The 57671-nt window shown below is 54.4% G+C and carries 46 protein-coding genes, 3 tRNA genes and 8 pseudogenes; 38 read left to right on the top strand and 19 right to left on the bottom strand.

Annotated elements, in window-relative coordinates; genetic code table 11:
* Nucleotides 1–304: 304 nt before the first annotated feature.
* The 3 genes and pseudogenes from ACQ86O_RS01520 (at nucleotide 305) to ACQ86O_RS01510 (ending at nucleotide 3952) form a co-directional block, all read left to right on the top strand.
* A pseudogene (locus ACQ86O_RS01520) lies at nucleotides 305–1524 on the top strand (hypothetical protein).
* Between the two features lie 3 nt (nucleotides 1525–1527).
* Nucleotides 1528–2778, top strand: a complete 1251-nt coding sequence (locus ACQ86O_RS01515; protein WP_431223860.1) for a Zn-dependent hydrolase — start codon at nucleotides 1528–1530, stop codon at nucleotides 2776–2778.
* A complete protein-coding gene (locus tag ACQ86O_RS01510) occupies nucleotides 2768–3952 on the top strand; it encodes an amidohydrolase (RefSeq protein ID WP_431223859.1) in 1185 nt (394 codons plus the stop codon). Before ACQ86O_RS01515 ends, ACQ86O_RS01510 begins: the two co-directional genes overlap by 11 nt.
* Before the next feature lie 121 nt (nucleotides 3953–4073).
* Here the strand turns inward: ACQ86O_RS01510 and ACQ86O_RS01505 are convergent, their stop codons facing one another.
* The 5 genes from ACQ86O_RS01505 to ACQ86O_RS01485 all read right to left on the bottom strand — a co-directional run bounded on the left by ACQ86O_RS01505 (nucleotide 4074) and on the right by ACQ86O_RS01485 (nucleotide 10983).
* Nucleotides 4074–5324 (bottom strand): lysozyme inhibitor LprI family protein, encoded by a 1251-nt coding sequence (locus ACQ86O_RS01505; RefSeq protein WP_431223858.1) that lies wholly within the window; start codon nucleotides 5322–5324, stop codon nucleotides 4074–4076.
* 400 nt (nucleotides 5325–5724) lie between these two features.
* Nucleotides 5725–6687 (bottom strand): GTPase, encoded by a 963-nt coding sequence (gene yjiA, locus ACQ86O_RS01500; protein ID WP_431223857.1) that lies wholly within the window; start codon nucleotides 6685–6687, stop codon nucleotides 5725–5727.
* 24 nt (nucleotides 6688–6711) lie between these two features.
* Nucleotides 6712–6915: a YbdD/YjiX family protein gene (locus ACQ86O_RS01495; RefSeq protein ID WP_021179159.1), complete on the bottom strand. Its 204-nt coding sequence runs from the start codon at nucleotides 6913–6915 to the stop codon at nucleotides 6712–6714.
* A 113-nt stretch (nucleotides 6916–7028) separates the two neighbouring features.
* Nucleotides 7029–9182, bottom strand: coding sequence for a carbon starvation CstA family protein (locus ACQ86O_RS01490; RefSeq protein ID WP_431223856.1), 2154 nt, complete (start codon nucleotides 9180–9182; stop codon nucleotides 7029–7031).
* 301 nt (nucleotides 9183–9483) lie between these two features.
* On the bottom strand, nucleotides 9484–10983 hold the full coding sequence (locus ACQ86O_RS01485) for a UbiD family decarboxylase (protein WP_431223855.1): 1500 nt from the start codon (nucleotides 10981–10983) through the stop codon (nucleotides 9484–9486).
* Nucleotides 10984–11202: 219 nt separating this feature from the next.
* Here ACQ86O_RS01485 and ACQ86O_RS01480 point away from each other — a divergent pair, with 219 nt between their 5' ends.
* On the top strand, nucleotides 11203–12087 hold the full coding sequence (locus ACQ86O_RS01480; RefSeq protein ID WP_431223854.1) for a LysR family transcriptional regulator: 885 nt from the start codon (nucleotides 11203–11205) through the stop codon (nucleotides 12085–12087).
* 64 nt (nucleotides 12088–12151) lie between these two features.
* Here ACQ86O_RS01480 and rtcR read toward each other — a convergent pair whose 3' ends face one another.
* Complete coding sequence (rtcR, locus tag ACQ86O_RS01475; RefSeq protein ID WP_431223853.1) at nucleotides 12152–13726, bottom strand: RNA repair transcriptional activator RtcR; 1575 nt, start codon at nucleotides 13724–13726, stop codon at nucleotides 12152–12154.
* Nucleotides 13727–13913: 187 nt separating this feature from the next.
* On the opposite strand from rtcR, the gene ACQ86O_RS01470 reads away from it, so the two are divergent.
* Together ACQ86O_RS01470 and ACQ86O_RS01465 are read left to right on the top strand one after the other, a co-directional pair.
* Complete coding sequence (locus ACQ86O_RS01470; RefSeq protein ID WP_431223852.1) at nucleotides 13914–15137, top strand: RtcB family protein; 1224 nt, start codon at nucleotides 13914–13916, stop codon at nucleotides 15135–15137.
* 1 nt (nucleotide 15138) lies between these two features.
* Entirely contained in the window at nucleotides 15139–15933 is a 795-nt protein-coding gene (locus ACQ86O_RS01465) for a nucleotidyltransferase domain-containing protein (RefSeq protein ID WP_431223851.1), read from the top strand.
* A 92-nt stretch (nucleotides 15934–16025) separates the two neighbouring features.
* On the opposite strand, the gene ACQ86O_RS01460 is transcribed toward ACQ86O_RS01465, so the two are convergent.
* The 4 genes from ACQ86O_RS01460 to ACQ86O_RS01445 all read right to left on the bottom strand — a co-directional run bounded on the left by ACQ86O_RS01460 (nucleotide 16026) and on the right by ACQ86O_RS01445 (nucleotide 19837).
* Nucleotides 16026–16268 (bottom strand): hypothetical protein, encoded by a 243-nt coding sequence (locus ACQ86O_RS01460; protein WP_431223850.1) that lies wholly within the window; start codon nucleotides 16266–16268, stop codon nucleotides 16026–16028.
* A 240-nt stretch (nucleotides 16269–16508) separates the two neighbouring features.
* Complete coding sequence (locus ACQ86O_RS01455) at nucleotides 16509–17273, bottom strand: HNH endonuclease (RefSeq protein WP_431223849.1); 765 nt, start codon at nucleotides 17271–17273, stop codon at nucleotides 16509–16511.
* A gap of 194 nt (nucleotides 17274–17467) precedes the next feature.
* Nucleotides 17468–18487 (bottom strand): PQQ-binding-like beta-propeller repeat protein, encoded by a 1020-nt coding sequence (locus tag ACQ86O_RS01450; protein WP_431225625.1) that lies wholly within the window; start codon nucleotides 18485–18487, stop codon nucleotides 17468–17470.
* A 528-nt stretch (nucleotides 18488–19015) separates the two neighbouring features.
* Nucleotides 19016–19837 (bottom strand): AraC family transcriptional regulator, encoded by an 822-nt coding sequence (locus ACQ86O_RS01445; protein ID WP_431223848.1) that lies wholly within the window; start codon nucleotides 19835–19837, stop codon nucleotides 19016–19018.
* A gap of 117 nt (nucleotides 19838–19954) precedes the next feature.
* Between ACQ86O_RS01445 and ACQ86O_RS01440 the strand changes: the two genes are divergently transcribed.
* Together ACQ86O_RS01440 and ACQ86O_RS01435 are read left to right on the top strand one after the other, a co-directional pair.
* Nucleotides 19955–20833, top strand: coding sequence for a helix-turn-helix domain-containing protein (locus ACQ86O_RS01440; RefSeq protein WP_431223847.1), 879 nt, complete (start codon nucleotides 19955–19957; stop codon nucleotides 20831–20833).
* Between the two features lie 221 nt (nucleotides 20834–21054).
* A complete protein-coding gene (locus ACQ86O_RS01435) occupies nucleotides 21055–22086 on the top strand; it encodes a L,D-transpeptidase family protein (RefSeq protein ID WP_431223846.1) in 1032 nt (343 codons plus the stop codon).
* Nucleotides 22087–22307: 221 nt separating this feature from the next.
* On the opposite strand, the gene ACQ86O_RS01430 is transcribed toward ACQ86O_RS01435, so the two are convergent.
* Nucleotides 22308–22967, bottom strand: coding sequence for a response regulator transcription factor (locus ACQ86O_RS01430; protein WP_431223845.1), 660 nt, complete (start codon nucleotides 22965–22967; stop codon nucleotides 22308–22310).
* Between the two features lie 406 nt (nucleotides 22968–23373).
* Between ACQ86O_RS01430 and ACQ86O_RS01425 the strand changes: the two genes are divergently transcribed.
* Genes ACQ86O_RS01425 through ACQ86O_RS01410 form a run of 4 tightly spaced genes read left to right on the top strand, consistent with a single transcriptional unit; the run spans nucleotide 23374 to nucleotide 26994 of the window.
* The gene (locus ACQ86O_RS01425; protein ID WP_431223844.1) at nucleotides 23374–24867 is read left to right on the top strand and encodes an APC family permease; all 1494 of its coding nucleotides are present in this window, start codon (nucleotides 23374–23376) and stop codon (nucleotides 24865–24867) included.
* Entirely contained in the window at nucleotides 24842–25429 is a 588-nt protein-coding gene (locus ACQ86O_RS01420; protein ID WP_431223843.1) for a DUF3156 family protein, read from the top strand. Before ACQ86O_RS01425 ends, ACQ86O_RS01420 begins: the two co-directional genes overlap by 26 nt.
* Nucleotides 25422–26198, top strand: a complete 777-nt coding sequence (locus ACQ86O_RS01415) for an SDR family NAD(P)-dependent oxidoreductase (RefSeq protein ID WP_431223842.1) — start codon at nucleotides 25422–25424, stop codon at nucleotides 26196–26198. Before ACQ86O_RS01420 ends, ACQ86O_RS01415 begins: the two co-directional genes overlap by 8 nt.
* 10 nt (nucleotides 26199–26208) lie before the next feature.
* Nucleotides 26209–26994, top strand: coding sequence for a MoaF C-terminal domain-containing protein (locus tag ACQ86O_RS01410; RefSeq protein WP_431223841.1), 786 nt, complete (start codon nucleotides 26209–26211; stop codon nucleotides 26992–26994).
* Nucleotides 26995–27053: 59 nt separating this feature from the next.
* On the opposite strand, the gene hpaR is transcribed toward ACQ86O_RS01410, so the two are convergent.
* Nucleotides 27054–27503, bottom strand: coding sequence for a homoprotocatechuate degradation operon regulator HpaR (gene hpaR / locus ACQ86O_RS01405; protein WP_431223840.1), 450 nt, complete (start codon nucleotides 27501–27503; stop codon nucleotides 27054–27056).
* Nucleotides 27504–27772: 269 nt separating this feature from the next.
* On the opposite strand from hpaR, the gene ACQ86O_RS01400 reads away from it, so the two are divergent.
* The 9 genes and pseudogenes from ACQ86O_RS01400 (at nucleotide 27773) to hpaA (ending at nucleotide 36124) form a co-directional block, all read left to right on the top strand.
* Nucleotides 27773–28399, top strand: coding sequence for a fumarylacetoacetate hydrolase family protein (locus ACQ86O_RS01400; RefSeq protein ID WP_431223839.1), 627 nt, complete (start codon nucleotides 27773–27775; stop codon nucleotides 28397–28399).
* Nucleotides 28400–28401: 2 nt separating this feature from the next.
* Nucleotides 28402–29166: a fumarylacetoacetate hydrolase family protein gene (locus tag ACQ86O_RS01395; RefSeq protein WP_431223838.1), complete on the top strand. Its 765-nt coding sequence runs from the start codon at nucleotides 28402–28404 to the stop codon at nucleotides 29164–29166.
* On the top strand, nucleotides 29163–30617 hold the full coding sequence (gene hpaE, locus ACQ86O_RS01390; protein WP_431223837.1) for a 5-carboxymethyl-2-hydroxymuconate semialdehyde dehydrogenase: 1455 nt from the start codon (nucleotides 29163–29165) through the stop codon (nucleotides 30615–30617). Before ACQ86O_RS01395 ends, hpaE begins: the two co-directional genes overlap by 4 nt.
* Nucleotides 30618–30773: 156 nt before the next feature.
* Entirely contained in the window at nucleotides 30774–31631 is an 858-nt protein-coding gene (gene hpaD / locus ACQ86O_RS01385) for a 3,4-dihydroxyphenylacetate 2,3-dioxygenase (protein WP_431223836.1), read from the top strand.
* 9 nt (nucleotides 31632–31640) lie between these two features.
* A complete protein-coding gene (locus ACQ86O_RS01380) occupies nucleotides 31641–32027 on the top strand; it encodes a 5-carboxymethyl-2-hydroxymuconate Delta-isomerase (RefSeq protein WP_431223835.1) in 387 nt (128 codons plus the stop codon).
* Between the two features lie 12 nt (nucleotides 32028–32039).
* Complete coding sequence (gene hpaH / locus ACQ86O_RS01375; RefSeq protein ID WP_431223834.1) at nucleotides 32040–32843, top strand: 2-oxo-hept-4-ene-1,7-dioate hydratase; 804 nt, start codon at nucleotides 32040–32042, stop codon at nucleotides 32841–32843.
* Nucleotides 32844–32971: 128 nt separating this feature from the next.
* A complete protein-coding gene (hpaI, locus tag ACQ86O_RS01370; protein ID WP_431223833.1) occupies nucleotides 32972–33769 on the top strand; it encodes a 4-hydroxy-2-oxoheptanedioate aldolase in 798 nt (265 codons plus the stop codon).
* An 11-nt stretch (nucleotides 33770–33780) separates the two neighbouring features.
* A pseudogene (gene hpaX / locus ACQ86O_RS01365) lies at nucleotides 33781–35150 on the top strand (4-hydroxyphenylacetate permease).
* A 56-nt stretch (nucleotides 35151–35206) separates the two neighbouring features.
* Nucleotides 35207–36124 (top strand): 4-hydroxyphenylacetate catabolism regulatory protein HpaA, encoded by a 918-nt coding sequence (hpaA, locus tag ACQ86O_RS01360; protein ID WP_431223832.1) that lies wholly within the window; start codon nucleotides 35207–35209, stop codon nucleotides 36122–36124.
* A gap of 25 nt (nucleotides 36125–36149) precedes the next feature.
* Here the strand turns inward: hpaA and ampH are convergent, their stop codons facing one another.
* Nucleotides 36150–37292 (bottom strand): D-alanyl-D-alanine-carboxypeptidase/endopeptidase AmpH, encoded by a 1143-nt coding sequence (gene ampH, locus ACQ86O_RS01355; protein ID WP_431223831.1) that lies wholly within the window; start codon nucleotides 37290–37292, stop codon nucleotides 36150–36152.
* A 251-nt stretch (nucleotides 37293–37543) separates the two neighbouring features.
* On the opposite strand from ampH, the pseudogene ACQ86O_RS01350 reads away from it, so the two are divergent.
* Nucleotides 37544–37827, top strand: a pseudogene (locus ACQ86O_RS01350) (DUF1435 domain-containing protein).
* Nucleotides 37828–37903: 76 nt separating this feature from the next.
* Here the strand turns inward: ACQ86O_RS01350 and ACQ86O_RS01345 are convergent.
* The 4 genes and pseudogenes from ACQ86O_RS01345 to ACQ86O_RS01330 all read right to left on the bottom strand — a co-directional run bounded on the left by ACQ86O_RS01345 (nucleotide 37904) and on the right by ACQ86O_RS01330 (nucleotide 39281).
* A tRNA-Leu gene (locus ACQ86O_RS01345) sits at nucleotides 37904–37990 on the bottom strand.
* Between the two features lie 37 nt (nucleotides 37991–38027).
* Nucleotides 38028–38114, bottom strand: a tRNA-Leu gene (locus ACQ86O_RS01340).
* A 34-nt stretch (nucleotides 38115–38148) separates the two neighbouring features.
* Nucleotides 38149–38235: transfer RNA gene (locus tag ACQ86O_RS01335), tRNA-Leu, on the bottom strand.
* 154 nt (nucleotides 38236–38389) lie between these two features.
* Nucleotides 38390–39281 (bottom strand): annotated as a pseudogene (locus tag ACQ86O_RS01330) (LysR family transcriptional regulator).
* 116 nt (nucleotides 39282–39397) lie between these two features.
* Here ACQ86O_RS01330 and ACQ86O_RS01325 point away from each other — a divergent pair.
* A pseudogene (locus ACQ86O_RS01325) lies at nucleotides 39398–40389 on the top strand (aldo/keto reductase).
* An 85-nt stretch (nucleotides 40390–40474) separates the two neighbouring features.
* Here ACQ86O_RS01325 and rsmC read toward each other — a convergent pair.
* Nucleotides 40475–41518 (bottom strand): 16S rRNA (guanine(1207)-N(2))-methyltransferase RsmC, encoded by a 1044-nt coding sequence (gene rsmC, locus ACQ86O_RS01320; protein ID WP_431223830.1) that lies wholly within the window; start codon nucleotides 41516–41518, stop codon nucleotides 40475–40477.
* A gap of 222 nt (nucleotides 41519–41740) precedes the next feature.
* On the opposite strand from rsmC, the pseudogene ACQ86O_RS01315 reads away from it, so the two are divergent.
* The 13 genes and pseudogenes from ACQ86O_RS01315 to deoD all read left to right on the top strand — a co-directional run bounded on the left by ACQ86O_RS01315 (nucleotide 41741) and on the right by deoD (nucleotide 54275).
* Nucleotides 41741–42177: pseudogene (locus ACQ86O_RS01315) on the top strand (DNA polymerase III subunit psi).
* Entirely contained in the window at nucleotides 42122–42565 is a 444-nt protein-coding gene (rimI, locus tag ACQ86O_RS01310; RefSeq protein ID WP_431223829.1) for a ribosomal protein S18-alanine N-acetyltransferase, read from the top strand. The pseudogene ACQ86O_RS01315 and the gene rimI overlap by 56 nt, the downstream one beginning before the upstream one ends.
* A gap of 193 nt (nucleotides 42566–42758) precedes the next feature.
* On the top strand, nucleotides 42759–44348 hold the full coding sequence (gene prfC / locus ACQ86O_RS01305) for a peptide chain release factor 3 (protein ID WP_431223828.1): 1590 nt from the start codon (nucleotides 42759–42761) through the stop codon (nucleotides 44346–44348).
* A gap of 640 nt (nucleotides 44349–44988) precedes the next feature.
* On the top strand, nucleotides 44989–45603 hold the full coding sequence (gene osmY / locus ACQ86O_RS01300; RefSeq protein ID WP_431223827.1) for a molecular chaperone OsmY: 615 nt from the start codon (nucleotides 44989–44991) through the stop codon (nucleotides 45601–45603).
* Nucleotides 45604–45708: 105 nt separating this feature from the next.
* Nucleotides 45709–45870, top strand: coding sequence for a DUF1328 family protein (locus ACQ86O_RS01295; RefSeq protein ID WP_431223826.1), 162 nt, complete (start codon nucleotides 45709–45711; stop codon nucleotides 45868–45870).
* A 59-nt stretch (nucleotides 45871–45929) separates the two neighbouring features.
* The gene (locus tag ACQ86O_RS01290) at nucleotides 45930–46115 is read left to right on the top strand and encodes a CsbD family protein (protein ID WP_431223825.1); all 186 of its coding nucleotides are present in this window, start codon (nucleotides 45930–45932) and stop codon (nucleotides 46113–46115) included.
* A gap of 10 nt (nucleotides 46116–46125) precedes the next feature.
* Nucleotides 46126–47276, top strand: a pseudogene (locus ACQ86O_RS01285) (patatin-like phospholipase family protein).
* Nucleotides 47239–48039, top strand: a complete 801-nt coding sequence (locus tag ACQ86O_RS01280) for a TatD family hydrolase (RefSeq protein ID WP_431223824.1) — start codon at nucleotides 47239–47241, stop codon at nucleotides 48037–48039. The pseudogene ACQ86O_RS01285 and the gene ACQ86O_RS01280 overlap by 38 nt, the downstream one beginning before the upstream one ends.
* Before the next feature lie 170 nt (nucleotides 48040–48209).
* Complete coding sequence (locus ACQ86O_RS01275; protein ID WP_431223823.1) at nucleotides 48210–49487, top strand: NupC/NupG family nucleoside CNT transporter; 1278 nt, start codon at nucleotides 48210–48212, stop codon at nucleotides 49485–49487.
* 373 nt (nucleotides 49488–49860) lie between these two features.
* Complete coding sequence (gene deoC / locus ACQ86O_RS01270) at nucleotides 49861–50640, top strand: deoxyribose-phosphate aldolase (RefSeq protein WP_431223822.1); 780 nt, start codon at nucleotides 49861–49863, stop codon at nucleotides 50638–50640.
* Between the two features lie 163 nt (nucleotides 50641–50803).
* Nucleotides 50804–52126, top strand: a complete 1323-nt coding sequence (deoA, locus tag ACQ86O_RS01265) for a thymidine phosphorylase (RefSeq protein ID WP_431223821.1) — start codon at nucleotides 50804–50806, stop codon at nucleotides 52124–52126.
* Between the two features lie 78 nt (nucleotides 52127–52204).
* Entirely contained in the window at nucleotides 52205–53428 is a 1224-nt protein-coding gene (gene deoB / locus ACQ86O_RS01260; RefSeq protein ID WP_431223820.1) for a phosphopentomutase, read from the top strand.
* 115 nt (nucleotides 53429–53543) lie between these two features.
* Nucleotides 53544–54275, top strand: coding sequence for a purine-nucleoside phosphorylase (gene deoD / locus ACQ86O_RS01255; RefSeq protein ID WP_431223819.1), 732 nt, complete (start codon nucleotides 53544–53546; stop codon nucleotides 54273–54275).
* A 150-nt stretch (nucleotides 54276–54425) separates the two neighbouring features.
* Here deoD and ACQ86O_RS01250 read toward each other — a convergent pair whose 3' ends face one another.
* Nucleotides 54426–55148 (bottom strand): YtjB family periplasmic protein, encoded by a 723-nt coding sequence (locus ACQ86O_RS01250; RefSeq protein WP_431223818.1) that lies wholly within the window; start codon nucleotides 55146–55148, stop codon nucleotides 54426–54428.
* A gap of 102 nt (nucleotides 55149–55250) precedes the next feature.
* Between ACQ86O_RS01250 and serB the strand changes: the two genes are divergently transcribed.
* Entirely contained in the window at nucleotides 55251–56228 is a 978-nt protein-coding gene (gene serB, locus ACQ86O_RS01245) for a phosphoserine phosphatase (protein ID WP_431223817.1), read from the top strand.
* A 3-nt stretch (nucleotides 56229–56231) separates the two neighbouring features.
* Nucleotides 56232–57616: pseudogene (gene radA, locus ACQ86O_RS01240) on the top strand (DNA repair protein RadA).
* Nucleotides 57617–57671: the final 55 nt, after the last annotated feature.

Below are 57671 nucleotides of genomic sequence, written 5' to 3'. Positions count from 1 at the left end.
CTGGGGGTTACTCTCGCAGCCAACAACGCTGCAACTGCACGCAAGAAGGAGATAAATAAGGTTATAAAACATTTACCCATCTGGGGCCAGTAGATTCCATCAACCGGAATTTTTTTCCTAGTCATATCATTACTGGATGTTTAGTATCGAAATACGCTCAAATTACCTGTGTGGAGTTTATCTCTCTGCATGAAGACTTATTTGTGCTGAAACCTATGGGGTGGCTAACTGTATTAGCCATGATATTTAGTGAATTGAACTGTCCGAGATGGATATTTTAAAAATATAAGAACGGAAATATTCTATGTCACAGATGTTAGCTCTTTTGATTGTTATGGTGATTTTATACTTGGGAGATGTGGTTTCCGTGCGCACCAAGGCCTGGATCCCTTCAGTCTTTGTGTGCGCGGTGTTGTTCCTGTTCGGCTACTGGACATTCTTCCCAAAAGATATTGTCAGCCTCGCCGGTATCACACCTGCGGTGGCCGTCATGCTGATGTATCTGCTGATCACCAATATGGGGACGCTGCTTTCGGTGCCGGAACTGGTCCGGCAATGGAAGACCATTGTGATCTCACTGGCGGGGATCGCTGGCATTATCGCGGCGGTGTTTGGGGTTTGTATGTTGCTGTTTGATATGAACACGGCGATTGTCACCATTCCACCGCTGGTCGGGGGATTGTCTCGGCGTTGATCATGTCGAAAGGAGCGGCCAGCGCGGGCCTGGTTGATCTGTCGGTTTTTGCCATCCTGATTTATGTGATGCAGGGTTTTGCCGGTTACCCTCTAACCGCCATCATGCTGCAGCGGGAAGGCAAACGTGTACTGCAAAAATACCGCAACGGCGAATGGCATGAATCTACCGCGCAACTGCCTGAAGACAAGACGGTAACGACGGTCAGCGCAGAGGAAAAAATGCCGCGCATGTTCGGCCTGATCCCTGCCCACTACAACACCAGCTATTTTAAATTTCTGCGTTTGGCGCTGGTGGGGTATCTGGCTTACCAGGTGTCACATTGGCTGGCACCGGTGGTGAGCATCAGCCCGTTTGTGCTGTGCCTGCTGTTCGGCGTTATTGCCGCAACCCTGGGCTTTTTAGAGAAACATCCCCTGCAAAAAGCCAATGGCTTCGGCTTTGCGGTGATGGGGCTGATGCTGTTTATCTTTGATACCTTGAATAACGCGACGCCAGAAATGCTGCTGCGGCTGGTCTTCCCGATGCTCGTGCTGATCGGCACCGCCGTGGTGGGGATGTTCCTGGTCTCCTGGCTGGTGGGGAGGTTACTCGGTGTCAGCATGGAGATGGCATTCGCCATCGCCCTGACCGCGATGTATGGCTTCCCGGCAGATTACATCATCACCAATGAAGCGATAACCGCACTGACCAAAGACGAAAAAGAACGTGAGATCCTGACTCACCACATGTTGGCACCGATGCTGGTTGGTGGGTTCATTTCGGTCACCATGGTTTCTGTGGTTCTGGCTGGTGTTATGGTGGGTTACATCACCCCGATGGCAGGATAAATCATGAGCTATGCAAAGATAGAGCGTATTCAGCAACACCTGGAACAACTGGCCGAGTATACGGCCACGCCGGGAGAAGGTACTACGCGCATGAGCTATAGCCCCCAGGGCCAGCAGGCGCGTGAATATATCAAAGCACAGATGCAGGCTGCGGGCCTTAGCGTGCGTGAGGACGCCATCGGTAATATCTTTGGTAAAAGTGAAGCGCAGGATCCCACGCTGCCTACGGTAATGATTGGCTCGCATTTTGATTCGGTGCCTAACGGTGGTGCCTTTGACGGCCCTGCCGGGGTGGTGATGGGGCTGGAGGTTGCCAAGCTGTTTCAAGAACAACGGCTGCTGCCACGTTACCCGCTGGAGGTGGTCGCGCTGGTAGAAGAAGAAGGCTCCAGCTTTGGCCGGGGCCTGCTGGCTTCCAGCGCCATCGCTGGTAAGGTGGATGCAGCAGAACTGCACCGCCTGCGGGATAGCCAGGGCTGCACGGCCGCACAGTGCATGGCACCGTTCGGTTTTGACGCCGATCGGGTAGCCAGCGTGGTGCGGGCTCCGCAAACCCTGAAAGCGTTTATCGAGCTGCATATTGAGCAAGGACCGGTGTTGGAGCAGGAAGCCCTCGATGTTGGCCTGGTGGACGTGATTGTCGGCATTACCCAACTGGTGGTGACCATTACCGGCAAGGCTGGGCATGCGGGGACCACTCCGATGGATCGTCGCCATGATGCGCTGGTTGCTGCCAGCCGGGTGATTGCCAGCGTAGGGGATTTTGCCCGTCAAGCCGGTGAGGAAACGGTCGCCACCACCGGGAAAATCCAGGTATTCCCTAACGGCGCCAACGTGATCCCGAGCAAGGTGATTTTCACCGTCGATATTCGCTCTAGACGCCTGGACAAACTGCAGCAGGTGGTGGAGCAAACCAAAAACTGCATCCATCAGCAGGCCGGAGCGGGCATTGTCTGCCACATTGAACAACCGTTGCTGGTGGAACCCACGCGCCTGGACGCCGGTATCCACCGTTTGCTGCAGAAACACAGCCAAGCGTTAGGCCTGGGACAGCGGACGATGGTCAGCGGTGCCGGGCATGATGCCATGATTTTTGCCGGGATCACCGACGTGGGGCTGGTCTTTGTACCCAGCAAGAATGGCCTGAGCCATCATCCCGACGAATGGACCGATTATGTGCAGATTCAAAAAGGCATTGACGTTATTTTTCAAACGGTAAAAGAGATCACAGAGGCAACCTGCAATGACCAATAAAGCCATCGCGCAATCTATTCAAACCCATGTGGAGGCGATGATTGCGTTTCGTCGCGATCTGCATGCTCATCCTGAACTGCCTTGGGAAGAAGTGCGCACCACGCAAAAAGTAGCGCAAGCGCTGGAAGAGATCGGCATCCCTTACCGCCTGACGACGCCAACCGGCGTGATTGCCGAGATAACCGGCGGGCAACCCGGCAAGACCGTGGCATTGCGTGCCGATATGGATGCGTTGCCAGTGCAGGAGTTAAACGACTCACTGGGTTATAAGTCGCAAACCGACGGCAAAATGCATGCCTGCGGGCACGACGCCCATACGGCGATGCTGCTGGCGGCGGCCAAAGCATTATACGAAAACCGAGAGAGCCTGCGTGGCAAGGTACGGTTGATTTTCCAACCTGCGGAAGAGATTGCCCAGGGCGCGCGTGAGATGGTGAAACAGGGCGCGATAGAGGGTGTGGACAACGTATTTGGCATGCATATCTGGACTACCAGCCCTTCAGGCAAGGTTTCTTGTAATGTGGGTTCCACCTTTGCCTCTGCCGATTTGCTGAAGGTTAAATTCAAAGGGCGTGGCGGCCACGGTTCGATGCCGGAAGCCTGTGTGGATGCGGCAGTGGTGGCTTCAGCTTTCGTGATGAACGTGCAGGCGATTGTTGCCCGCGAAACCTCTCCGTTAGAATCTGCGGTAGTGACTATCGGGCGGATGGAAGTGGGCACGCGGTTTAACGTGATTGCCGAAAATGCGGTACTGGACGGCACGGTACGCTGCTTTAACGTCGAAACCCGGGAACGTATCAAAGCGGCGATCGCGCGTTATGCTCAACATACGGCGGCTATTTACGGGGCTACGGCAGAAGTGGAATACACCTACGGCACCTTGCCGGTGATCAATGAAGCGCGCAGTGCGCTGTTGGCACAATCGGTGGTTCGTTCCGCCTTTGGCGACGCGGTGCTGTTTGCCGAAAAGCCCACCACCGGTGGCGAGGATTTCAGCTTCTTTATCGAAAATATCCCCGGATGCTTCGCTTTACTGGGCTGTGGTAACCCAGAGAAAGGCACCGACTGGGCGCACCATCACGGCTGCTTCAATATTGACGAAGATGTGATGGCTACCGGCGCGGAGCTGTATGCTCAGTACGCTTGGTGCTATTTGCAGCAGGATGATTTTTAACGCCTTGGCAGTACCGGTTTATTCGGTAAAAAGGCTCAGCAAAGGTAACCCGTTCCAGGATGTTTACCGTTGTTCTGGCCTCCTCACCCCGGCCCTCTCCCACTGGGAGAGGGCGCCAGCGTTAATGACAACTATAGCCATCCCCAGGGGCTTCCCCGATAAAATCCATTCTGTCTCTCAACCACTGTTTCACCAGCGCATTAGAGGCTTTGGCTGCATCGCTCGCCGAGAAGTGCTTCTCGGTTTGTAACCACCCCAGGGTTGCTAACCGTGCCGGTTCGATGGCGGCGAGGAGTTGCTCCCGCTGAGCCTTTGGCCAAAAGTTATCATCAGACCAACTGCGGATCAGCTGCTCAGGATCGCTCGCAGACCGGGGGTTTTGGTCAGGCTTGAGGTAATCCTCCGGGGAGACGGTGGCATGTAGCCTGAACATTGACCAATCGGCGTAGCTGGCAAAACGAATGGTACCCGCGTTTTCACTGGCCGCAGTAATGACGGGTTCAAACAGCTTGTTGAGCTGCTTCCAGGCCGGTTGCTCAAACAAATCGCCTTGCGGCGGGCAGATAGGGGCCTGAGAATCACGGGTAGAGCCATACAGCGCCCCAAAAGTCTCGTAGGCCGCCATGCCTTGACGTTTGAAGATGAAACAGTGCACATAAGGCCGCCCATCCTGATCCTCATAGCCCTCACGTTCAATGGTCATGCGTAGTAAGGTGAGAACCGCCCGATCGTGGCTTATCTTGGGATCGTTCTCTATATCATGGAGTAATGATTGGGGATAAGTATCATCATTCATTGACGCAACAACACGTTGATGCCTTTTTTCTACCTCGCCACGGGTTATATTGGCGCTGGGCTCAAACTGATGCAGATAAATCAGCCATGCTGACGCCAGTGGGCCGCGATACTCTCCGAGCTGCAATGCCGCCTGGGCCGGGTTGCCCGGTATGCTGGCGATAATGCCGTCCAGCTTCGCCGAGGCTTGATTAGCGACAGCCTGAAGTTGTGTGGCACGTTGGCTAAACAGGTCATTGAGACAGCTTTCCTTGCCCTGGCAGGCATCCCGTTGCTTCAGCCAATTACGCTGAGCGTTGCGCAATGCATCAGCCTGATCACCCGGCAGATTCGCTATGGCGAGTTGGTAATTATCATTTAATTGCTCATCCAGGTCGCTTAATTTGGGGTTATTGCAGATGGCATGCTCGACATCGCTGGTGGCTTTTGTGCAATCAAAGGAGGCGGCTTGTACGGATAAAGCTCCCCCAAAAGCCAGGCTCAGGCAGAGTAATAAACGTGATAATGGGTGGCTGGGAGCAATAGCTGGGACTGACGATTGATGTGGCGTAGTCGTTAAATGAAACCTGGCGGTCATGTTGAGTTCCTTTTCGTACCGAGCTTTTCTACAGAATACTAGCATGCGGATTTCTGAAACGTCATATCAATGGCGTTTTGATGATTGGGTTGCAGCATAATGTGGGTAGCCAATTGAAATTAAACTATTTTTTACGTGCTCTCTTTGGCAAGCCAATGAAAGGAGTCTGAGAGGGATCTGTGGTTTGAAACAGGTGCAAATCGTGCGATTTATAGCTGTTTTATCTTATGAGGAGGGCATTGTGATCAGTTTCACAGCAAACCAGGCGAAAACTCGGTTTGGTAAAATGACTGCCTAAATGATTGCTTAACCGTTAACCCTAAGACTTTTTCAGTTGACTGATAAAAGATAAGCAAGACGGCGTTAGCACCTTGGTGCACTAACCCCGCCCCTTGAACCCTCAGACCAAAGCCGCAAACCCTTCCCGGATTTCATCTTCTGGCAGATCGATGCCGATAAATACCAGCGTACTTTTCTGCTCTTCTTCGGGTAACCATTCGCGATCCCAGTCGGCGTTATACAGGCGTTGCACACCCTGGAACAGCAGGCGGCGCGATTCGTCTTTGATCGACAAAATGCCTTTGTAACGCAACAGATTATCCGCGAACTTGAGCAGTAAGCCTTCCATCACTTCAGATATTTGCATCAGTTCCAGTGGCTGCTCGTGGTACACCACGATCGACTGAATATTGTTTTGTGCCTGCGGAATACGGCGGAACAATGGGGTTGGCGCTGTTACGTTGAGCTTGTCGTTCAGCACAAAGCCTTCAATATTGAACAGCACGCTGAGATCGATATCGCCATGGGTCACTTTATACACTGGCGCACGGGCGTTCATCAGTTGCAAACGTTGGATCAGCGCTTCGCTATCCGTTGCTACGTCGGTCTTGGTCAGCAGGATGCGGTCGGCGTAGCCCACTTGCGCCTGCGAAATGGTGAATTGGTTCAGTTGCTGATCGGCATGCACCGCATCCACCAGCGTAATAATGCCGTCCAACAGGAAGCGCTCGCAGATGACTTCGTGCGAGAAAAAGGTCTGGGTGATCGGGCCAGGATCGGCCATGCCGGTGCATTCAATGATCAACCGGTCAAATTCCAGTTGGCCTTGATCCACGCCGTCCAGCAGATCCAGCAGCGCATCTGCCAGCTCATTGGATTTGCTGCAGCAGATGCAACCGTTGCTGAGCGTGGTGATACGGCTGGCACGGTCACCGATCAGTGCGTTATCAATCGGTACCTCGCCAAATTCGTTTTCGATGACGGCAATCTTGTAACCGTGGTTTTCATTCAGAATATGGCGCAGCAGGGTCGTTTTGCCTGCGCCCAAAAAACCGGTCAGGATAGTGACGGCGATGGGTTTCATTATTGGTCCCTTTTACTTACTTCACTAGCAACAGCGCATGCCGCCTTTACCATCTCCACCGTAGCGGGCATCTTGGCGTTCACGGAAAAATTCTTTATAGGTCATCACCGGCTTGTCCGGATGGTTATCTTTCATATGCTGGACGTAGGTATCGTAGTCAGGCACACCCACCAACATGCGTGCTGCCTGCCCGAGGTATTTACCCGCCTGGCCGAGGTTTCCGAACATAATTCTTCTCCAAAGATACGCCTGCGAGGGCTCATCAGTAAGGGGCACAGAAAGCTGTGCCCCTTGGATGCATCACTTATCTAACATTATGCAGGGTATCTATCAAATCACCATCAGTGGTGCGACGAAACTTTGACGCCACCCTCAGGAACCGGCACATATGGCGTTTCCCGATCGGTACGTTTCGGGTTTTTATACGCGGCCATGGCGGTTTTGATACCGAAGAAGATGATGCTGTACACCACCAGTAGGAACAGGATGCTCAAGCCGGCGTTGGTGTAGTTGTTCACCACAATATGGTTCATGTTGGCAACCTGCTGAGCGGTCAGATCCGCGCCACCTTCAGCGATTTTGCGTTTGTATTCCTTGGCCAGGAAGAAGAAACCTTCCAACTGCGGGTTGTCGCTGAACAGTTTCAGCCCAAGCGCGTAGGTGGTACAGATCAGCAGCCAAATGGCTGGGATCACGGTCACCCAGATGTACTTGGCGCGCTTCATCTTAATCAGCACTACGGTGCTCAATACCAGTGCCACGGCGGCCAGCATCTGGTTGGAGATGCCGAACAGTGGCCACAGGCTCTTGACGCCGCCCAATGGATCAACCACGCCTTGATACAGCAGGTAACCCCACAGGCCAACGCAGCCCGCAGTACCCACCATGCCAGCAACCAGTGAATCGGTTTTCTTCAGGAACGGGACAAAGTTACCCAGCAGGTCTTGCAGCATAAAGCGGCCAGAGCGGGTCCCTGCATCCAGAGCGGTCAGGATGAACAGGGCTTCAAACAGAATACCGAAGTGGTACCAGAAGCCCATATTCGCGCCAGGGATTATCTGGTGGAACACGTGAGCGATACCCACTGCCAAGGTTGGTGCGCCACCGGCACGGTTCAGAACCGAAGGCTCACCGATATCTTTGGCGGTCTGCAGGATCTGTTCAGGGGTGATCACAAAGCCCCAGGAACTGACGGCTGCGGCAGCATGGGTGGTGACATCACGCAAAGAGGCCATGATCATCGGCGCATCTTCCGTGCCCAGACGGTGCAGGTCTGGCATGGTAATGCCCAGCGCAGCCGGTGGGGTGTTCATGGCGAAGTACAGGCCTGGCTCGATGATTGAAGCCGCAACCAGCGCCATAATGGCGACGAAGGATTCCATCAGCATGGCGCCGTAACCGATAAAGCGGGAGTCGGTTTCGTTGGCCAGCAGTTTTGGCGTTGTTCCGGAAGCAATCAGCGCGTGGAAGCCAGAAACAGCGCCACAGGCAATGGTAATAAACAGGAACGGGAACAGAGAACCTTTCCAGACCGGGCCAGTGCCGTCAACAAACTGCGTTACCGCAGGCATCTTCAGCTCAGGGTTGAGGATCACAATACCGATCGCCAGCCCGACGATAACGCCGATTTTCAGGAAGGTTGCCAGGTAATCGCGCGGTGCCAGGATCAGCCATACCGGCAGCAGGGCCGAAATAAAGGCATACCCCACCAGCGTGTAGGTGATGGTGGTGTCTTTAAAGGTCAGCGCCGGGCCCCAGTATGGATCGTGGGCGATCACGCCACCGAACCAGATGGAAGCGACCAACAGCACGATACCGATAACAGACACCTCACCTACCCGGCCGGGGCGCAGGAAGCGCATATAGATGCCCATAAACAGTGCGATTGGTACGGTGGAACAGACGGTGAACACGCCCCACGGGCTTTCTGCCAGGGCTTTCACCACGATCAGTGCCAGCACCGCCAGGATAATAATCATGATCAGGAAGCAGCCAAACAGCGCGATGGTGCCTGGGATCGGCCCCATTTCCTCTTTGATGATCTCACCCAGAGAGGCACCGTTCCGGCGTGAGGAGATAAACAGCACCATAAAGTCCTGCACCGCCCCCGCCAGCACGACGCCGCCGAGCAACCACAGCGTGCCGGGCAGATAGCCGACCTGCGCGGCCAACACTGGGCCAACCAGCGGGCCTGCCCCGGCAATTGCCGCAAAGTGGTGGCCAAACAGCACGTTTTTATTGGTTGGCACATAGTTCAGGCCATCGTTGTTCACCACCGCCGGTGTAGCGCGGGTGGCGTCCAACTGCATCACTTTGGTCGCGATATACAGGCTATAGTAGCGATAGGCCACCAGATAGACCGCCACCGAAGCAACGACTATCCATAGCGCACTGATGCTTTCGCCACGGCGCAATGCGACAACACCCAGGCAAGAAGCCCCGAGTATCCCCAGCAGCATCCATGGGAGGTGTTTTAAAATTCCCTCGCGTTTCATGAGGTATCCTTATTCCATTCTGCAAAAAATTGATTGATAGATCCGATTATTAGATGTTTCAGGCCATAAGCCTGTTGTCGGACATTTGGGTAAAGCGTCTTCCCCTGGTTAGGGGCAGGTTTAGGAACAGCTCATCATCACTAGCCTAGGGAGGGGAATACATCGGATTTTCAGTCAGCGGTTTAATACGCAGACTGAGCGGTTGTAATGGCAGGGTGAGTGGTTTTTACTGGCTGAGCCAGCGGGTTGGCCCCATGGCCAAAAGAGAGACGCAGCTCACAAAAGCCGCGTCAGTGCTCGGTTATTCAAAGTCAGGCAGGAAATGTTTTACCTCTACCTCTTTGAATTTCGAACGTTCAAAGTGGCTTTTCAGGTGGAAGGGCACGGTACAGTCAAACAGCGTTTTGCACGACATGCCTTGCTGCAGGATGCTCGGGCTATAGGCAGGCATCTGGGAGGGATCCAGCGGGTGGCAGCGCACGCCAGGAATGAAAACGGTATCGACATCGCCCTGATAGCGGGTCTGCATTGCCCAGAGTACATCGTCGCTATCAAAGATATCCACGTCGTCGTCAACCAGAACAACGTGTTTCAGCTCCGGGAAGGCAGAGAACGCCAACAGCGCAGCCTGACGTTGGCGCCCTTCATCGGTAGAAGCGGATTTTTTGAACTGCATCACTGCCAGCAACTTGCCGCCCCCGGCGCTGTGGGCAAAAACGTTCAGTAGTTTACCGGGCATCGCCCGTTCCACCAGCGCCAGAATGCTGGCTTCAGTTGGGATCCCCGCCATATTCACATGTTCTTCGCCAGGGCCGAGCGTGGTTCGCCAGATCGGGTTATGGCGATGCGTCACGGCGGTGACTTTGATCACCGGAATGGCCTCCTTGGCTTCACCGGTATAACCGGGGAACTCTGGCATTGCCTTGCCGGTATGGGTGTTCTGATCTTCACGTACACGCACGTTGGGCAGCAACACACCTTCAATCACAATCTCCGCGTGGGCGATGGCTTTTTCATCGATGGTGATACATTGCACCATTTCCACCGCCCGGCCACGCAGTGCTCCGGCGATACTCAACTCATCAAAGCCAAGCGGTGTCGTTGGGGGTTCAAAGCAGGCCGCAACCTCAATGGCAGGATCAACGCCGATGCTGATAGAGATTGGCAATGGCTGACCTTGCTCTTCTGCCTTGATACGAAAAGCATCAATATGGCGCCCCGGCGTCAGCCACATGGAGAGTTCGTCCCGGCCCTGGATACACAGGCGGTGGATGGTGATGTCGGATTCGTGCGTATCTGGATCGGAGGCATAGCATAGCCCCATAGTGATGTAAGGCCCGGCATCCTCTTCGGTATTGGTGGGGGCAGGTAATAATTTGCGCAGATCAAAATCGGGGTCGCTGGCCAGGTGTATCACTTCACGGCATGGTGCTTTATCTGGCGCCACCACCACCGTTGGGATCGGGCATTGCACCGAATCCTTCAACAGATGCCCCAACTTTTCTGGCGGGCAATTGAGGAATTCGCTGACCCGTCTACGGGAGCCATTTAAACCAATTGCCACGCTGATATCGTTAAAACCTTTGATGTTATGGAAGACCATCGCCGGGCCATTTTTACGCGTTGGCCGCTGGCAGGTGCCGCCTGCTCCGACATAACGATATACGCCGGACAATTCGGCCTGGGGATCCACTGCCACCTTGGTTTCTACGTATTCGCCCGGCAAAGTTTTCAATAAAGCCAAGGCGGATCGTAAATCATACACGTCATTTTTAGGTTTTTTGTTTTCATGTTCGGTCATGGTCATTTCCGCTAATCAGAATATAAAGTCATTGTTAATTAAAAATATATTCTCCAGCGGAAAGGCAGGCCAATACCGTTTTGGTGCCAGAGCCCACACCAGAAAAGTGTATAACGCCGCTAACCTTTGCCTGGCGGTAAGTTGAAATTCATAGGGTATACTCGGGTTGATTAGCGTACAGGGTAAAAATGGCAATCCTCTTGTGACATGGGCCGGGGTATGGATCTAAAAAGGTTGAGGTATTTTTGCAAGGTGGTGGAACAAGGTTCATTCAGTAAGGCGGCTCGCCTGCTGAATATGGCGCAGCCCCCGCTGAGCAAACGTATTCAGGAGCTGGAAGAAGAGCTGAACGTTGCCCTGTTTATTCGCAAAGGGAATCGCCTGGAGGTCACGAATGCGGGTTATTTTCTTTATCGTAAGGCCTGTGAGTTATTAAGGCAGGTTGAAGATACGGCGCGGGAAACCCTCCAGATTGCCCATCGTGAGCGTTGTTTATTGCGAATTGGTTTGACTCACTTGTTCCAATCGTATTTCAAGCCGTTATTTTTGGAATTGCATCGGCGTAATCCGCATACGGAAATAAGCGTGACGGTGGCGGATTCCAGCAGCCTTGAAACCTGTTTGCAGGATGGGACCATTGATGTGGCCCTGATCCAAAAGCCCTATCAGAGCGAAGGTTACGACGTTATTGCCTTTAATCCGGTGAAGCTGGTGGCGGTGGTTAATAAAAAACTGGTGGCCGGGCAACCAAAAGATCCCTTTCCTTTTATCGAGTTAGGCCAGCTACCGCTGGTATTGCTGCATCGGGCCCGCGATTCCGGCGTGTATGAAACACTATTGGATCTGTTCCGCAAAGGAGGGGCAAACCCGGATGTGATCATGCATATCACCCAGCCGGGGGTGATCCTCGATTGGATAGAGTCCGGCCTTGAGGCTGCGACACTGCTGCCCAGCTCTGAGGTGGATGCCAGCAAGTTGCCACATTGCTATGTGTTGGAGGTTTTCCCGCAGCCACAGGTGTTTTTCCCTGCCTTGGTGAAAACACCGGCCACGCCTTATATCACCGAGTTGTTGGCGGTGGTGGAGCAGGGATATCCGTTTTAATCGCATACCCTTGTTACTTGAAGGGGCAGCGTTGTTGGCCGCCACTCCAATGACTCTGGGTATATTACATGGTGCGCACTTCTTCCCAGCTTAATCCAAAACGCGCCAGGTATTTGCGTAACCTGTCAGCATCGTTGGGCTGCTTTTTCTGCTGGCGTGAGACGGCAAACAGTTGCCGCCCGGCTTCTGACAGGGAAGAGGAGGCTCGGCATACCTTCAGCACCGCTTCCAACTGGCTTTGCTCAAACAGATCGATTTCACCCAGCCCGGCAGGTAATGAAGTGGCGGGGCTATCTTGCCAGTGGGATTTCAGCCGGGCGATTTCTTCGTCAACCAAAGCCAGAGTGATGCGCCCCTGTTCTGCCAACGTTGCCATGCGGGCCACGGAGGAACCCAACTCACGGAAATTGCCGCGCCAGGCCGCCTGCGCAGAACGGGCAAAAGCCTGATAATGCAGCTTGGCGTCTTTGTCAAAACGCACCTGCGTCTGGTTACTGCGGGCAAAGCGCTGTAATTCGTATTCGATATTCGGTTCAATATCTTCACGCCGTTCGGCCAGGCCAGGTAGCGGGAAAGTCCACATATTGATACGGGCGTATAAATCTTCGCGAAAATGCCCCTGGCTGATCCAATCGCGCATATTGCGATGGGTACCGGCGATCAGTTGGAAATCGCTGCTGGCTTCCTTATCGGCACCAAAGGGGAAAAATTTTTTCTCTTCAATGGCTTTCAGCAACATTGCCTGTTCATCCAGCCCCAGTTCGGCAATCTCATCCAGGAACAACACGCCGCCGTCGGCCTCACGCAACAGGCCAGCCCGCGCCTGCAATGCGCCGGTAAATGCCCCTTTTACATGGCCGAACAGGGTCGACATGGCATTATCGCCGCGCAGGGTGGCGCAGTTCACCGCCACAAACCGGCCTTTTACTCGATGGCGTGATTGCCGCAGTTGGAAGATTCGCTCTGCCAGGAAGGATTTACCGGCTCCGGTAGGCCCGGTGAGCAGCAGCGGGGCATTGGAGCGCAGGGCCACGCGTTCTATCTGGTCGATCAGGGCGTTAAAGGTGGCGTTGCGCGTCTCGATGCCGGCTTTCAGGAATGACACCGAGCGCTGTTGCTCCCGCAAAAAACGGCTGGTGAGAGCGGTATAGCGGCTGAGATCCAGATCGATCACCGAGCAGATCCCCTGCGGTGAAGGTCGATCGGTTTTGTCACCGGGGGCGGTTTGCAACAGCTGGGCGGGGAGATAGCGCGCTTCCGTCAGCAGGAACCAACAAATCTGCACAACGTGAGTGCCGGTAGTGATATGAACCAGATAGTCTTCATTCTCGGTATCGAACGGATAGCGGCTGGCGAAATCTAAAAAGGCGCTGTACACCTCTTCGAAATCCCAGGGATCCTGGAGGGCGACAGGTTGCAACACGACCTCGGTGGTGGGTGACACCGACACAATATCTTGCGCCACCTGCTGCGCCATGCCTTTATCACGTGGCTGGTGCAGCAATTCCAGACGATCAACCGGCAGATCGGCCTGTTGGCATAGCCCGACCGTTGGCCGCCACTTACTCCAGCGGTTTTCCCCTTTGCCGCGTCTGTCCAGCTTTGTTCCCAGAACCCCGATCACCACTCTGCGTTTCATATTATCCCTTTAGATAAATAGCTATCCTGAAAGATAAGATATCGGTTTGTGACTAGCCGCTCCAGCCGAATTTTATTTATTATTTTTGTTTTTATTTCAATGCATTATGTTTTTAATTTCTGTTTATTCATTATTGGCACGCCTTTAGCAATATTCATTACGTAACAGGAAAAGGATGATTACAACAATGAAAAATAACTATGAATTGCTGGCACCGGTGAATAGCGCACCGATCAAGATGTGGACACAGGGCGTGCCCGTAGAGCCAGAAGCGCGGGAACAATTACTGAATACGGCAAAAATGCCATTTATTTTCAAACACCTGGCAGTAATGCCGGATGTGCATCTGGGTAAGGGCTCCACCATTGGCAGCGTGATCCCTACCCGCGGTGCGATTATCCCGGCGGCTGTTGGCGTGGATATCGGGTGCGGCATGATTGCGGTGCGTACCTCGCTGGTGGCCGCCGATCTGCCAGATAACCTGGCCGGGCTGCGTAGTGCTATCGAACAGGCGGTACCGCATGGCCGAACTTCCACCCGTTCGAAAAGAGATAAGGGTGCCTGGGCCAACCCGCCGCACCGGGTCGATCAGCATTGGGCTGCTTTGGCGCCGCGCTTTAAACGTCTGACCGACAAATACCCATCGTTGCTGAAAACCAACAACTATCAGCATCTGGGAACGTTAGGGACGGGTAACCACTTTATCGAAGTCTGCCTGGATGAAGCGCAGCAGGTGTGGGTGATGTTACACAGTGGTTCCCGTGGTGTGGGGAATGCGATCGGTTCGCTGTTTATCTCCCTGGCGCAGCAGGATATGCAACAGCATATCGCCAACTTGCCCGATCGTAATCTGGCTTATTTCGAAGAAGGCAGCCTGCATTTTGAAGATTATATGGAGGCCGTTGGCTGGGCGCAGGACTTTGCCCGTCATAACCGGGAAGTAATGATGGAGCACGTTCTGGCCGCGCTGTCGCGCACTGTGACCAAGCCGTTTACCACGCAGCAGGAGGCGGTCAATTGCCATCATAACTATGTACAGCGTGAGACGCATTTTGGTGAGCCGGTGCTGGTGACACGAAAAGGTGCGGTATCCGCGCAGAAAGGGCAGATGGGGATTATCCCCGGTTCGATGGGCGCGAAAAGCTTTATTGTGCGCGGGTTGGGTAACGAAGAAAGCTTCTGCTCCTGCAGCCATGGTGCCGGGCGGACCATGAGCCGCACGGCGGCGAGAAAGCGTTTCACCGTAGCCGATCAGATCCGAGCGACCGAGCATGTAGAGTGCCGTAAAGACAGCGATGTGATCGATGAGATCCCTATGGCTTACAAGGACATTGATGCAGTGATGGCCGCGCAATCTTCGCTGGTAGAGATTGTTCATACCCTGCGTCAGGTGGTTTGTGTGAAAGGATAACATGATGGAACAGCAGTTAAATGGCGTAGACAGTGCCATGCGGGAAAAAGTATGGCAGGTGTTGCGCGAGGTTGAACAGCGTTACGATGTGCGGGTGCTTTACGCCTGCGAATCTGGCAGCCGTGGTTGGGGCTTTGCCTCCCTGGACAGTGATTACGACGTGCGCTTTTTGTATGTCCACCCGCCGCAGTGGTATCTGCGGGTAGAACCGCAACGCGATGTGATCGAGTTGCCAATCGATCATGAGTTGGATGTGTGCGGTTGGGAATGGCGCAAAGCGCTTGGCTTGCTCAAACGGGCCAACCCGACGCTGATCGAGTGGCTGGATTCTCCGGTGGTGTATCAGGAAACGCCAGAAAGCGTGGCGCAGTTGCGCAGCATTGTGCCCGAATGGTTTTCTGCGCAGCGCGCACGTTGGCACTATCTTTCAATGGCGCGGAAAAACTTTCGCGGTTATTTGCAGGGTGAACAGGTGCGGCTGAAGAAGTATTTTTACGTGCTGCGCCCGTTATTGGCGGTACGTTGGATAGAGGCAGGCAAGGGGGTACCGCCGATGCGTTTTGACCAGTTGCTGGCCGGAACGGTGAAAGACCCACTTTTATTGGCTGAGATCCATGAGTTACTGGCGGCGAAACGGCGTGCTGGTGAGGCAGAATATGGCCCACGCAGGGCGTTGGTCCACGCGTTTATCGCGCAGGAATTAACGGCGGATCCACGGCAAAAAGCGTTGCCCGATAGCCCTGCACGGAGCGATAGTTCGTTGGATCAATTGCTCTACCGCACGGTGATGGTGTAATCAGCCTGGAGAAGTGTTCCTCTTAAATCACCGCGAACTCATCGATGTTGTGTTGTTAACGGCCCTGCGAGTCACTCCCAGGGCCTTCATCGTTATCGCCTTGCGCGATGGTCTTTGCCATGCTCATGGCTAGCGTTATGTTTATGCGGGTTTTTGCTGTTCCGATCTTTCTGCTCTTCATCACCGCTGTCGTTTATCAGCGCCAAAGCGACCAGTGCGCCAACACCGACAACAATCATACTGGCAGCGGCGAAATCATTGTCGCTCATATTGGCACAGCCAACCATTGATAAACACATCAGACCAAGCAGAGGATTTCTAAGAGCTTCAACCATGATTGTTATCCCTTTTGCGCTGATTCAGACCATTACCTCTTCCTCCAGATACCCTATGGCACGCAGATCGTTAGCTCAAGATAAGCCTCGGTAAGATAAGTGAAAATAGTTCGTAAGCGGGACTGACGTTGCTTGACAATGGGCAGAGGAAGGGGCTGATTAGTGCTCAATAATGAATAAAAAAGCGCGATAAGGATCGCGCCCTGGCCGTGGCCCATTGTGAAACTTACCGAACTGCTTTCAGCCGTTAGCGATAAAAATATTCTGCCGATGATAGGCCAACTGGCTGGCATCGGGCGGGAAGCCGATCGGTAACCTCAGCCTGCGGCCTTCATATTTGGCGAAATTCTCTTCGCTGATCACGCTTTTAAGCTGTTTAAGACGTGGCGAAAGCACTAATTCCAGATGTTCATTAAAGGTGATTAACCCACGATCGAACGCTTTATCATGCAGGTTGGAGAGGCATAAACCGTTGCTTGGATTGAGCTGATGCTCAACGGATTTCTTCCAGGGGCGTATATGGCTGGCGACCAATAGCATCGGTTCTTCCAGTTCGGTCAGGCAGCAGCGGTTTTCATAAGCATCCAGTACACGTTTGCGAAACAGTTGTTGGCCAACACGGGCATTGATGATGGTGGTTCTTTCTCTGCCACTGAAGTCTTCCATACCGCTGTCATGCAAGGCGATCATTGGCGGCTGCAACTGCGTCATTGCCAGTTGGCATTGCAGCTCAAAGGCGTCACTGTCGAGGCTCATTTCTTGCCACAGCGCACGGTCGGCTTTGGAGGCACCGGTTAGCCCACGGCGGCCAGATTGAATGATAAAGGGATCCAGGCTGGCGATGTTGACCAGTTTCATTGCCAGCGCCGAAGGTGTGCGGCCAATCAAACCCGCGTAGTGAATAATGTCGGGGTTATGGGCGTGTAATTTGCCAAAGGGGATTTGGCTGTATAGCGTGAAAGCCACCAGCAGTTGTTCCCGAGTCCAGAGATTTACGGCAGCCATGTGCTTTGCCCGAAGTTAATGCATCGTGTTAAGGGATCCATTTACTATGCCAGGCACCATCGCTATTGCCTACCCTCGTTATGCTGTAAGCCAGCGCTGTTGATGACATTTTTATTGAGGGTTCGGCAACGTCGGGGGAGATTAAACGGGGGAGGAGGGGGCGCCATACCTGCAAAAGGCATAGCGCCAGGGGATTATTTCAACGCAATACGGATCACATCATCAGGCGCAGTCGCTTCTTTCTCACGGCTTGATGCCTGTTTTACGCTCACATACAGCGTTTTACCATCCGGTGACAGCGCCAGGCTGTTCGGGTGAACCGGAGTCTTGATGGTCTCCAGCAGCTTGTAGTTTTTAGCGTCGATCACGCTCACGGTGCCTTCTTTACGGTGGGTGACATACACTTCATTGCGTGCCGGGTTAAACAGCACCGCCAGAGATTCTGGCACGTCGATCTTCTGCAGCACATTGCCGTTATTGGTATCGACTACCAATACCTGCGGCTGTTTGGAATCAGTGATAAATGCGCGATGTGTTGCTGGATCCAGGCTGATATTCAGGAAGAAATGTTCTTTTGATTCATCCAGCTTTTTACGCGACAGCACCTTGTTGGTTTTGGTGTCGATAGTCACCAATTCGCCTTCGGCATTGGTAACATACAGGCGGCTGGCTGCGGCATCCAGTGCCAGGCCGGTGCCAAACTTCCCGGTTTCGGTGATGGTGGCGCGCAGAGTCAGATCCTTGCCATCGACCACCCAGACAACGCTAGACTCACCCAGACCCGTGATGTAGACCGTGTCTGTGCTGGCGTCGGCCACCAACTCACGCGGTGCCAGTGGTTTTACGGTGTCAGAGCGTTTACGCGGATCCAGCACCAGGCGGCCTTTCACTTCACCGGTTTTACCATCGATAGCAGTCACTGAGCTATTGGTGGTGTTGCCAAAGTAGAGGGTGTCGGTCTGGGTGTTGATGGCGGCGCCAAACGGCTTGATATCGTTATGAATAATCTGCGTGATATCCAGCGTTTGCGGATCGAGGCGATAGACTACGCCACCTTTGTCCAGCTTGCGGCTTTGTGAGGTTGCCAGATACAGGGCATTTTCACCTTGGCTGTACACCATCTCGTAAGCCCCTTTGCCGACCGGTTTGCGCAACAGTTCGGTTTCCGTCTGCGCCTGCAGCGTGGTAGAGAACATCAGGGAAGTGAGTAGCATAAGAGGATAAACCACACGCCCGCTGAACTTACGGCTGGTCGTTATAGCGTTCATAAAAGCTCCATTTCATTAAAATACAGGTCACCCCAGTGCCCAGGCAACTGGCGTTAAATTGGGCTCAACATTGAATCGAAAGCAAAAATTTGACCGATCACGTCGTTGCATGTCGATCTGTTTGCTAATGATAATCATAATCATTATTTTTACGGAAAGGCAGCGTTTTTATTGATACTGGCGATGGATATCACGTTAACGCCAGAGAGCAGGGGGTTACGCCTGAAATTACCTGGGTTTGTTTTGAAGGAAGTCACTCTTGGATCGGGATCCAGCCTAAGCGTTCGGCAGTACTTTTAGTAATCTGATAAACCGTGTTATGGCTGAATAGATTGCTTGAGGGCTCAACAATCGGGAGCTCATCATGGGTTACTCGCCCACTCCAAAGAGGATCAGGGCAAAATGATCGTCGTCCCCTGTGGAATACCTCCTTCCCCCATCAAGGTTATGATGTTGCGGGCCAAGGTGTTGGTTTTACAGCGGGATAGTGCCGGAAGGTGCTTGATCGGCAACGGCTTTTTCTGCCAGGTAGCGTGCCGGTGGTTTACCGACCGCTTTACGGAACATGGTGACAAAACCGCTGGCATTTTCGTAGCCCAGATCCAGCGCTACCTTCTGTACGCTTTCCCCAAGGGTCAGATGTTGCAGGGCCAGCATCACATGCAGTTGCCGCCGCCAGTGGCCAAAACTCATGCCCATTTGCTGTTGCAGCGTGCGGCTGAGCGAGCGTTCACTCATGCCAACACGTTGCGCCCACTGTTTCAAGGTGGATTTATCGGCAGGATTTGCCAGCAGTTGCTCGGTGAGCTGCCGGATACGGGCATCCTGGGATACCGGCAGGTGCAGGTTCTCCAGCGGCGCGGTGGCCAACTGATCCAGCAAGACTTTCGCCAACCGGCCCTCCGGGCCCGCTTCCGGGTAGAGGATGTCGAATTGGCTGGCCTGCAGCAGCAGTTCACGTAAAAGAGGGGAGACCGTCAGGGTGCAGCAGCTTTGCGGCAGGCCGGGAATGGCGTTCGGTTCCACAAACAGGCAATAACATTCGCTTTGGCTGGTAGCTTGTGCTGAGTGGCTGACGTTGCTGGGCATCCATAACGCACATTGTGGCGGCACCAGCCACAGGCCGTTTTCCACCTCGCAGCGGATCATGCCACGAACGGTGTAGATCAACTGCGCCTTACGATGGCGATGATGGGCCATTTCCCAGCCCCGTTGCACGGTTGAGGCCTGAACGGCGAAGATGTCGCGTGGCACATTATCGATATCGGGCTTGGTTTCTTGGCAGGCAGCTCTCATGAGAATTGTTATCAGTTTGGCGCATTTGAACAATATTATGTCTTGATTGTGCAATGCGGTCTAGCACTCACGAAGATACAATAAGCGCCACTTACTTATGACAGCAAAGGAGAGGCCATGCACCAGGAAAACGTCATCAGTCAATTGCTGGCCTGGATTGAGCAAAGTCTGGATCAGCCACTGACGCTGGATCATATCGCAGCCAGATCCGGTTATTCAAAATGGCATCTGCAACGAATGTTCAAACAGCTGACTGGCCAGGTGTTAGGCACCTATGCCCGGCGCAGAAGGCTGACCGCCGCTGCGCGTGAGTTGCGTCTGACCAGCGCCACGGTTGCCTGTATCGCTGACAAATATCAGTTCGATTCCCAGCAGACCTTTACCCGGGGCTTTAAAAAACAGTTTGGTTTGCCGCCCGCCGCTTATCGCCGTAGCGATGACTGGCCCAGTTACGGTTTGCAACCATTACTGAACATGATGGGTGAACCCTTGCCGCAGGCGGATATTATTATGCTGCCCTCCCTGCGGCTGGTGGGAAACACCCAGCATGGCAGCTGCACGTTGGGGCAATTGGGGGATTCGAAAAAGCGGCTACGCCAGCATGCATGGCGGGGCCTGTTGCAGCCGGATCAAGGGATGCCTGAAGTGGCCTATGGCCTGACGAGTCTGGAGGCAGATACCCGGCAGCGGGATCGCCAGCGCATGGTTTACACCGCAGCGATGCCAGAAAAAGACGCGTCGGGTGAGCGGGTGATCATCGAACAAGGCGAGTATGCTCGCTTTGCCTATCAAGGCCAGGTTGAAGGATTACAGCGTTTTATCGCGCGATTGTATGACACTGCTATTCCACAGATGAATGCCGTGCGGCGAGCTGGGCAGGATATTGAGCGTATTTACCCGACGCAAGGCGTCTGCTACGCGGACGATCAGGCCGCGATCAGCTGCGAATATCTTATCCCGATCCGGCGTGGCGAAGGGGATATCCGGGCGTGCTAACGCCGATCTTCAGCAAATCTCCCCAGGCCACTGCATCTGGCTACAAAAAAGTGTGATATTTGCGCCAGTAATGTTTCCCTCCGGGTGCCCAGTGCACATATAATGCGCATCCGGTCAACTATGGCCGGATATACCCGCCATCTTTCAAGCCTGACTTGAAATATCCAGGGTAAAGAACACATACCATTTTTAGCCAGTGCGGCCACCACTCTAATACGAAGATGAAAATGAGCATTCGCGCGTTATTAACCCTGTTTACTGCTTTGGTTGCCTTCAGCCAGGCAGCCTTCGCTGTTGTATACCCTTTGCCCGCCAAAGATAGTCGCCTGGTTGGGGAAAATATTCAGATTACCGTTCCTGCAGACAGCAAGCTGCCGTTGGAGAGCTTTGCCGCTCAATACCAGATGGGCCTGAGCAATATGCTGGAGGCTAACCCTGGTGTTGACCCGTTCCTGCCGTTGCCTGGCAGCACGCTGATTATTCCGCAGCAGTTGATCCTGCCGGATGCCCCGCGTGAAGGCATCATCATCAACAGCGCGGAAATGCGTCTGTATTATTACCCGAAAGGCACTAAAACCGTGGTTGTACTGCCGATCGGTATCGGCCAGTTGGGTAAAGATACGCCGCTGAACTGGGTTACCACGGTACAGCGCAAGAAGGACGGCCCAACCTGGACGCCGACCGCTAAAATGCGTGAAGAGTACGCCGCCGATGGCGAAATTCTGCCAGCGGTCTACCCGGCAGGCCCAGATAACCCGATGGGGCTGTATGCGCTGTATGTTGGCCGCCTTTATGCCATCCACGGTACCAACGCCAACTTCGGTATTGGCCTGCGTGTGAGCCATGGCTGCGTGCGTCTGCGTGCTGATGACATCAAATACCTGTTCGACAGCGTGCCAGTTGGCACCCGCGTGCAGTTTATCAATGAGCCGTTGAAAGCTACCGTTGAGCCAGACGGTTCACGCTATCTGGAAGTGCACAACCCACTTTCTGCCAACGAAGAAGAACTGAAATCAAAAGATCCTGTGCCGGTCACTATCAGCGCGTCGGTAGGCAAAGTATTGATGGATCCGGTGGTTAACCAGAGTGAAGTGGATGCAGCCATCAAAGCTCGTTCTGGTATGCCGGTTAATGTAAGCCAATTGCCAGCAGAAGCGCCTGCAGAAGCTCCAGCAGAAGTGCCAGCAGAAGCCCCAACAGAAGCCCCAACAGAAGTGCCTGCAGACGTTCCAGCACAAGCGCCACAGAGTTAAGCGTTATCCAGCAGCAGGATAAACGGTAATCGCAGGGCCCAGGACGGCGCTCTGCGATTACCTGCTGGTTTGGTCACGGCCAGCGTCATTGTAGGCAGCCATGCCGGTTAAGTTACCCATTGTTCTACGCCTGCCAGAAATACTGAGCATGTTTCGCCGTGATCAGCACCCCATTTTCTTTTATATCTCGCTTTGTCATCAATCTGGGGAATACCCAGGCTTCAGCCCTGGGCGATAAATCCGCTGGATACCAATTCGGTGCGGTTTACCACGGCGGTTTTGGCAAAGATATTGCGCATATGGGTTTTGACCGTTGATAAAGAAATGCCGAGCTTCAAGGCAATGCGTTTATTGCAGGCTCCTTCACGCACCATATTGACGATCTCCTGCTCCTTGGCGGTCAGCAGCTGCGCTTGCGCATCCGGCAACAGATCCCGCGTGGCCAACTCTATCAATGGCATCACCGCCCGTAATCGGCTGCGCTCCAGCTCGGTGAAGGGGGTATCGCGGATCAGGGAAACACCGGCAATGATCCTTTTACGCTGGCGGATAAAGATCTCCGTCATGTCGCGCATGCGGTTGGGCAGCATAAAGTCGTGGTAATAATGGCTATTACTGGCTATCGCCGATGGTGTCATGCCGACCATGGTGATGTCCTGCTGGCGGAAGTTGGCCGGTTTCAACGGATCGAGCGGTTGAAAATGATCCATATATTGCCGGTGCGTGCTGTCGGTAATGTTATGCAAAATATAGTGATCTGGCTGCAACTCTTGATCTACCAGGTAAAAAACGCCCGCAGAAACTGGGATCAAGTGCGCAATGGTATTCAGACAACTCGAGATAAACGCGTCGTCACGCATGGGGGATGATGTGGTTTGCATGAGTCATTTTCCTCCCTTGAACGCTCAGTAAACTGAAGGACCCGGTTGGGGCAATTGAACGATATGTGAACGAAATAAGCATATGTGCAGCATTTATTTAACACAATAAAAACATGTTAACAACGTGAGCGTTATTGCAATAAAATGCACTAATAACAACATCTCCATGTTTTTTTGAGCGGTGTTGTCTTGGTGCCTGCAAGGTGTTTCATTAATACATTAATAAAACTGTCGAATAGCTTGCTGCTGAATTTACAACGGTTTCTGGGTTAACCCTGATGCTGAAAAAACGGTTTACTGACACAAGTTAATTTCCCTCGTCCTTAAGGACGATAGCCAGCCTTTTCCTTTCCTTCCTATAGTGAGATTCAACACCGGGTCACAACAACACGAAGAGGAAGTAACCATGAACCTGTCGTCACGGCTTAATGCCCAGTTAGAACGGGGCAAGGTCGGGTTCCCCACCACCTTAGCCAGTTCGGTTGGGGTGATCATGGCCAGCCCGGTGATCCTCACCGTCACCAGCGGTTTTGGCATCGGGGGAGACACCTTCGCGCTGGCGATGCTGATCGCCTTTATCATGATGCAAGCCCAGCTCACCACCTTCTCGGAGGCGGCGTCGATCCTGCCGACCACCGGTTCGGTGTATGACTATATCTCCTGCGGTATGGGGCGCTTTTTTGCCATCACAGGTACCCTGTCTGCCTATCTGATTGTCCATATCTTTGCCGGTACCGCCGAAACCATTCTCTCCGGCATTATGGCGTTGGTGAATTTTGAACATCTCAATACCCTGATGGAGAGCCACAACAGTTCGTGGATGGTTGGCGTGGGGCTGGTGATCATCTTCGGCCTGCTGAATGCATTGGGTATTGAAGCTTTTGGCAAGGCGGAAGTGGTACTGACTTTCTGTATGTGGACCACGTTGATGATTTTCTCAATAAGCGGGTTGCTGCTGCCTCATTCGGTGCCATTAGAGGGGTGGTTTGGGTCGGCAATCAGCGTAAGCGACCCCTTTGCAGTATTCAGTCTGGTAGGCATGGCGATGTTTATGTTTGTCGGCTGTGAACTGGTGACGCCGATGGCCCCGGAAATCAAACGTTCTCACCGAGTGATCCCGCGAGCCATGTCGCTGGGGCTATGTGGTGTGGCATTGTGCATGGCGCTGTATGGGGCGGCGCTCAGCCATCAGGTGGAAAACGTGGTGGTCGATGCCGCCAATAACGTGCACCTGCTGGATACGCCAATGGCCATTCCGGCGTTTGCTGGCCAGGTAATGGGCAACTTTGGCAAATACTGGCTGGGCGTCGGGTTGCTGCTGGCCGGGGCGGCCACCATTAATACCTTGATGGCGGCGGTGCCGCGCATTATCTACGGTATGGTACTGGACGGTGCCATGCCGCGCATCTTTGCCTACCTGCACCCAAGATTTAAAACCCCGGTGGTGGCGATTGCCGCAGCGGTGCTGATCCCTTGTGTTCATGCCTTCGCCATTCAGGGCAACCTCGACCGCATTATGCCGATGGTATTGGCGGCGGTTTGTGCCTGGGGCGTGGCCTATCTGTTAGTGACCTGCTCGGTGGTGATCCTGCGTATTCGTCGCCCGGATCTGCCACGAGCCTATAAATCGCCCTGGTTCCCGCTGCCGCAGATTGTCTCCAGCATCGGTATCGTGCTGGCGATCTTCTACATCACCCCACCAGGGATGAACCCGCGTGATGTCTACATTCCGTTTGGCATCATGATCGGCCTGACTTCCGCTTATGCGCTGTTCTGGACGCTGTTTGTGCAGAAGGTCAACCCGTTCAAACCGGTGCCGGTCGAAGAAGTCCTGGAGAACGCCTTCAGCAAGGCAGAAGCCGAGGAGGTGGCGTTTGATCGGCTTACTTCCCTCACTTAACCGTTTCTGGCACCGCGATCCTCCGGGCTATCAACCGGGGGTGACGCTAGACAGACTGGTGGCTAATTTGCAGCCCTACGCCTGCGAGCGCGTGGCTACTCGGCAACTCCAGATTACGCTGCCACAGGGGCCGGTTATTGACGTCTGCGAACAGGTGCAGTCACTGTTTCTGGCGCATATCGTCACCCAGCGTTTTCGTTTGCAGGGCCAGACCAGCCATGCTGAATCTATGGTGCTGAACATCATCACCGGCGGCTGGTTGCGCCGTAATGGCGTTATTTACCGCACCAAAGCCAGGCACCAAGGTGCTCGGCAGCTTATTGCCGCTTTAGCACAATACCCGCAAATTGGCGAAACCTTGGCCAAGCTCGATTTCCGCCGTGCCACACTGACGGTAAAAGAGGGGCACTGGTGGCTGGATATCGAACACTTTGCCGCTTCCGAAGTCGTCAGCCGCCTTCCTGCCAGCCGCCGCTATCTGCGATTAGAGACCGAGCAGCGGCGTTTGCTGCTGAGCAGCTTCCTGATGATCGGCCAACTGATGGGGAAATGCGATGGCTAGAGTCGTGGTGATAACCGGCGGCGGTACTGGCATTGGTGCCGCTTGCGCGCGCCTGCTGGCGCAGGAAGGTGATCAGGTGTTTGTGGTTGGCCGCCGCCGAGAACCGCTGGCGGTGTTGGCTGATGAGATTGGGGCCCATGCGGTGGTGGGGGATGCGGCCAATGGCACCAGTTGGCAAACAGACATTTTGCCAAGAATTTTACAGCAGGCGGGGCGTATCGATTGCCTGATCGCCAGCGCTGGCGGAATGGGATCAGGGCGTATTACCGAGCTAAGCGATGCCCAATGGCAGCAAGCGCTGGACAGCAATCTTAACAGCGCTTTCGCCAGCGCCCGGGCCTGTTTGCCGGCATTGGTGAACAGCGGCGGTAATCTGCTGTTGGTGGCATCGATTGCCTCGCTGGCCGCCGGGACGGAGGTTTGTGGCTATGTCACTGCCAAGCACGCGCTGATCGGCCTGATGCGCTCTATTGCCCGCGATTATGGCCCGCAAGGCGTGCGTGCCAATGCCGTCTGCCCCGGCTGGGTGATGACGCCAATGGCGGATGAAGAGATGCAGCCGTTGATGGCGGCACGCCACTTAACGCTGGAACAGGCTTACCTTCATGTTTGCCGCGACGTGCCGCTGCGCCGCCCGGCCAGTGCCGAAGAGATTGCGCAGGTGTGCCGTTTTCTCTGCTCAGCGCAGGCTTCGATCATTACCGGCGCGACACTGGTCGCCGATGGCGGCTCGACGATTGTAGATGTGCCCACATTAGCTTTTAGTTAAGGAGATTGTCATGAGTTCAGAGGCGGTGTTTATTCAGGTTGGCGCACTGGCAGAAGGTTTCGCTCCCCATAGCCATACGCTGGAGCAGCAGGATTTGGCCGGTATGACGCTGGAGTTTCATTTCGCTGAAAGCGACCCGGTAAGTTGCAGTTTTAATCATGACCAAACGTTGCTTTGGGGGGATCAACGCGTTGATTACCGTGCTACCAGCATTCGCGCTGAGATCCTGTTTATTGATTTCCTCGATCCGCAACGTGACAACAGCACCATCACGCTGGTCTGTAATCGTCAGCAAGGCAACTTTACTGCCGTATATGGCCAATTGCCGGAGGAGCCGCAAGTACGGCTGGATGCCTTTAGCCGGGTAGAACAAGGGCTGCCACTGACGGCGGTGAATGCCGAATTACGCTTTGGCCGCCTGGGCAACAGCCATGTGCCGTTGCCGCAGTTTACCGACGAGCTGATCGGTATGCGTAATATGTACACCTATAGCCCGACCGAACGTTACGAGCATATCTACCTGAATAACAATTTCTATGCCTGGCAATGCCTGGACGGCGTGGAGAAGGGGCTGGCGGATGTGGATCATTGCCATTACGTTAAAGTGGCAGAAAAGCTGTATCTGTTTGTCTGGCGTGAAAAGATTGTCCCAACGCTTGGGGTGATAATGATCGATCTGCAAGAGATGCAAACCGATGGCAAGATCCTCGGCTACCAGAGCAGCAACTTTAGCAGCCTGAGCAACTTTGCTGTAGGAGCCCACGCGCAAGTCCTTAATATCACTCGCCACCCGTAGATTTTAGACTGCCTATTTTGACAGGGGCGCCGCACAGGGCGCCCTTGCTGTTGGTGTGACTATTTACCGGGGTGTGCGACCACGTTGTTGGGCAGCTTATCCCCCAAGCGAATCAACTCGTCCAGTAATAGCATCAGTTGTTCCATCTTCTGCTTGGAGAAGGCCGCTTCGATCTCGCCATAACCCTTTTCCACCTGATGACGCGCCAGCTCATACAGCTCCTGCCCTTGCTGGGTCAGCGAGACATACAGCTTGCGCTGATCGTTAACTGGCTTGAGGCGGAAAATCAGTTTATCCCGCTCCATCCGCGACAAAATACCGGTCAGGCTGGGGCGCAGGATGCAGCTTTCCGCCGCCAACTCGTGGAACTCAATCGATCGGCTGTTGGCCAACACGCGAATGATGCGCCATTGCTGTTCCGTCAGGTTGTGGCTTTTCAGGATCGGGCGAAAGAACCCCATGGCGGTTTCACGCGCCTGCAACAGGGCAATGGTCAAGGATTCATGCATGCTTCTAGCCTTAGCTTTCAACGGGTTTTTATTAATAAATTAATAATAGCCAATTTTTGCTCAGGGGAGAACGTGAAAACGCATTCTGCAGTGCAAGAATGCAACTTAATGCCTTAATTTGCTGATTAACAAACCTAATGTTCGCAGGTTGTGAATATTTCGTTATCACGATCACAAATTAAATTAACAAGGTTGCGTAAAAGCTGAACAGCGTATAAAACTAATCGTTAATATATTAATGATTAATTTCTGCCATTGAAGGAGTCTGCATGAAAGGCACCGTATTTTCCGTTGCACTCAACCACCGCAGCCAGCTTGATGCCTGGGATCAAGCCTTCCGCGCGTCCCCTTATCAAACACCGCCAAAGACGCCGGTATGGTTTATCAAACCGCGTAATACTCATCTCGCCAACGGCGGCAGCATCCCATTCCCGGCCGGTGAAACCGTGCAAAGTGGTGCCACGCTGGCGGTAGTGATCGGCAGCACCGCACGCAAGGTGCCTGCAGATAAGGTGGCCGACTATGTTGCCGGTTACGCATTGGCCAACGATGTCAGCCTGCCGGAAACCAGCTTTTACCGCCCGGCGATCAAAGCCAAGTGCCGTGATGGCTTCTGCCCGCTGGGTGAGATTGCACCACTTGGCAGCACCCGCAATCTGGAGATCGTCACCGAGATCAACGGCGTGGAGCAGGATCGTTGGTCGACGGCGGATCTGGTGCGCTCAGTACCGGAACTGATTGCCGCCATCAGCGATTTTATCACCCTGCAACCGGGTGATGCTGTACTGATTGGCACGCCGCACCAGCGGGTAGAAATCAAACCGGGCGATAAAGTAACGGTACGTGCCGCTGGCTTGCCCACCCTTACCAACCCTGTGACGCAGGCGGGAGAATAACCATGAGACATGCTCGTATCCGCCATCATGGCCAGATTGTTAACGTTACCGTCGACGACCAGTTACGCGTCACGCTGCCAGACGGCAGCAAGCTCGATGAACGGGATGTGGAATGGCTGCCACCGGCGCAGGGCACGATCTTTGCCTTGGGCCTGAACTATGCCGATCACGCCAGTGAGCTGGAATTTAAAGCGCCGGAAGAACCGCTGGTATTCCTGAAAGGGCCAAATACCCTGACCGGCCACCGCCAGGTTTCAGTCCGCCCGGCAGAAGTGGAATACATGCACTATGAAGCTGAGTTGGTCGCGGTGATTGGCAAAACAGCGCGTAACGTCAGCCGCGAGCAGGCGATGGATTACGTGGCGGGTTTCACCCTGTGTAACGACTACGCTATCCGTGATTACCTCGAAAACTACTACCGCCCGAACCTGCGGGTGAAAAGCCGCGATACTTTGACGCCAATTGGGCCGTACATCGTCGATCGTGACGACGTTGCGGATCCGCATAACCTGGCGCTCAGCACCTATGTCAATGGCGAACTGCGCCAGCGTGGCACCACTGCCGACATGATTTTCGACATCCCCTTCCTGATCGCCTACCTGAGCGAGTTTATGACGCTGCAACCGGGCGACATGATCGCCACCGGCACACCCAAAGGGCTGGCGGACGTAAAACCGGGCGATGAAGTGGTGGTCGAGATTGAAGGTATTGGCCGTTTGGTTAACCACATCATCAGTGAAAAAGATTACGAGGAGAGCAAAGGATGAAAACCATCAACCATTGGATCAATGGCAAGAACGTCGCCAGCAAAGAGTATTTCACCACCACCAACCCGGCTAACGGTGAAGTGCTGGCGGAAGTTGCTTCTGGTGGCCAGCTCGAAATCGACCAGGCGGTAGCCGCCGCTAAAGAAGCTTTCCCCAAGTGGGCCAACACGCCGATGAAAGAGCGTGCACGCCTGATGCGTCGCCTGGGCGAGCTCATCGATCAGAACGTGCCGCAGATTGCCGAGATGGAAACCGCCGACACCGGCCTGCCGATCCACCAGACCAAAAACGTCCTGATCCCACGTGCCTCGCACAACTTTGAGTTCTTTGCCGAGATCTGCCAGCAGATGAATGGCCGCACCTACCCGGTGGACGACAAGATGCTCAACTACACGCTGATCCAGCCGGTAGGGGTTTGTGCGCTGGTGTCGCCGTGGAACGTGCCGTTTATGACCGCTACCTGGAAGACCGCGCCTTGCCTGGCTCTGGGTAACACCGCTGTGCTGAAGATGTCCGAGCTTTCACCGCTGACTGCCGATCGCCTGGGCGAGCTGGCTCTGGAAGCCGGTATTCCTGCAGGGGTGCTGAACGTGGTGCAGGGTTACGGTTCTACTGCCGGGGATGCCTTGGTGCGCCATAAAGATGTGCGTGCGGTGTCCTTTACCGGCGGTACATCCACTGGCCGGCGCATTATTGAAAGCGCCGGGTTGAAGAAATTCTCGATGGAGCTGGGTGGCAAGTCTCCGGTGCTGATCTTTGAAGATGCCGATATTGAACGTGCGCTGGATGCCGCGCTGTTCACCATCTTCTCGATCAACGGAGAGCGCTGCACCGCAGGCTCACGCATCTTTATCCAGGAGAGCATTTATCCGGAATTCGTCAAACGCTTTGCCGAACGTGCCAATCGTCTGCGCGTGGGGGATCCGATGGATCCCAATACCCAGGTGGGCGCGTTGATCAGCCAGCAACATTGGGAAAAAGTCTCTGGCTATATCCGTCTTGGCATCGAAGAAGGCGCAACCCTGCTGGCAGGTGGCCCGGACAAGCCAACGGGTCTGAGCCATGGGCATTTCCTGCGCCCAACGGTGCTGGCGGATGTCGACAACCGTATGCGTGTCGCGCAGGAGGAGATTTTCGGGCCGGTGGCCTGCCTCCTGCCGTTCAAATCAGAAGAAGACGGCCTGCGCATGGCCAACGATGTGGAGTACGGCCTCGCGTCGTACATCTGGACACAGGATGTTAGCAAGGTGCTGCGCCTGGCCCGCAATATTGAAGCTGGCATGGTTTTCGTCAACACCCAGAACGTACGCGACCTGCGCCAGCCGTTTGGTGGGGTTAAATCCTCCGGCACCGGCCGTGAGGGCGGTGAGTACAGCTTCGAAGTGTTTGCCGAAATGAAAAACGTTTGTATCTCCATGGGGGATCACCCGATCCCTCGTTGGGGAGTGTGAAATAGCGCCGTGCCCTTTAAAACAACAACCAAGGACTAGAACCATTAGATTTCGGGCTGCTGCCAGGCGCCAAGCTGTCTCATCCTTACGCCAGTGGCTGGGGTGAGTGCAGGCAACAACGCTGCGGTTCGAAAGAAGATGGGGATAGGAGGACATATGGGTAAATTAGCATTAGCCGCAAAGATAACACACGTCCCCTCGATGTACCTGTCTGAACTGCCAGGTGAGCATCATGGTTGCCGCCAGGCCGCCATTGATGGCCATAAAGAGATCGGTACCCGCTGCCGTGAAATGGGCGTCGACACTATTATTGTGTTCGATACTCACTGGTTGGTAAATAGCGCCTACCACATCAACTGCAACCCGCACTTTAAAGGCCTTTACACCAGTAACGAACTGCCGCATTTCATCCGCGACATGAGCTATGAATATGACGGCAACCCTGTGCTGGGCCAAATGATTGCCGATGAAGCCCGCAAGCTTGGGGTGCGTGCCAAGGCGCACGAGATCCCGAGCCTGGAGCTGGAATACGGCACGCTGGTGCCGATGCGTTATATGAACGGCGACAAGCATTTCAAAGTGATTTCCATTTCGGCCTTCTGCACCGTGCATGACTTTGCCGACAGTCGCCGCCTGGGTGAAGCCATCAAAACCGCCATTGAGAAATACGACGGTACCGTGGCGGTGCTGGCCAGTGGTTCTCTCTCCCACCGCTTTATCGACGACCAGCGCGCCGAGCAGGGCATGAACAGCTATACCCGCGAGTTCGACCACCAGATGGACGAACGCGTAGTGAAACTGTGGGAGGAAGGGCGTTTCACGGAGTTCTGCGAAATGCTGCCGGAATACGCCAACTACTGCTTTGGCGAAGGCAATATGCACGACACGGTGATGCTGTTGGGCCTGCTGGGCTGGGATAAGTATCAGGGCAAAGTGGAGTTTGTTACCCCGCTGTTCGCCAGTTCCGGCACCGGACAGGTCAACGCGGTATTCCCGCTTCCCGCTGAAGTTTGAGGTGATTAAATGCCCCATTTTTACGCTGAATGTACTGACAACATCCGCCGGGAGGCGGATTTGCCTGCGCTGTTCGCCAAGGTGAATCATGCGCTGGCGGAAACCGGCATCTTCCCGTTGGCGGGCATCCGTAGCCGCGCTATCTGGTTGGATACCTGGCAGATGGCCGACGGTAAACAGAATTATGCCTTCGTACATATGACGCTGAAGATTGGTCACGGACGCAGCCTGGAAAGCCGCCAGCAGGTGGGCGAAATGCTGTTCATCCTGATAAAGGATCATTTTGCCGCGCTGATGGCTAAGCGTTATCTGGCGCTCTCCTTTTCCATGGAAGAGCTGGATCCGGTACTGAACTTTAAGCAAAACAATGTCCATGCACTGTTTCGTAAGGACTGAATGAGGGGGTAAATGCTGGATAAAGACGTACTGAGCCGAGCCGTGCAGCGCCTGCATCAGGCCGAGCAGAACCGGGAGCAGATCCGTGCGTTGTCGCTGGATCACCCGGAGATCACTATCGAAGATGCCTATGCCATCCAGCGTCAGTGGGTTGAGCTGAAGATCGCCGAAGGGCGCACCCTGAAAGGGCACAAAATTGGGCTGACCTCACGCGCTATGCAGGTCAGTTCGCAAATCACCGAGCCGGATTACGGTGCGCTGCTGGATGACATGTTCTTTAACGATGGCAGCGATATCCCGATCGATCGCTTCATTGTGCCGCGTGTTGAAGTGGAATTGGCGTTTGTGCTGGCGAAACCGCTGCGCGGGCCAAACTGCACGCTGTTTGATGTCTACAACGCGACCGACTATGTGATACCGGCGCTGGAGATCATTGATGCTCGCAGCCATAACGTCGATCCGCAAACCCAACGGCCACGCAAAGTGTTCGACACTATTTCTGATAACGCCGCCAACGCCGGGGTGGTGATGGGCGGGCGCCCGATCAAGCCGGACGCGTTGGATCTGCGCTGGATCAGTGCCCTGCTGTACCGCAATGGCGTGATTGAAGAGTCTGGCGTGGCGGCGGCGGTGTTGAATCACCCGGCAAATGGCGTGGCCTGGTTGGCTAACAAGCTGTTTCCGTATGACGTGGAGCTGGAAGCCGGGCAGATCATTCTTGGCGGCTCCTTTACCCGTCCTGTGGCGGCACAGCGTGGCGATACCTTCCATGCTGATTACGGTCCGATGGGCTGCATCAGTTGCCGGTTTGTCTGATTGCATCCCCTCACTCTCTCTTTGAGTAAGGGCAGATGAGGTTTGTGCAGGCTAATCAAGATCATCGGTTAACGCTCTCTCCCTGCGGGAGAGGGCTGGGGGAGGGGAGATACTTAATGGAGAACGTAATGCTAACCAACCATTTCAAACAGGCCTTGCAGGAAAAACGCCCGCAGATCGGCCTGTGGCTAGGGCTGTGCAGCAGCTATAGCGCTGAGCTGCTGGCCGGGGCTGGGTTCGACTGGCTGCTGATCGACGGCGAACACGCGCCAAACAATGTGCAAACGGTGTTAAGCCAGCTACAGGCGGTGGCACCTTATGCGAGCCACCCGGTAGTGCGCCCGGCCTGGAACGATCCGGTACTGATCAAGCAACTGCTGGATGTCGGCGCACAAACCCTGTTGATCCCGATGATCCAAAACGCCGAACAGGCTCAGCAAGCGGTGCGAGCCACACGCTATCCACCCAACGGTGTTCGTGGCGTCGGCAGCGCCTTGGCGCGGGCTTCACGCTGGAACCGCATACCGAATTACCTGCAACAGGCCGATAGCCAGATGTGCGTGTTGGTGCAGATCGAAACCCGCGAAGCGGTGAAAAATCTGGATGCCATCCTGCAGGTGGAAGGGGTCGACGGCGTATTTATCGGCCCGGCGGATCTGAGCGCCGATATGGGTTTTGCCGGTAATCCACAGCATCCGGAGGTGCAGAGCACTATCGATGACGCCATTACCCGTATCAAGGCCGCAGGCAAAGCGCCGGGTATTCTGATGGCCCAGCAGGAACTGGCAAAACATTATCTTGCAACCGGTGCGCTGTTTGTTGCCGTTGGGGTGGACACCACCTTGCTGGTACGGGCGGCAGACTCCCTGCTCGGCAACTTCAAGCAGGATAAACCGGCGGAGCAACAGCCCCAGGGCGTTTACTAATCGGAGACACCATGAGCAACGTCGATTCGCTCCAACCGGCCAACCCGGCAGAGCAACATAAAGCGTTAACCGCCACCGAACAGTCGGTGATTAAAAAGTTATTTCGGCGCCTGATTATATTTTTATTTGTTTTGTTCGTTTTCTCGTTCCTTGATCGCATCAACATCGGGTTTGCCGGTTTGACCATGAAGCAAGATCTCGGTCTTAGCTCCACCATGTTTGGCCTGGCCGCAACGCTGTTTTATGTCACCTACGTGATCTTTGGTATTCCCAGCAACATGATGCTGAGCATTGTCGGCGCACGGCGTTGGATTGCCACTATTATGGTGCTGTGGGGCATTGCTTCAACCTGCACCATGTTCGCCACCGGGCCGACCAGTCTGTATGTGCTGCGCATGATCGTCGGCATTACCGAAGCGGGCTTCCTGCCAGGGATCCTGGTGTATCTCACCTACTGGTTCCCGGCGTTTTACCGCGCCCGTGCCAACGCCTTGTTTATGATTGCCATGCCGGTAACGATGGCGGTGGGTTCGCTGGTCTCCGGCTACATTCTGGCGCTGGACGGGGCGATGAACCTGAAAGGCTGGCAGTGGCTATTCCTGCTGGAAGGCATCCCTTCGGTGATCCTCGGTGTGGTGGTGTGGTTCTATCTTGACGATACACCGGCCAAGGCCAAGTGGCTGACCGACGATGAGAAACGCAGCCTGAAAGCAATGATGGATGCCGATAAGCTGCAACTGGTGCAGCCGGGAGGGCCAAGCAGCCATCGTGCCTTGCAGCAGCGCAGCCTGTGGCGTGAGGTGCTGACGCCGGTGGTGCTGATGTATACCCTGGCGTACTTCTGTCTTACCAACACGCTGAGCGCGATTAATATCTGGACGCCACAGATCCTGCAAAGCTTTAATCAGGGCAGCAGCAATATCATGATCGGTTTTCTGGCGGCGATCCCACAAATTTGTACCATCGCCGGTATGATCTGGTGGAGTAAACGCTCAGATCGTCTACAGGAGCGTAAGGTCCACACTGCACTGCCTTATCTGTTTGCCGCAGGGGTTGGCTACTGGCTTCGGCGACCGATCACAGCATGGTTCAACTGCTGGGGATTGTAATGGCGTCGGTGGGTTCGTTTACCGCGATGGCGATCTTCTGGACTACGCCGGATCAATCGATCAGCTTGGAAGCACGAGCGGTTGGGATCGCAGTGATCAACGCCACCGGCAACATCGGTTCAGCGGTCAGCCCGCTATTGATCGGCTGGTTCAAGGATGTGACCGGCAGCTTCAACTCCGGGCTGTACTTTGTCGCGGCGCTGTTGATCGTCGGTGCTGTGCTGGTGTGGCGTATCCCGATGAAGGATTCACGCCCACGGGCAACACCATAAGGTTGTCTGGAGGGTGCCGTTCGCGGGCCCCTCCCTTCCCATTCCTGGAGGATCGCGTGCAGAAAAATAGCGGCTTTATTGCCAACATCGATATTTGCAAAGAGTATGACGCGCGTTACGCCAATGAGGAGGTGCACTACGAAACCTTTTCCGGGCTGGCGGCGTTCTTCGGCCGCGACATGCAGGTACACTGGCACGATCGTTATTTTCAGCTGCATTTCCTGGAGACCGGCAAGATAGAGCTGCAGCTTGATGATCAGCACTATTCGGTACAGGCACCGCTGTTTATCCTCACACCGCCTTCGGTCCCGCACGCCTTTTTCACGGAAACTGACAGCGACGGCCATGTGTTGACGGTGCGCCAGGAACTGATCTGGTCGCTGCTGGAACGGTTGTATCCCGGCAGCAATCTGGCACTGGATATGCCGGGTATCTGCCTTTCGCTGGCGGATGTGCCACAGGAACTGGCGGCGTTGGGGCATTACTGGGCTTTAATTCGCCGTGAATTCGGCCACAAAATGGCGGGGCGCGAGCAGACGCTGGCATTGCTGGCTCAGGCAGTATTTACCCTGCTGTTGCGTAATACTTCATTGGACGACAAGGCGGCCAGCGGTGTACGCGGTGAGCTGAAACTGTTTCAGCGGTTTAACAAGCTGGTGGATGAACGGTTCCGTGAACACCTGCCGGTGCCGGACTATGCCCAAACGCTGGGGGTAACGGAATCCCGTCTTAACGATCTGTGCCGCCGCTTTGCCAACCAACCGCCCAAGCGCTTGATCTTCGATCGTCAACTGCGTGAAGCCAAACGCCTGCTGCTGTTCAGCGCCTGCACGGTGCATGAAACGGCTTACAACCTGGGGTTTAAGGATCCCGCCTACTTTGCCCGTTTCTTCAATCGGCTGGAGGGATGCTCTCCCTCAGCCTATCGCGCCACGCAAAATTCGGTTTCACCATTGCCTTCCGGTAACGCCTGAGAGGGCAATGGCGTCATTTAAGTATTCAGCCTTTGTTAGCCACTAAATCACCGACAAGTCGGTTGACCGGATCGCTCATATTGGTGAATTTGGTCAACTCGGATCGGGTCACCACCACGAATACGCCGATATTTTTCTGCGGCACCATCGCCATATAGGTGATAAAGCCACCGCCACCGCCGGTTTTCTGGATGATACCCGGCAGGCCGTCCTGAGGTGCCATATACACCCAACCCAAGCCTAACGCCGAAGCTTCGCCAGGGACATCCATACCTTTTAACGACGTCAGATCTTTGCGCTGGAAATACATGGTCTGTTCGTTCATGGCCGTCGGCTTGCGTGAGCCGGTGACGTTGGAGGAGAGGAACTGTTGCATCCAGCGCTGCATATCACGCGGAGTCGAGTAAACGCCGCCGCTGCCAGCGGCCGCTGTGGTATCGCGGCAGGCGCTTGGCCCGGTGGCAGCCACCATCAGGCGCGAACACTGCTCGGCACTCGGGGTCAGCGTGGTGTCCACCATTCCCAGTGGGGCAGTGATTTTTTCGCGTAGCAGAGCGTTGTAAGGTTTGCCTGCGGCGCGTGATAAAGCATCGGCCAGCAGATCGTAAGCCAGATTGGAATATGCCGCCCGCACGCCTGGTGGCACGGTGATGGTGGCATTGGCCAGCCATTGCCAACGCTGTGCCTTTGTCGGCCAGGTAAATACCGGTGTTTTTGGCGGTTTTTTGCCTGGTTGTTCACGGGGCAGGGCGCTGGTATGAGTAGCCAGATTCAGCAAGGTGATGGGTTGGCGTGAGTTATAAGCCGGAATCGTTGCCCCTTTGGGCGCATATTTGCGCAGTGGATCGGTGAGTTTGACTTTACCTTCCGCCGCCATTTTGACCATCACTTCACTGGTCATCAGCTTGGTGATCGAGGCAATACGGATCAGGGAATCTGGCCGAGGGCGCAGATCGTTACCCGGTTTGGTATCACCAAAACTGCGGTTGACCACCTGATTGTTATCGATCACCACCAGCGCCATGCCGGTTGCGCCGCTGTTGAAGAAGATATGTTCGGCATACTGGTCAACAATTTGTGAGGTAAGTTGTGCGTCGGTAGCCTGGCTGACCAGCGGCGCGGCACACAGGCCCAACGCCAGCAATAACGTGGAGAGTGAGGTCTTCAACGGTTGTTTTCCATTTAAAAATGCTGCAGGGAAGGCGTAAGTTTTCACCTAGTGTAATGCGCCATCGTCAGAATCGCATGTGGTAAACGTGTCGAATAGAAAAGTTTTTTTCACCTTTCTCCTTATGGATGTCAGGCCAGCAGGGACGATTGTCAGTTTTTCAGCCGTTTTCCAGCCGTGAGTGAAAATGATGCACGCCAAAAAGAAGTGGTATATGATATTGGTTATCATTATCAATTGAGGTGGCGACCATGTTAGCAGCCATGATTACCGCGTGCGGGTTATGGGGGATCAGTTGGTATCTTGGGAACCGGCTTGCCAGTGCCTGGGGGTGTTATTACCCTGTGCCCTGATGCCATTCCTGGCATTGATTGACCTGGATATGATGCAACTGCGCAGCCTGATGGTGGCCGCCATGTTGGCAACGCTGGTGATGCTGTTCAACAGCCGCTGGCGCCACTATCTGTTGCTGCCTTCCTGTATGGCATTGGCCGGCGGATTAGCCGCGATCAGCCTGCATTTCAGCTTTAGCTAAAACGAAAAACCACGCATTGGCGTGTTAGGTTTTACTGGGGACTTGATACTGGGGGTGTAACCGGAGGGGCATCAATTGGTGCGAAGAGAGGGACTTGAACCCTCACGTCCGTAAGGACACTAACACCTGAAGCTAGCGCGTCTACCAATTCCGCCACCTTCGCACAGTCGATGTTGTTGCTTTGATTTATATCACCAGCTTGGTGCGAAGAGAGGGACTTGAACCCTCACGTCCGTAAGAACACTAACACCTGAAGCTAGCGCGTCTACCAATTCCGCCACCTTCGCATTGATGCTGTGCAATATAAATCATGTGGTTACTTGGTGCGAAGAGAGGGACTTGAACCCTCACGTCCGTAAGGACACTAACACCTGAAGCTAGCGCGTCTACCAATTCCGCCACCTTCGCATACCAGAAACGTTACCGGAGTAACGCTACCACGGAGGCGAATTCTAGAGATTTTGGCGGGTACGTCAATAGTTATTTCCCGGTTTAGCGGCGTTTGCTGTAAAAAACGCCATATCCCCTTGACCGTTGATGGAGATCTATTGGCGATCGCGAATTAATATTTGCTGAACAACGTAATTAGCCAATCAATCAATACCCTGACGCGCGGCGCAAGAAAACGGCCGGGGGATACATAATGTAGATTGGCATCGGCGGCGGTGGCGTATCGCCCAGCACTTCCACCAGTTCGCCATTTTGTACCCAGTTGGCCATTGAATAACGCGCACCTTGGATCAACCCAAAACCGGCACGGCTGGCGCTGGTATAAGCATCCGCACCGCTGACTCCCAATTTAACCGGCAATTCACGCAGCTCAAGATTGCCATCGCGGCAGAACTCCAGCGGATAATTGCGGTTGTTAATCAGCGAGAAATACCCCACCGCCTGATGCTGCTGCAGATCGTCGATCGACAGTGGCAGGCCAAATTTCTGCAGATAGCCGGGGAGGCGCAAGTTAACTGCGGCATTCGGGCTATGCGCCGGGCAACCAGCGTATCGTCCTCGGTTTCCCAGGCTCGCAGCACGCAATCCACCCCTTCGCGAAGCAGATCGACATGGGTGTCGTTGGCGCCTAGCGCAATTTCTATTTCTGGGTAGCGTTGATAAAAATCATCCAACGCCGGGATCACAATCTCCCGTGCCAAGGAATGGGGCATATCGATGCGCACTTTACCTGCGGGTTGCAGCTTATGGTGGCTAAACAGGGTATCCGCCTCTTCCAGCGCGTCTAGCAGGTGCAGGCAGCGTTGGTAATACAGCGTCCCCTCTGCGGTGATCTGCACCTGGCGCGTGGTGCGGATCAACAAGCGCACGCCAAGGCGTTGCTCCAGCCGCTTCAGCACGTTGCTTACCGTGGCCCGTGGGAGTTGCAGCCGTTCCGCTGCGCGGCTGAAGTTGCCCAGTTCTACAATGCGGGTGAAAACCCGCATCGCCTGAATTTGATCCATCTTACCGCCGTATTGTTAGTAATTTATAAACAGTGATGTGCAATCTGCATTATTTATCTTTAATAGATAAACAACCAGACTTTGTTTCGACATCAATGCTCAATGAGGACAACACAATGCAACAGCGCAAATTAGGTTCCCACGGCCCCACCGTTTCTGCTCTGGGTTTAGGTTGCATGGGGATGAGTGATTTCTACTCTACCGGCAGCGATCAACAGGAAGCTATCGCTACGCTACACCGGGCATTGGAACTGGGGGTCACCATGCTGGATACCGCAGATATGTATGGCCCGCACACCAACGAACAACTGGTTGGCAAAGCGATTAAAGGCAAGCGTGACCAGGTATTTCTGGCAACCAAGTTCGGCATCGTGCGCGATCCGGCCGATCCCCACGCCCGGGGGTAAGCAGTAAACCGGAATATATCCGCCGTTCGGTGGAAGGCAGCCTGCAGCGACTGGGGGTAGAGACGATCGATCTTTACTACCAGCATCGCGTCGATCCTGGAGTGCCGATTGAAGACGTGGTTGGCACCATGGCGGAACTGATCAAGGAAGGCAAGATCCGTCATATCGGCCTGAGCGAAGCTTCCGTCGCCACCCTGGAGCGGGCGCAGAAAGTCCACCCGATAACCGCTCTGCAGACCGAATATTCCTTGTGGAGCCGTGATGCAGAGCAGGGGCAGCTTGCGGCTTGCCAACGCCTGGGGATTGGTTTTGTCGCCTACAGCCCGTTAGGACGTGGCTTTCTGACCGGGGCGATCCAGAAAATTGAGGATTTGGCTGCAGATGATTTCCGCCGCAGCAACCCACGTTTTCAGGGGGAGAACTTTGCCCGCAATCTGGAATTGGTAGAAAAAGTCAGTGAGCTGGCGAAGCACAAGGGTGTCGCCCCCTCTCAACTGGCCTTGGCCTGGGTAATGGCGCAGGGCGAACATATTGTGCCAATTCCCGGGACCAAACGCCGGCGCTATCTGGAGGAGAACGTGGCAGCAGCGGAGATTACGCTGAGCGAGCAGGAACTGAAAGCCATTGAAGCGGTATTCCCGCTTGCCGGTGTGGCAGGGGCACGTTATACGCAAGCCGGGATGACGTTTATTAACGGCTGAAGGTGGGCCTTCTCCCTTTGGGAGGGGGCTTCGGCCGGGGGCGTTTATTCCCTCACCCTAGCCCTCTCCCCGGAGGGAAAGCTGCTTACTTTTTCTTCTTGGGATCGCGTGGTGGGCGGCCCACGGTGGCTTTATACACCTTGAAGCGGCCGTTCTGCGCCAGCACTTCGTGGCTGCCGAAGGTGGCATCCAGGATATCCGGGTAAGGCAGGAAGGCGTTGGCAACGATGCGCAGTTGGCCACCGATTGGCAGATGTTTTACCGCCCCACGGATCAGCGTTTCCGCTGCGGTCAGGCTGGTTGCCAGACCGTCATGGAACGGTGGGTTGGAAATGATCATGTCAAAGCGGCCGGTAATGTCGGAGTAAACGTTACTGACGATCACTTCCCCTTCAATGCCGTTGGCTGCCAGAGTGGCGCGGCTCGATTCCACTGCCGCCGCATTTACGTCGCTCAGGGTCAGCTTCATTTTTGGCGAGAGCCGGGACATTACCGAGGCCATTACGCCAGCGCCGCAGCCTACGTCCAGCACCTTGCCTTTCATGTGTTTTTCCAGCGTCGACAGCAGCAGTGAGCTGCCGACGTCCAGGCCGTCACGGCTGAACACGCCAGGCAAGGTTTTTACTTCCAGATCGTGCAACTGATAGCTTTCCCACCAGTCGGCCAGATCAAATTTGGTCTGCACATCGATGCGGCCATGATACAGCCCGCAGCGGCGTGCGCTGTCAATTTTGGCAAGCTGGGCATGGCCTTCCAGGGTCTGTTCCGCGCTGCGCACACCGCTGCGGTTCTCACCGACGACAAAAATTTCTGCCCCTATCGGTAACAGAGCCAGGATATTGCACAGTTGGAACTGTGCTTCCTGCTTGCTCTTCGGCCAGTAATAAATCAGCGTGTCGCACTCTGCGACAAAAGCAGGTTCAACCGTCAGGCCGAACTGTGCATTCTCTCCCATCGTCCGGTTCAGTAACTGCCAGTGATGGTATTGCTGGGTGTGGACACGCACATCCGCGGCCTCGAATTGGGCCGGCAGGGCATCCTGCAGATCGCCGGCAAACAGCACGCGGCGTTCCATAAATTCATCACTGTGGCGCAGCATAACTTCACTGGCGGGGGTTAATGCAGACATCAGTTTTAGGCTCCTAAAGATTTAGCGGGGGATTATAGAGCTTTGTGGCGAGATGTTCGACGGGTTTGTATCCCCTTCATCTTTCAAGCTGCAGCCTGAAAGATGAAGGGGAGAGGCAAAAGAGAAAATTTGACGGATAAAGGGAGAATAGCGCTGGATGCGAGGGTTTGTTAGCATAGCGCGGCATAGGGCAGGTAGGGTGCGCAACATACGGGGATTGGCATGGCATCAAAACGCGACTGGCTGTTACAACAACTGGGTATTACGCAGTGGACATTGCGCCGCCCAGGGGTGTTGCAGGGGAAGTAGCGGTGAGCCTGCCGGCAAACGTGCGTTTGCTGGTGGTGGCCCAGGCATTACCGGACCAGCACGACCCGCTATTTTGCGATGTACTACGCAGCCTGGGGCTGACAGCGGTACAAACCTATGGCCTGACACCGGATCAGGTGGCGATGCTGCCGGAAGATACCGAGTGCAACAGTTGGCGGCTGGGCGTTGCGGAACCGCTTGCGGTGGCCGGTGCGCAGCTATCTAGCCCGGCACTGGCCGAGCTTTCTCAAGATTCGGGTGCGAAACGCGCACTCTGGCAGCAGATTTGTCACCATGAACAGTATTTCTACCCTGACAGCGGCCGATCTGGCCACAGCCTTCAAGATTGAACAAGCCAGCCACGCCTTTCCCTGGACAGAGGCGACCTTTGCCAGCAATCAGGGTGAGCGTTACCTCAACCTGAAGCTGGAAGCCGATGGGCAGATGGTGGGTTTTGCCATAACCCAGATTGTGCTGGACGAAGCGACATTATTTAATATTGCCATCGATCCGGCTGCGCAGCGCCGGGGCTTTGGCCGCATGCTGCTGGTTGCCCTGATCGAACAGTTGGCCACGCGGGGTGTCTTCACGCTGTGGCTGGAGGTTCGAGCCTCCAATGCTGGCGCGATAGCCCTCTACGAAGACCTCGGGTTCAACGAAGTGACAGTACGCCGCAACTATTACCCGGCAGCCAATGGCCGCGAAGATGCGATTGTGATGGCGCTGCCGCTGGGGTAGCACGACGGTTGAAAACTCCCGTAAGTTACCTTGCTGCTTTTATCTTCTCTGCCGAAGAAACCATTGATTGTCACCGGTGGGTAAATCAGCGAAAATAACCGGCTATATTCTTTTTATTACCGCTTTGCCTGGCGCTGCGATCGGCGCTTTGTGATGACTAGCAGGGCGGACCAACCATAGAAACGTGAAAAACATGTCTCCTAGTGAATTCGCACGCGAAGTCTCCAAAAGAAGAACTTTCGCCATAATCTCGCACCCCGATGCCGGTAAAACCACCATTACCGAGAAGGTGCTGTTATTCGGACAGGCCATCCAGACCGCCGGTACGGTAAAGGGGCGTGGCTCAAACCAGCATGCCAAATCCGACTGGATGGAAATGGAAAAACAGCGTGGGATCTCGATCACCACCTCGGTAATGCAGTTTCCTTACCGCGAATGCCTGATTAACCTGCTTGATACCCCAGGGCACGAAGACTTCTCCGAAGATACCTACCGCACCCTGACTGCGGTGGACTGCTGTTTGATGGTGATCGATGCCGCAAAAGGTGTTGAAGATCGTACCCGCAAGCTGATGGAAGTGACCCGTCTGCGTGATACGCCAATTCTGACCTTTATGAACAAGCTTGACCGCGATATCCGTGATCCGATGGAAGTCATGGATGAGGTTGAGCGAGAGCTGAAAATCGCCTGCTCCCCGATCACCTGGCCGATCGGCTGCGGCAAACTGTTTAAAGGGGTTTATCATCTTTATAAAGATGAAACCTACCTGTACCAGACCGGTAAAGGTCATACCATTCAGGAAGTTCGCATCGTTAAAGGGTTGAATAACCCGGATCTTGATGCTGCGGTGGGCGAGGATCTGGCAGCCCAGTTGCGCGAAGAGCTGGAACTGGTGCAAGGAGCTTCTCATGAGTTTGAACAGGAAGCCTTCCTTGCAGGTGAGCTGACCCCGGTGTTCTTCGGGACCGCGTTGGGTAACTTCGGCGTTGACCATATGCTTGATGGGTTAGTGTCCTGGGCTCCTGCGCCAATGCCGCGCAAAACCGATACCCGTGAAGTGGTGGCCGCAGAAGAGAAGTTCACCGGCTTTGTGTTCAAGATCCAGGCCAATATGGATCCTAAACATCGTGACCGTGTGGCCTTTATGCGTGTAGTTTCTGGCCGCTATGAGAAGGGCATGAAGTTGCGCCAGGTCCGTACCGGCAAAGACGTTGTGATCTCCGATGCGTTGACCTTTATGGCAGGGGACCGTTCTCACGTTGAAGAGGCCTACCCTGGCGATATCATCGGTTTGCATAACCATGGCACCATTCAGATTGGCGACACCTTCACGCAGGGTGAAGACATGAAGTTCACCGGTATTCCGAACTTTGCTCCAGAGTTGTTCCGCCGTATCCGTTTGCGCGATCCGCTGAAACAGAAGCAACTGCTGAAAGGCTTGGTTCAGCTTTCAGAAGAGGGCGCAGTGCAGGTGTTCCGCCCAATTGCCAACAACGATCTGATCGTTGGGGCGGTAGGTGTATTGCAGTTTGACGTGGTTGTTGCCCGCCTGAAAACCGAATACAACGTAGAAGCGCTGTATGAATCAGTGAACGTCTCCACTGCCCGTTGGGTTGAATGTGACGACGTGAAGAAATTCGAAGAGTTTAAACGGAAAAATGAGCTGAACCTGGCGCTGGACGGTGGCGACAACCTGTCGTATATCGCACCAACCATGGTGAACCTCAACCTGACTCAGGAGCGTTATCCTGAGGTGGTGTTCCGCAAAACCCGCGAGCATTAATCTGCGGCTTTGATGCTTTTGGTTATGCCCCCTCTCCCTTTGGGAGAGGGCTGGGGTGAGGGGCTTTAACTTACCAGCACACCCAGCCAACCTCCCCTTATCTCACGTTCTCTCCAAAGAAGACGAAACCGATTAATCCTAATTGGTTACCCAGTGTTTTTCTGTCGCAACTCCCATATCCCGCTAATTATCAAGACTTTCTCACTATTCCTGTCGCTTTACGCTGAAACTGATTTTACCGGTATCCCCAGCAATTTTTATCTGATGGTCTATATTTATCAGGGCACAATGGGTCAACTGAGCGGAATATACTATTGTGACCGCTAATTTTAGAGAGTTATTCGACACTGTTGCCATTTGGAGACAGTGCTATCTTAGGGATATCAGTAAGATAGCAAATATGAGCGGCTGTAAGGTCTCGACTGTCTCCGATAGACAACATTTTTCCGCTTAAATGTTGTTCATTTGTTTGTTTTATGTTGATTTTTAAGGGTGTTTCCAAGTTGGCACATGCATTGCAACTGTCTTAATGTGGACGTTGATTGTATAGAAATCATGAAGTATTCGTTTGAGTTCGCCGCCCTATAGCGGCACAAGGATCCGCAAGTGCTTGGGATCCCCAACAAGAAGGAAGAGATCGATGAAAAATACCAAGTTTGCACACTCGCTGATGGCTATCGTTTTGGGTTCTGTTCTGGTTAGCGGCACTGCTCTGGCTGAAGAAACCATGCTTAATAAAGCATCCAGCGCTGCTGACAGTACTGGTGAAAAAATCGATAGCTCCATGAAAAAAGTCGATAACTTTATGGATGACAGCGCAACAACGGCTAAAGTTAAAAGTGCTTTGGTTGATGATAAGGCCATCAAAAGTACCGACATCTCGGTGGAAACCGAAAAAGGTGTGGTTACGTTAAGTGGTTTTGTCGCAAGCCAGACGCAGGCTGAACATGCCGTTGAGGTTGCCGGTAAGGTGGAAGGCGTTAAATCCGTCAGCGACAAGCTGCACGTGAAAGATGAAGCGACCCAGTCGGTGAAATCTTACGCTGGTGATACCGCCACGACCAGTGAACTGAAAGCCAAGCTGTTGGCCGATGACATTGTACCTTCCCGCAATGTGAAAGTAGAAACCACCGACGGCGTGGTGCAGCTTTCCGGTGAGGTGAAAAGTCAGGCGCAGTCCGACCGTGCCGAAAGTATTGCCAAAGCCATTGATGGCGTGAAAAGTGTCAAAAACGATCTGGTTGTAAAGCCGTAATCTATTAGTAAGCATTAACTGGTAGGGGGTTCAGGATGCTGAACCCAATGATTTATCGGGTAATCACGGGCGCAACATGTTGCGCCCCTACGTAAGGAGAGGCTTATGTTTCGTTGGGGCATTATCTTTTTAGTTGTCGCGTTGATTGCTGCGGCATTGGGTTTTGGCGCGTTGGCGGGCACCGCCGCCTGGGCTGCTAAAATCGTCTTCGTTGTCGGTATCATTCTGTTCCTGGTAAGTTTGTTTACTGGCCGCCGACGTCCTTAGCTTTCTCTCAAAGTGTAACAAAGCTTAATTCCTTTTCTCGACGTCCGGGGAGGTCAGTCATGAATAGCGATATCATTCTCGGTCGCTGGAAACAGCTGAAAGGCCAGATATGGCAGGCTTGGGCGGAGCTTTCCGGCAATGACTGCACCTGGCTGGCAGGGAGCAATGACTGCCTCTCCGGCGTATTACAGGAAGATTACGGAAGAGAGCAAGAAGAGGTATCCTCGGAAAAACGACCACATTGAGGATACAGGGTTGGGATACAGAATACCCATCACGCTCGGCAATATAGAACCGCTGGCGTATAAACCATACCGGCCCGGTAAAATGGCGCTGGTGTGCGAGGGCGGCGGGCAACGCGGTATCTTTACCGCAGGCGTACTGGATGAATTTCAGCGCGCCCGCTTTAACCCTTTTGACCTGATGATCGGCACTTCTGCCGGTGCGCAAAACCTCTCCGCTTTTATCTGTGGCCAGACCGGTTATGCGCGGCGGGTGATCACCCGTTACACGACTTCTGCCAATTTCTTCAACCCGCTACGTTTTGTCCGTGGTGGGCATCTTATCGATCTCGACTGGCTGGTGGATGTCACTTCGCAGCAATTGCCATTGGCGCTGGATGTGGCGGAACAGGAACTGAGCAAAGGCCACGAGTTCCTGATGTGCGCCTGTCGTAGCGACGACTTTACGCCCGTTTATCTGCCCGCCGAACGCGACAAGTGGCTGCATACCATCAAGGCCTCCAGTGCGATCCCCGGATTTTATCGTATGGGCGTGGAACTGGATGGGGTCGGCTATCAGGACGGTGGCATCAGTGATGCCATTCCGGTGGAAGAAGCCTATCGCCGCGGAGCTGATACTATCGTGGTGATTCGCACCGTGCCTTCGCAGATGTATTATACGCCGCAGTGGATGAAGCGCATGGAGCACTGGCTCAGTGAGAGCAGCTTGCAGCAAATGGTGCGTATCTTGCAACATCATGAGCAGAGCTATCACCGCATCCAGCAGTTTATTGAGAAACCGCCAGGCAAGCTGCGTATCTTTGAAATATTCCCCCCAAACCCTTGGCCAGTAATGCCGTCGGCAGCCGTTTGGCAGCGCTGAATCGGGATTACCATCTTGGCCGCCGCTGTGGGCGCTATTTTCTGGCGACAGTCGGCCATTGGTTACTGGAACAGGAAAAATGGGACGGAATGAAGGTGAAAAAGGCCATCTCACGCCGTTTGATCCAGCCAGAAAATGTGCGCATGCCATCGCCGATTATGACCGAGATGATGAACTCTCAGGGCCAGATTGCTCAGCCGGAAGTGCCGCTGTCGGTGCCAAAAATCATGTTGCCGGGCGATCCTCCCCCGATGGCGGTGCGCTGTGAGTTATGTTTTCGCCGATACCCATTGCCACTTTGATTTTCCCCCTTTTAGCGGTGATGAACGCGCCAGTCTGGCGCTGGCCGCCCTGGCCGGGGTACAGCAGATTATTGTGCCAGCGGTAACGGCAGACCGCTTTGTCCGCATACTCAAGCTGGCGCGTGACCATTCTCAGCTGTTTGCCGCATTGGGGTTGCACCCGCTGTATATCGCACAACACCATGAAGAGCAGCTAGAGCAACTGGCGGGCTTTCTGGCCAGCCATCCACCCAAGCTGGTGGCGGTGGGCGAGATTGGTCTGGATCTTTATATGGCAGAACCACAGTTTTCCCGCCAGCAGGCCTTACTCAAGGCGCAACTCAAACTGGCAAAGCAGCATGATTTGCCGGTGATCCTGCATTCTCGCCGTAGCCACGATCAACTGGTGGCGGTGCTGCGCCGCGCCGATGTACCTCGCCGGGGCGTGGTGCATGGCTTTGCCGGTAGCCTGGCTCAGGCACAGGCGTTTATCCGCGAGGGGTATTATATTGGTGTTGGCGGGACTATCAGTTACGAACGAGCCCAAAAGACCCGCGGCGTGATGGCGCAGTTGCCACTGGCTTCGCTGTTGCTGGAAACCGATGCGCCAGATATGCCTTTGGCGGGCTTTCAGGGGCAGGCAAACCGGCCTGAACGTGTGGCAGAGGTGTTTAAGGTGTTGTGCCAGTTGCGCTCTGAGCCAGCAGATGAAATTGCCGCCCATCTGCAACAGAACACCCGATCTTTATTTGCCTTACCGACCACTCCCGATAATAAAATGTGACTTTAATCACGTTGTAAGGTTTTCGGTTGCTTCTGGTTGTATGTATTTGTGACATAAACCGAGTCTCGCAGCGCCTCGCAAAGTATAATTGCGTCCCGTTATCACCCTTGAGCTACCCGTCGCATTAACAGGCTGGGGCATTTCTTTTTTCACAACAGGGACATTTTCGTATGCAACTTCTCATGAGCCTGGTCGGTATGGTGGTATTGATCGCCATTGCTGTGCTGCTTTCCAGCAACCGACGCGCCATTAAACTGCGTACCGTGCTAGGTGCCTTTATCATTCAGATCGGCATCGGTGCGCTGGTGCTGTACGTTCCAGTTGGTCGCAGCATTCTCGGTGGTATGTCTGAAGGGGTGGCCAATGTCATCGCTTACGGTAATGAAGGTATTTCATTTATCTTCGGTGGCCTGGTTTCTGACAAAATGTTTGAAGTCTTCGGTGGCGGCGGTTTCGTGTTTGCCCTGCGTGTCCTGCCGGTGATCGTGTTCTTCTCCTCGCTGATTGCAGTGCTCTACTATCTGGGCATCATGCAACTGGTGATCAAAATCCTCGGCGGCGGCTTGCAGAAACTGCTGGGTACATCGCGCACTGAGTCGCTGTCGGCAACGGCCAATATATTCGTTGGCCAGACTGAAGCCCCGTTGGTGGTACGCCCGTATATTGCCACCATGACCCAGTCTGAACTGTTTGCCGTAATGTGTGGCGGCCTGGCCTCCGTGGCCGGTTCAGTGCTGGCCGGTTACGCTCAGATGGGGGTGCCGCTGGAATACCTGATTGCCGCTTCCTTCATGGCAGCCCCTGGCGGGCTGTTGTTTGCCAAGCTGATGGTGCCGGAAACCGAAAAGTCACATGATCATGACGATGCGATGGCGCTGATCGCCAAAGAAGATCGCCCGGCCAACGTCATTGACGCGGCGGCTTCGGGAGCGGCTTCCGGGATGCAACTGGCGCTCAACGTGGGGGCGATGTTGTTGGCGTTTATTGCCCTGATTGCGGTGCTTAACGGCATCTTGGGCGGCGTAGGTGGCTGGTTCAACTTCCCGCAACTCTCTCTGGAGCTGATACTGGGTTGGATCTTCTCGCCGATAGCTTTCCTGATCGGTGTGCCCTGGAACGAAGCGATGGTGGCGGGTTCCTTTATCGGCCAGAAGATTATCGTTAACGAATTCGTTGCCTATATGAACTTTGGTGCTTATCTGCGCCCGGACGACGTGGTGGCCGCTGAAGGGTTGCAGGTATTGTCACAACATACCAAGGCGATTATCTCCTTCGCGCTATGCGGTTTTGCCAACCTCTCTTCCGTCGCGATCCTGCTCGGTGGGCTGGGCAGTATGGCGCCTAACCGTCGGCACGACATCGCGCGTTTTGGGCTGAAAGCGGTAGCGGCCGGTACACTTTCCAACCTGATGAGTGCCACTATCGCCGGGTTCTTTTTGGCGCTGTAAGCTATACTTTTTATCTCTGAAACCGCCGATCTGGCCCTGATGCAGCCAGGTAACGCTGAAAGCGGGCACCCTGAAAGGTGCCCGTCATTTCTTATTCATCCCTATTAGTGAATTTGTGAACAATATCGCGTTATTTTGTGATGTATTTCACATATAATTCCTTTCCGTTACAGTTCTCTTTCATAGACTGTGAGTAAGAACACAAATAAACCGGCGCTATCGTGTTCAAATAGTTTTAACAGGCTGTTCGATAACGAAGGGCTATGTGCGGTGAGAAGGATCTCAGTTGCTGTCGTAGAATCCGTATTTCACGAGCTATCTTCAAGGAACCAAGTCCGCTCGCCAACACCTGAGTGCTCAGTTGGAGAGTTTTATGACCGAATTAACCGCAGCAGCGCAACGTGCGCTGAACCTGATGGATTTAACCACGCTGAACGATGATGACACCGATGAAAAGGTGATCGCGCTGTGTCGTCAGGCGAACAGCCCGGCAGGCCACACTGCCGCTATCTGCATTTATCCGCGTTTTATCCCGATTGCACGTAAGACTCTGCGTGAACAAGGGACACCGGATATCCGTATTGCCACCGTAACCAACTTCCCGCATGGCAATGATGATATCGACATTGCCTTGGCCGAAACCCGTGCGGCCATCGCCTACGGTGCCGACGAAGTTGACGTGGTATTCCCTTACCGTGCCCTGATGGCCGGTGACGATAAAGTCGGTTTTGAGCTGGTAAAACAGTGCAAACAGGCTTGTGCCGCAGCTAACGTGCTGCTGAAAGTGATCATCGAAACCGGTGAGCTGAAGCAGGCGCATCTGATCCGCCAGGCATCTGAGATCTCCATCAAGGCCGGGGCAGACTTTATCAAAACCTCTACCGGTAAAGTGCCGGTTAACGCCACGCTGGAAAGCGCCGAGCTGATGATGACGGTGATCCGTGATATGAACGTGGCCAAAAGCGTAGGCTTCAAGCCTGCTGGCGGCGTGCGGACGGCAGAAGATGCCCAGCAGTATCTGCAGCTTGCCGAACGCCTCCTGGGTGAAGGCTGGGCCGATGCGCGCCACTTCCGCTTTGGTGCTTCGAGCCTGTTAGCCAGCCTGCTGACCACCTTGGGTCACAGCACCAAGGCTGCCGGTAACGGTTACTGATCCTAATACCCTTGGTCTTTCAGGCTGCAACATTGTTCGCCGCAGCCTGAAACCACGGGGTATCCCACGACACGCTGTTTTGTTACCGCAGGCCATGCCGAACCGGTAACACGTTCTACTGGCGTGTCGAGTTATTCTACATTTGCTTAAACAGGGGGATGCCTTGTTCCTGGCACAAGAAATAATCCGTAAAAAACGTGACGGTCAGCCACTGAGCGAAGCAGAAATCCGCTTCTTCATCAATGGTATCCGCGACAATGTGGTTTCCGAAGGGCAAATTGCCGCGCTGGCGATGACCATCTATTTCCACGATATGACCATGCCGGAGCGCGTGGCACTGACTATGGCGATGCGTGATTCAGGCACCGTTCTTGACTGGAAAAGCCTGTCACTGAACGGCCCGATCGTCGATAAACATTCTACCGGCGGTGTGGGTGACGTGACTTCGCTGATGCTTGGCCCGATGGTGGCGGCCTGTGGCGGTTACGTGCCGATGATTTCAGGCCGTGGTCTGGGCCACACCGGCGGCACGCTGGACAAGCTGGAAGCGATCCCTGGCTTTAACATTTTCCCTGATGATAATACTTTCCGTAAGATTATCAAAGAGGTGGGCGTAGCGATTATCGGCCAGACCAGCTCGCTGGCACCGGCAGACAAACGCTTCTATGCCACCCGTGATATTACTGCAACCGTTGATTCCATCCCGTTGATCACCGCGTCCATTCTGGCGAAGAAACTGGCAGAAGGGCTGGATGCCCTGGTGATGGATGTGAAAGTCGGTTCCGGTGCCTTTATGCCGACTTACCAACTGTCAGAGGACTTGGCGCAGGCAATCGTGGGCGTAGCCAACGGTGCCGGTTGCAAGACCACCGCCTTGCTCACCGACATGAACCAGGTGCTGGCTTCCAGCGCAGGTAATGCGGTGGAAGTCCGTGAGGCAGTGCGCTTCCTGACCGGCGAATATCGCAACCCGCGGCTGCTGGAAGTGACCATGGCGCTGAGCGTTGAAATGCTGATTTCTGGTGGCCTGGCCAGCGACGATGCTGATGCACGGGCCAAACTGCAGGCGGTGCTGGATAATGGTAAAGCGGCGGAAGTGTTTGGCCGCATGGTAGCGGCGCAGAACGGGCCGGTTGATTTTGTTGAGCGATACGACAGCTACCTGCCAGCGGCGACGCTGAGCAAACCGATTTATGCCGAGAAACCGGGCATTATCACCGCGATGGACACCCGCGCATTGGGCATGGCGGTGGTGTCTCTGGGCGGCGGTCGCCGTCGCGCTACCGACAGCATCGATTACAGCGTTGGCCTGACAGATGTGGCTCGTCTGGGGGACAGCGTTGATGCCCAGTTGCCATTAGCCATGATCCACGCCAATGACGAAGAGAGCTGGCAGCAGGCGGCAGATGCAGTGCGCGCGGCGATGGTGCTGGGCAGCAAGGCCCCGGCAGCTACACCGGTGGTGTACAAACGCATCACAGAATAACATCTGTCTTTAAAGAATCTGGAGCGGCAGCGGCTTTTTCGCTGCGCCCCTGAGCGTGAGAACACGCAGGAGAGCACAATGAAACGTACATTTATTATGGTATTAGACTCATTTGGGATTGGTGCCAGCGAAGATGCCAAACGCTTTGGCGATGAAGGCTCCGATACCCTTGGCCACATTGCTGATGTCTGTGCGCGTGGTGACGCCAACGTGGGCCGTAGCGGCCCACTGACCCTGCCAAATCTCAGCCGTCTGGGTCTGGGCAAGGCGGCAGAAGAGTCCACCGGCAAGTTCCCGCAAGGTCTGGATAAAAACGCCGAGATCATTGGTGCATACGGCTATGCCAGTGAACTTTCTTCTGGCAAAGATACGCCGTCTGGCCACTGGGAAATCGCCGGTGTGCCTGTGCTGTTTGACTGGGGTTACTTCTCGGATGAGCACAACAGCTTCCCGCAGGAACTGCTGGATAAACTGGTTGAGCGCGCCAATCTGCCGGGTTACCTCGGTAACTGCCACTCTTCTGGTACCGTGATCCTGGATCAGTTGGGTGAAGAGCATATGAAAACCGGCAAGCCGATTTTCTACACTTCTGCTGACTCGGTATTCCAGATCGCCTGCCATGAAGAGACTTTTGGCCTGGATCGCCTGTACGAACTGTGTGAAATCGCCCGTGAAGAGCTGACCGAAGGGGGCTACAACATTGGCCGCGTGATCGCCCGTCCATTCGTGGGTGATAAGCCAGGCAACTTCCAGCGTACCGGTAACCGCCACGATCTGGCCGTTGAGCCACCGGCACCTACCGTGCTGAAGAAGCTGGTGGATGAAAAGGGCGGCGAAGTGGTTTCCATCGGCAAGATTGCGGATATCTACGCCAACGTGGGCATCACCCAGAAAGTGAAAGCCACCGGGATCGATGCACTGTTCGATGCCACCCTGATTGAAATGGAAAAGGCCGGTGACAACACTATCGTATTCACCAACTTTGTGGACTTCGACTCTTCTTACGGCCACCGCCGTGACGTGGCGGGCTACGCTGCCGCGCTGGAACTGTTTGACCGCCGTCTGCCTGAGTTGCTGAAGCTGGTTAAAGAAGATGACATCATCATCTTTACCGCTGACCATGGCTGTGATCCGACCTGGCCTGGCACTGACCACACCCGCGAGCACATCCCGGTGTTGGTCTATGGTCCTAAAGTAAAACCGGGTTCATTGGGCCATCGTGAAACCTTCGCTGACATCGGCCAGACGGTCGCCAGCTATTTTGGCGTGTCACCGATGGATTATGGCAAGTCCATGTTTTAAACCTGGTCTTTCCAGTTGCAGCGTTGTTGGCTGCAACTGGAAATTCATAAGGTAGAAATTGCGCTGGTGTTAAATTAGTGTCTTGTTAAATAAAAATTAAATGAGGGAAGAGAGAATGGCTACGCCGCACATTAATGCCGAGATGGGTGATTTCGCTGATGTAGTTTTGATGCCAGGGGACCCGCTGCGTGCAAAATACATCGCAGAAACCTTCCTGGAAGGCGCGGTAGAAGTTAACAACGTGCGTGGCATGTTGGGCTTCACCGGTACCTACAAAGGCCGCAAAATCTCCGTAATGGGTCATGGCATGGGGATCCCATCCTGCTCAATTTATGCGCGTGAGCTGATTGCTGAATTTGGCGTGAAGAAGATCATCCGTGTGGGTTCCTGCGGTGCGGTACGTGATGATGTGAAACTGCGCGATGTGGTGATTGGCATGGGGGCGTGTACCGATTCCAACGTGAACCGCATGCGTTTCAAAGGTCATGACTATGCTGCCATCGCGGATTTCGATATGGTGCGCAATGCGGTAGACGCAGCGGCTGCTCAGGGCATCCCGGCTCGCGTGGGTAACATCTTCTCTGCCGATCTGTTCTACACGCCAGATCCAGATATGTTCCAGGTGATGAAAAAGTACGGCATCCTGGGTGTGGAAATGGAAGCCGCGGGTATTTACGGCGTAGCCGCAGAGTTGTATGAAGAATTCGGCTGCAAAGCACTGACCATCTGCACCGTATCCGACCATATCCTGCGTCACGAAGCGACCACCGCTGCCGAACGCCAGACCACCTTTAACGAGATGATCGTTATCGCGCTGGAATCTGTGCTGTTGGGCGACAACGCGTAATATTTATGTGGGCGCAGCAGGCTGCGCCCCTACGCCAATCTATTCATCTCCCCGCACGGCTTTTTTAATCATCCTTTTTATTCAGCCCATGCGCTTTCGTTCCCAGTCACGAATCTCTTCATAAACCCTGCTGAGGTAGCGTGGGAACTCTCAGCCTTTTTTCGTCTCTTCTTTTTCTTCGGCGTTTTCTTCGGTCTTTTCTTCGGTCTTTTCCTCGGTCTTTTCTTCGGTCTTTTCTTCCGGCTGATCGCCTTCGGCTAATGGCGTATTAGCGGTCAGCAGATAGGGCGACTGCTGCCAGCGGCTACGGCGGCCCTGCAACAGCGTGCGCGCCAGGATAATGCCGATGGCCAACGCCAGCAGGATCATCAGGCGTAGCAGGTTGGTGGTGTTATCCACCTGTTTGGATTCGGTGGCCAGAACGTGGGTATCGAGCGTCACACGAATAAAGCCAAGCGGGCCATCTTTGCCCTGAATCGACTCCACGAGTTGGTGGTTGAAGTAGCTGCCCGCACGTTTGCCATCCAGCGACAGGCGATCGCGTACGTTGATCTGCTCGCCAGAATACGAGATCAGGGTACCGTCCAACAGATAGACGCTGGCGTCGAGGATGCGGCTGTGATCGGTAAGTTGTTTTAAGATGTTATCTACGCGCTGATTATCTATGTCGCCATCGTTATCCATTAACGGGGCCAGGCTGAAAGCCACCTGCTTGGTCAGCGTTTGTGCTAATTCTTCTACCTGTTCCGATCGCGCCATCTGATGGCTCAGGCTAAAATAAGAGGCGCCCTGCATTAACAATACCAGCAATGCCAGACAAATCAGGATAATAGCGGTACGATGCAGGCGGAATTTCAGTTTAGCTTTAGCCATGAGGCTTCCTTGGGCTAGTCGACACTTTATGTTGCCAGAAGCAATGGCGATAGGATAGCTTGATGCGTCGTTTTATCATGCAGCGTTTTTCAGGAGTTAAAGATGCCAAATAGTCTGACCTATTGTGATCTCCCAGCCGAGATCCCTCAATGGCCGGGGCTGCCCCTTTCCCTTAGCGGCGACGAAGTGATGCCGCTGGATTACCGGGCAGGCCACACCGGTTGGCTATTATATGGCAGAACGCTGGATAAAGAGCGCATAACACAGTTCCAGCGCAAGCTGGGTGCAGCGATGGTGATCGTGACGGCCTGGTGCGTGGAAGATTATCAGGTGGTGCGCCTGGCCGGGACGCTGACGCAGCGTGCCAAGCTGCTGGCAGCCGAGAACGGGCTGGACGTGGCTCCTTTAGGTAAGATCCCGCATCTGCGCACGCCGGGTCTGTTGGTGATGGACATGGACTCGACGGCGATCCAGATTGAATGCATCGATGAAATTGCCAAGTTGGCCGGGGTTGGCGAGCAGGTGTCTGAAGTGACCGAGCGTGCGATGCGTGGCGAGCTCGATTTCACCGCCAGCCTGCGCCAGCGAGTTGGCACGCTGAAAGGGGCCGATGCCAATATCCTAAAACAGGTGCGTGATGAGCTGCCATTGATGCCAGGGCTGATCAGCCTGGTGCAAAAACTGCAGGCGCTGAACTGGCATGTGGCGATAGCCTCCGGCGGTTTTACCTATTATGCCGAGTATCTGCGTGACAAGTTGAAACTGGTAGCCATAGCGGCCAATGAGCTGGAAATCCGCGACGGCAAGCTGACCGGTGAAGTGCTGGGGCCGATAGTAGATGCACAATTTAAAGCCGACACCCTGGTGGCGCTGGCGGAAAAGCTGGGTATCCCACCTCAGCAAACCGTGGCGATAGGCGATGGTGCCAACGACTTGAAAATGATGCAGGTGGCGGGGCTGGGGATTGCCTACCACGCGAAACCCAAGGTTTATGAGAAAGCGCAGGTGTCGATTCGCCATGCCGATCTGCTGGGGGTGCTCTGTGTCCTCAGCGGCAGTTTGAAACATGAAGTGAGGTAACCTGTGGCAAAAGCAGTAAAACGGGCGTTTGTATGTAATGAATGCGGCGCTGATTACCCGCGCTGGCAGGGGCAATGCAGCGCTTGTCATGCCTGGAATACCATTACAGAAGTGCGCCTGGCTGCGGCCTCCTCTTCTTCTGCCCGTAGCGATCGTCTTAGTGGTTATGCGGGCGATGCGGGTATCAGCAAGGTGCAGAAGCTTTCGGATATCAGCCTGGAAGAGCTTCCGCGCTTTTCTACCGGTTTTCTCGAATTTGACCGTGTGCTGGGCGGCGGCGTGGTGCCGGGCAGTGCGATCCTGATTGGGGGTAATCCCGGGGCAGGGAAAAGCACGCTGTTGCTGCAGGTGTTGTGCAAGCTTTCCGAACAGATGAAAACCTTGTATGTCACCGGTGAAGAGTCACTGCAACAGGTAGCAATGCGCGCTCATCGCCTTGGTTTGCCGACCGGTGGTCTGAATATGCTGTCGGAAACCAGTATCGAACAGATCTGCCTGATCGCCGAGCAGGAACAGCCGAAGCTGATGGTGATTGACTCGATCCAGGTGATGCACATGGCGGATATCCAGTCATCGCCGGGCAGCGTGGCGCAGGTGCGCGAGACGGCCGCTTATCTTACTCGCTTTGCCAAGACGCGCGGTGTGGCAATCGTCATGGTTGGCCACGTTACCAAAGATGGTTCTCTGGCCGGGCCAAAAGTGTTGGAGCACTGTATTGACTGTTCCGTGCTGCTGGACGGTGATGCCGATTCCCGTTTCCGCACGCTGCGCAGCCACAAAAACCGCTTTGGGGCGGTCAATGAGCTGGGTGTGTTTGCCATGACCGAGCAGGGTCTGCGTGAGGTGAGTAACCCCTCCGCTATCTTCCTGAGCCGGGGTGATGAAGTGACTTCTGGCAGCTCGGTAATGGTGGTGTGGGAAGGAACCAGGCCGTTACTGGTGGAGATCCAGGCGCTGGTGGATCATTCCATGATGTCTAACCCACGCCGTGTTGCGGTGGGCCTGGAACAGAACCGCCTGGCGATCCTGCTGGCGGTATTGCATCGCCACGGTGGCCTGCAAATGTCCGATCAGGACGTTTTCGTCAATGTGGTCGGGGGCGTCAAGGTCAGTGAAACCAGTGCCGATCTGGCACTGCTGCTGGCTTTGGTTTCCAGCCTGCGCGATCGTCCGTTGCCCAATGACCTGGTGGTGTTTGGCGAAGTGGGATTAGCGGGGAGATCCGCCCGGTGCCGAGCGGCCAGGAGCGGATCTCGGAAGCGGCAAAACATGGCTTCAAGCGCGCTATCGTGCCCCATGCCAATGTGCCAAAGAAGCCACCGGCCAATATGCAGGTGTTTGGCGTCAAGAAACTGGCGGATGCTTTAGCCGTACTTGACGATCTTTAAGTAAGCGGCACATTGCCTTGTTTAGTATATTATACCCTTAATCTTTCAAGCTGCA

Source organism: Serratia sp. L9 (genome assembly GCF_050632285.1).
Lineage (GTDB): Bacteria > Pseudomonadota > Gammaproteobacteria > Enterobacterales > Enterobacteriaceae > Chania.
Note: the sequence above shows the minus strand (reverse complement) of the source record. Positions and strands in the feature narration are given on the sequence as shown.

Bases quoted from the DNA above. Each gene is read 5' to 3' on its own strand.
- rimI (WP_431223829.1), top strand. From the start codon at position 42,122: ATGAACAGTATTTCTACCCTGACAGCGGCCGATCTGGCCACAGCCTTC.
- ACQ86O_RS01445 (WP_431223848.1), bottom strand. From the start codon at position 19,837: ATGAGAGCTGCCTGCCAAGAAACCAAGCCCGATATCGATAATGTGCCA.
- ACQ86O_RS01495 (WP_021179159.1), bottom strand. From the start codon at position 6,915: ATGTTCGGAAACCTCGGCCAGGCGGGTAAATACCTCGGGCAGGCAGCA.
- deoD (WP_431223819.1), top strand. From the start codon at position 53,544: ATGGCTACGCCGCACATTAATGCCGAGATGGGTGATTTCGCTGATGTA.
- ACQ86O_RS01410 (WP_431223841.1), top strand. From the start codon at position 26,209: ATGAGTTCAGAGGCGGTGTTTATTCAGGTTGGCGCACTGGCAGAAGGT.
- osmY (WP_431223827.1), top strand. From the start codon at position 44,989: ATGAAAAATACCAAGTTTGCACACTCGCTGATGGCTATCGTTTTGGGT.
- ACQ86O_RS01430 (WP_431223845.1), bottom strand. From the start codon at position 22,967: ATGCAAACCACATCATCCCCCATGCGTGACGACGCGTTTATCTCGAGT.
- ACQ86O_RS01450 (WP_431225625.1), bottom strand. From the start codon at position 18,487: ATGCTACTCACTTCCCTGATGTTCTCTACCACGCTGCAGGCGCAGACG.
- ACQ86O_RS01480 (WP_431223854.1), top strand. From the start codon at position 11,203: ATGGATCTAAAAAGGTTGAGGTATTTTTGCAAGGTGGTGGAACAAGGT.
- rsmC (WP_431223830.1), bottom strand. From the start codon at position 41,518: ATGTCTGCATTAACCCCCGCCAGTGAAGTTATGCTGCGCCACAGTGAT.
- ACQ86O_RS01490 (WP_431223856.1), bottom strand. From the start codon at position 9,182: ATGAAACGCGAGGGAATTTTAAAACACCTCCCATGGATGCTGCTGGGG.
- ACQ86O_RS01400 (WP_431223839.1), top strand. From the start codon at position 27,773: ATGAAAGGCACCGTATTTTCCGTTGCACTCAACCACCGCAGCCAGCTT.
- hpaR (WP_431223840.1), bottom strand. From the start codon at position 27,503: ATGCATGAATCCTTGACCATTGCCCTGTTGCAGGCGCGTGAAACCGCC.
- ACQ86O_RS01275 (WP_431223823.1), top strand. From the start codon at position 48,210: ATGCAACTTCTCATGAGCCTGGTCGGTATGGTGGTATTGATCGCCATT.
- ACQ86O_RS01380 (WP_431223835.1), top strand. From the start codon at position 31,641: ATGCCCCATTTTTACGCTGAATGTACTGACAACATCCGCCGGGAGGCG.
- yjiA (WP_431223857.1), bottom strand. From the start codon at position 6,687: ATGAAACCCATCGCCGTCACTATCCTGACCGGTTTTTTGGGCGCAGGC.
- deoC (WP_431223822.1), top strand. From the start codon at position 49,861: ATGACCGAATTAACCGCAGCAGCGCAACGTGCGCTGAACCTGATGGAT.
- ACQ86O_RS01455 (WP_431223849.1), bottom strand. From the start codon at position 17,273: ATGGCTGCCGTAAATCTCTGGACTCGGGAACAACTGCTGGTGGCTTTC.
- ACQ86O_RS01395 (WP_431223838.1), top strand. From the start codon at position 28,402: ATGAGACATGCTCGTATCCGCCATCATGGCCAGATTGTTAACGTTACC.
- ACQ86O_RS01250 (WP_431223818.1), bottom strand. From the start codon at position 55,148: ATGGCTAAAGCTAAACTGAAATTCCGCCTGCATCGTACCGCTATTATC.
- ACQ86O_RS01440 (WP_431223847.1), top strand. From the start codon at position 19,955: ATGCACCAGGAAAACGTCATCAGTCAATTGCTGGCCTGGATTGAGCAA.
- hpaD (WP_431223836.1), top strand. From the start codon at position 30,774: ATGGGTAAATTAGCATTAGCCGCAAAGATAACACACGTCCCCTCGATG.
- prfC (WP_431223828.1), top strand. From the start codon at position 42,759: ATGTCTCCTAGTGAATTCGCACGCGAAGTCTCCAAAAGAAGAACTTTC.
- ACQ86O_RS01425 (WP_431223844.1), top strand. From the start codon at position 23,374: ATGAACCTGTCGTCACGGCTTAATGCCCAGTTAGAACGGGGCAAGGTC.
- ACQ86O_RS01465 (WP_431223851.1), top strand. From the start codon at position 15,139: ATGATGGAACAGCAGTTAAATGGCGTAGACAGTGCCATGCGGGAAAAA.
- ACQ86O_RS01470 (WP_431223852.1), top strand. From the start codon at position 13,914: ATGAAAAATAACTATGAATTGCTGGCACCGGTGAATAGCGCACCGATC.
- ACQ86O_RS01460 (WP_431223850.1), bottom strand. From the start codon at position 16,268: ATGGTTGAAGCTCTTAGAAATCCTCTGCTTGGTCTGATGTGTTTATCA.
- ACQ86O_RS01510 (WP_431223859.1), top strand. From the start codon at position 2,768: ATGACCAATAAAGCCATCGCGCAATCTATTCAAACCCATGTGGAGGCG.
- ACQ86O_RS01295 (WP_431223826.1), top strand. From the start codon at position 45,709: ATGTTTCGTTGGGGCATTATCTTTTTAGTTGTCGCGTTGATTGCTGCG.
- hpaE (WP_431223837.1), top strand. From the start codon at position 29,163: ATGAAAACCATCAACCATTGGATCAATGGCAAGAACGTCGCCAGCAAA.
- ACQ86O_RS01435 (WP_431223846.1), top strand. From the start codon at position 21,055: ATGAAAATGAGCATTCGCGCGTTATTAACCCTGTTTACTGCTTTGGTT.
- deoB (WP_431223820.1), top strand. From the start codon at position 52,205: ATGAAACGTACATTTATTATGGTATTAGACTCATTTGGGATTGGTGCC.
- ACQ86O_RS01290 (WP_431223825.1), top strand. From the start codon at position 45,930: ATGAATAGCGATATCATTCTCGGTCGCTGGAAACAGCTGAAAGGCCAG.
- ACQ86O_RS01415 (WP_431223842.1), top strand. From the start codon at position 25,422: ATGGCTAGAGTCGTGGTGATAACCGGCGGCGGTACTGGCATTGGTGCC.
- rtcR (WP_431223853.1), bottom strand. From the start codon at position 13,726: ATGAAACGCAGAGTGGTGATCGGGGTTCTGGGAACAAAGCTGGACAGA.
- ACQ86O_RS01515 (WP_431223860.1), top strand. From the start codon at position 1,528: ATGAGCTATGCAAAGATAGAGCGTATTCAGCAACACCTGGAACAACTG.
- ACQ86O_RS01485 (WP_431223855.1), bottom strand. From the start codon at position 10,983: ATGACCGAACATGAAAACAAAAAACCTAAAAATGACGTGTATGATTTA.
- hpaI (WP_431223833.1), top strand. From the start codon at position 32,972: ATGCTAACCAACCATTTCAAACAGGCCTTGCAGGAAAAACGCCCGCAG.
- hpaH (WP_431223834.1), top strand. From the start codon at position 32,040: ATGCTGGATAAAGACGTACTGAGCCGAGCCGTGCAGCGCCTGCATCAG.
- serB (WP_431223817.1), top strand. From the start codon at position 55,251: ATGCCAAATAGTCTGACCTATTGTGATCTCCCAGCCGAGATCCCTCAA.
- ACQ86O_RS01505 (WP_431223858.1), bottom strand. From the start codon at position 5,324: ATGACCGCCAGGTTTCATTTAACGACTACGCCACATCAATCGTCAGTC.